Origin of the sequence: Chromobacterium sp. ASV23 (genome assembly GCF_016428945.1) — a bacterium.
GTDB classification, from domain to species: Bacteria; Pseudomonadota; Gammaproteobacteria; order Burkholderiales; family Chromobacteriaceae; genus Chromobacterium; species Chromobacterium sinusclupearum.
The window spans coordinates 1-49424 of record NZ_JAELTR010000032.1; the positions used below are offsets into that span (position 1 = coordinate 1).

At 63.5% G+C, this 49424-nt stretch carries 49 protein-coding genes, 7 tRNA genes and 1 riboswitch; of the genes, 23 read left to right on the forward strand and 33 right to left on the reverse strand.

The features are described 5' to 3' along the window. The 6 genes from JHD59_RS13520 to rsmD all read right to left on the reverse strand — a co-directional run. On the reverse strand, window positions 1–145 hold a 145-nt coding region (locus JHD59_RS13520), incomplete at its 3' end, for a GTP-binding protein (RefSeq protein ID WP_229804545.1). 40 nt (window positions 146–185) lie between these two features. Continuing rightward, a tRNA-Thr gene (locus JHD59_RS13525) sits at window positions 186–260 on the reverse strand. A gap of 24 nt (window positions 261–284) precedes the next feature. Next, a tRNA-Gly gene (locus tag JHD59_RS13530) sits at window positions 285–358 on the reverse strand. Window positions 359–410: 52 nt separating this feature from the next. Beyond that, a tRNA-Tyr gene (locus JHD59_RS13535) sits at window positions 411–495 on the reverse strand. A 139-nt stretch (window positions 496–634) separates the two neighbouring features. Further along, on the reverse strand, window positions 635–886 hold the full coding sequence (locus tag JHD59_RS13540) for a YfhL family 4Fe-4S dicluster ferredoxin (RefSeq protein ID WP_043627471.1): 252 nt from the start codon (window positions 884–886) through the stop codon (window positions 635–637). A gap of 103 nt (window positions 887–989) precedes the next feature. Further along, the gene (gene rsmD, locus JHD59_RS13545; protein WP_199154629.1) at window positions 990–1544 is read right to left on the reverse strand and encodes a 16S rRNA (guanine(966)-N(2))-methyltransferase RsmD; all 555 of its coding nucleotides are present in this window, start codon (window positions 1542–1544) and stop codon (window positions 990–992) included. 227 nt (window positions 1545–1771) lie between these two features. On the opposite strand from rsmD, the gene ftsY reads away from it, so the two are divergent. The 4 genes from ftsY (at window position 1772) to rpoH (ending at window position 5507) form a co-directional block, all read left to right on the forward strand. Continuing rightward, on the forward strand, window positions 1772–2914 hold the full coding sequence (gene ftsY / locus JHD59_RS13550) for a signal recognition particle-docking protein FtsY (RefSeq protein WP_199154630.1): 1143 nt from the start codon (window positions 1772–1774) through the stop codon (window positions 2912–2914). Window positions 2915–2970: 56 nt separating this feature from the next. After that, window positions 2971–3624: a cell division ATP-binding protein FtsE gene (ftsE, locus tag JHD59_RS13555; protein ID WP_103317534.1), complete on the forward strand. Its 654-nt coding sequence runs from the start codon at window positions 2971–2973 to the stop codon at window positions 3622–3624. Then, window positions 3621–4529, forward strand: coding sequence for a permease-like cell division protein FtsX (gene ftsX / locus JHD59_RS13560; RefSeq protein ID WP_103317532.1), 909 nt, complete (start codon window positions 3621–3623; stop codon window positions 4527–4529). The genes ftsE and ftsX overlap by 4 nt, the downstream gene beginning before the upstream one ends. 114 nt (window positions 4530–4643) lie before the next feature. After that, a complete protein-coding gene (gene rpoH, locus JHD59_RS13565; protein ID WP_199154631.1) occupies window positions 4644–5507 on the forward strand; it encodes an RNA polymerase sigma factor RpoH in 864 nt (287 codons plus the stop codon). A gap of 84 nt (window positions 5508–5591) precedes the next feature. On the opposite strand, the gene JHD59_RS13570 is transcribed toward rpoH, so the two are convergent. From JHD59_RS13570 to JHD59_RS13580, 3 genes are all read right to left on the reverse strand, one after another. After that, window positions 5592–7376, reverse strand: coding sequence for a PglL family O-oligosaccharyltransferase (locus tag JHD59_RS13570; protein WP_199154663.1), 1785 nt, complete (start codon window positions 7374–7376; stop codon window positions 5592–5594). A 92-nt stretch (window positions 7377–7468) separates the two neighbouring features. Then, window positions 7469–9340: a PglL family O-oligosaccharyltransferase gene (locus JHD59_RS13575; RefSeq protein WP_199154632.1), complete on the reverse strand. Its 1872-nt coding sequence runs from the start codon at window positions 9338–9340 to the stop codon at window positions 7469–7471. Between the two features lie 111 nt (window positions 9341–9451). Continuing rightward, window positions 9452–9922 carry a pilin gene (locus JHD59_RS13580; protein ID WP_199154633.1) on the reverse strand — a complete coding sequence of 157 codons (471 nt, stop codon included), beginning with the start codon at window positions 9920–9922 and terminating at the stop codon, window positions 9452–9454. A 276-nt stretch (window positions 9923–10198) separates the two neighbouring features. Here JHD59_RS13580 and JHD59_RS13585 point away from each other — a divergent pair, with 276 nt between their 5' ends. The 4 genes from JHD59_RS13585 (at window position 10199) to JHD59_RS13600 (ending at window position 15526) form a co-directional block, all read left to right on the forward strand. Then, on the forward strand, window positions 10199–11548 hold the full coding sequence (locus JHD59_RS13585; RefSeq protein WP_199154634.1) for an adenosylmethionine--8-amino-7-oxononanoate transaminase: 1350 nt from the start codon (window positions 10199–10201) through the stop codon (window positions 11546–11548). A 94-nt stretch (window positions 11549–11642) separates the two neighbouring features. Further along, window positions 11643–13145: a hypothetical protein gene (locus JHD59_RS13590; RefSeq protein ID WP_199154635.1), complete on the forward strand. Its 1503-nt coding sequence runs from the start codon at window positions 11643–11645 to the stop codon at window positions 13143–13145. 86 nt (window positions 13146–13231) lie between these two features. Continuing rightward, window positions 13232–14350, forward strand: a complete 1119-nt coding sequence (gene proB / locus JHD59_RS13595; protein ID WP_199154636.1) for a glutamate 5-kinase — start codon at window positions 13232–13234, stop codon at window positions 14348–14350. A gap of 102 nt (window positions 14351–14452) precedes the next feature. Further along, window positions 14453–15526 carry a PotD/PotF family extracellular solute-binding protein gene (locus JHD59_RS13600; protein WP_199154637.1) on the forward strand — a complete coding sequence of 358 codons (1074 nt, stop codon included), beginning with the start codon at window positions 14453–14455 and terminating at the stop codon, window positions 15524–15526. Between the two features lie 141 nt (window positions 15527–15667). On the opposite strand, the gene JHD59_RS13605 is transcribed toward JHD59_RS13600, so the two are convergent. Together JHD59_RS13605 and ruvB are read right to left on the reverse strand one after the other, a co-directional pair. After that, entirely contained in the window at window positions 15668–16090 is a 423-nt protein-coding gene (locus JHD59_RS13605) for a hypothetical protein (protein WP_071109248.1), read from the reverse strand. An 84-nt stretch (window positions 16091–16174) separates the two neighbouring features. Next, window positions 16175–17212: a Holliday junction branch migration DNA helicase RuvB gene (gene ruvB, locus JHD59_RS13610; RefSeq protein WP_199154638.1), complete on the reverse strand. Its 1038-nt coding sequence runs from the start codon at window positions 17210–17212 to the stop codon at window positions 16175–16177. Window positions 17213–17299: 87 nt separating this feature from the next. Continuing rightward, window positions 17300–17493, forward strand: a riboswitch (FMN riboswitch). Between the two features lie 130 nt (window positions 17494–17623). Between ruvB and ribB the strand changes: the two genes are divergently transcribed. Beyond that, entirely contained in the window at window positions 17624–18256 is a 633-nt protein-coding gene (gene ribB, locus JHD59_RS13615; RefSeq protein ID WP_103317517.1) for a 3,4-dihydroxy-2-butanone-4-phosphate synthase, read from the forward strand. Next, complete coding sequence (locus tag JHD59_RS13620; protein ID WP_233164141.1) at window positions 18253–18954, forward strand: riboflavin synthase subunit alpha; 702 nt, start codon at window positions 18253–18255, stop codon at window positions 18952–18954. Before ribB ends, JHD59_RS13620 begins: the two co-directional genes overlap by 4 nt. Before the next feature lie 57 nt (window positions 18955–19011). Here JHD59_RS13620 and ruvA read toward each other — a convergent pair whose 3' ends face one another. The 4 genes from ruvA to amgK all read right to left on the reverse strand — a co-directional run bounded on the left by ruvA (window position 19012) and on the right by amgK (window position 21982). Beyond that, a complete protein-coding gene (gene ruvA, locus JHD59_RS13625; protein WP_043627498.1) occupies window positions 19012–19605 on the reverse strand; it encodes a Holliday junction branch migration protein RuvA in 594 nt (197 codons plus the stop codon). A 117-nt stretch (window positions 19606–19722) separates the two neighbouring features. Continuing rightward, window positions 19723–20253 (reverse strand): crossover junction endodeoxyribonuclease RuvC, encoded by a 531-nt coding sequence (gene ruvC, locus JHD59_RS13630; RefSeq protein WP_071109244.1) that lies wholly within the window; start codon window positions 20251–20253, stop codon window positions 19723–19725. Then, on the reverse strand, window positions 20250–20948 hold the full coding sequence (murU, locus tag JHD59_RS13635; RefSeq protein ID WP_199154639.1) for an N-acetylmuramate alpha-1-phosphate uridylyltransferase MurU: 699 nt from the start codon (window positions 20946–20948) through the stop codon (window positions 20250–20252). The genes ruvC and murU overlap by 4 nt, the downstream gene beginning before the upstream one ends. Further along, complete coding sequence (gene amgK, locus JHD59_RS13640) at window positions 20948–21982, reverse strand: N-acetylmuramate/N-acetylglucosamine kinase AmgK (RefSeq protein WP_199154640.1); 1035 nt, start codon at window positions 21980–21982, stop codon at window positions 20948–20950. The genes murU and amgK overlap by 1 nt, the downstream gene beginning before the upstream one ends. Before the next feature lie 266 nt (window positions 21983–22248). On the opposite strand from amgK, the gene JHD59_RS13645 reads away from it, so the two are divergent. From JHD59_RS13645 to pdxA, 3 genes are read left to right on the forward strand one after another with little or no spacing between them, the layout of a single operon-like run. Next, on the forward strand, window positions 22249–24528 hold the full coding sequence (locus tag JHD59_RS13645; protein ID WP_199154641.1) for an LPS-assembly protein LptD: 2280 nt from the start codon (window positions 22249–22251) through the stop codon (window positions 24526–24528). Between the two features lie 9 nt (window positions 24529–24537). After that, window positions 24538–25854 carry a peptidylprolyl isomerase gene (locus JHD59_RS13650; protein WP_199154642.1) on the forward strand — a complete coding sequence of 439 codons (1317 nt, stop codon included), beginning with the start codon at window positions 24538–24540 and terminating at the stop codon, window positions 25852–25854. Next, window positions 25854–26837, forward strand: a complete 984-nt coding sequence (pdxA, locus tag JHD59_RS13655) for a 4-hydroxythreonine-4-phosphate dehydrogenase PdxA (RefSeq protein WP_199154643.1) — start codon at window positions 25854–25856, stop codon at window positions 26835–26837. The genes JHD59_RS13650 and pdxA overlap by 1 nt, the downstream gene beginning before the upstream one ends. A 36-nt stretch (window positions 26838–26873) precedes the next feature. Here the strand turns inward: pdxA and JHD59_RS13660 are convergent, their stop codons facing one another. From JHD59_RS13660 to JHD59_RS13670, 3 genes are read right to left on the reverse strand one after another with little or no spacing between them, the layout of a single operon-like run. Next, window positions 26874–27377, reverse strand: coding sequence for a TPM domain-containing protein (locus JHD59_RS13660; protein WP_199154644.1), 504 nt, complete (start codon window positions 27375–27377; stop codon window positions 26874–26876). A 1-nt stretch (window position 27378) separates the two neighbouring features. Next, complete coding sequence (locus tag JHD59_RS13665) at window positions 27379–28230, reverse strand: YgcG family protein (RefSeq protein WP_233164143.1); 852 nt, start codon at window positions 28228–28230, stop codon at window positions 27379–27381. Window position 28231: 1 nt separating this feature from the next. Next, window positions 28232–28837 carry a LemA family protein gene (locus JHD59_RS13670; RefSeq protein WP_103317504.1) on the reverse strand — a complete coding sequence of 202 codons (606 nt, stop codon included), beginning with the start codon at window positions 28835–28837 and terminating at the stop codon, window positions 28232–28234. Window positions 28838–29150: 313 nt separating this feature from the next. On the opposite strand from JHD59_RS13670, the gene JHD59_RS13675 reads away from it, so the two are divergent. The 4 genes from JHD59_RS13675 (at window position 29151) to JHD59_RS13690 (ending at window position 35791) form a co-directional block, all read left to right on the forward strand. Further along, a complete protein-coding gene (locus tag JHD59_RS13675) occupies window positions 29151–33005 on the forward strand; it encodes a DUF3683 domain-containing protein (RefSeq protein WP_199154645.1) in 3855 nt (1284 codons plus the stop codon). Window positions 33006–33119: 114 nt separating this feature from the next. Then, window positions 33120–34220, forward strand: coding sequence for a DNA polymerase III subunit beta (gene dnaN, locus JHD59_RS13680; RefSeq protein ID WP_199154646.1), 1101 nt, complete (start codon window positions 33120–33122; stop codon window positions 34218–34220). Between the two features lie 23 nt (window positions 34221–34243). Then, window positions 34244–35215: a D-2-hydroxyacid dehydrogenase family protein gene (locus tag JHD59_RS13685; protein ID WP_199154647.1), complete on the forward strand. Its 972-nt coding sequence runs from the start codon at window positions 34244–34246 to the stop codon at window positions 35213–35215. A gap of 51 nt (window positions 35216–35266) precedes the next feature. After that, window positions 35267–35791 carry a cysteine hydrolase family protein gene (locus JHD59_RS13690; RefSeq protein ID WP_199154648.1) on the forward strand — a complete coding sequence of 175 codons (525 nt, stop codon included), beginning with the start codon at window positions 35267–35269 and terminating at the stop codon, window positions 35789–35791. A 60-nt stretch (window positions 35792–35851) separates the two neighbouring features. Here JHD59_RS13690 and JHD59_RS13695 read toward each other — a convergent pair whose 3' ends face one another. The 3 genes from JHD59_RS13695 to JHD59_RS13705 form a co-directional block, all read right to left on the reverse strand. Continuing rightward, entirely contained in the window at window positions 35852–37453 is a 1602-nt protein-coding gene (locus tag JHD59_RS13695; RefSeq protein WP_199154649.1) for a glycosyl hydrolase family 18 protein, read from the reverse strand. Between the two features lie 236 nt (window positions 37454–37689). After that, a complete protein-coding gene (locus JHD59_RS13700) occupies window positions 37690–37932 on the reverse strand; it encodes an acid-shock protein (protein WP_103317494.1) in 243 nt (80 codons plus the stop codon). A gap of 131 nt (window positions 37933–38063) precedes the next feature. Then, window positions 38064–39380 (reverse strand): hemolysin family protein, encoded by a 1317-nt coding sequence (locus JHD59_RS13705; RefSeq protein ID WP_199154650.1) that lies wholly within the window; start codon window positions 39378–39380, stop codon window positions 38064–38066. 247 nt (window positions 39381–39627) lie between these two features. On the opposite strand from JHD59_RS13705, the gene JHD59_RS13710 reads away from it, so the two are divergent. Next, window positions 39628–40026: an HIT family protein gene (locus JHD59_RS13710; protein ID WP_103317490.1), complete on the forward strand. Its 399-nt coding sequence runs from the start codon at window positions 39628–39630 to the stop codon at window positions 40024–40026. 7 nt (window positions 40027–40033) lie between these two features. Here the strand turns inward: JHD59_RS13710 and JHD59_RS13715 are convergent, their stop codons facing one another. Beyond that, complete coding sequence (locus tag JHD59_RS13715) at window positions 40034–41683, reverse strand: methyl-accepting chemotaxis protein (RefSeq protein ID WP_199154651.1); 1650 nt, start codon at window positions 41681–41683, stop codon at window positions 40034–40036. Window positions 41684–41862: 179 nt separating this feature from the next. Between JHD59_RS13715 and JHD59_RS13720 the strand changes: the two genes are divergently transcribed. After that, window positions 41863–42702, forward strand: coding sequence for a sulfurtransferase (locus tag JHD59_RS13720; RefSeq protein WP_199154652.1), 840 nt, complete (start codon window positions 41863–41865; stop codon window positions 42700–42702). Between the two features lie 20 nt (window positions 42703–42722). On the opposite strand, the gene JHD59_RS13725 is transcribed toward JHD59_RS13720, so the two are convergent. Continuing rightward, the gene (locus JHD59_RS13725; protein ID WP_199154653.1) at window positions 42723–43319 is read right to left on the reverse strand and encodes an alpha/beta hydrolase; all 597 of its coding nucleotides are present in this window, start codon (window positions 43317–43319) and stop codon (window positions 42723–42725) included. Next, on the reverse strand, window positions 43319–44095 hold the full coding sequence (locus JHD59_RS13730) for an exodeoxyribonuclease III (RefSeq protein WP_199154654.1): 777 nt from the start codon (window positions 44093–44095) through the stop codon (window positions 43319–43321). Before JHD59_RS13730 ends, JHD59_RS13725 begins: the two co-directional genes overlap by 1 nt. A 65-nt stretch (window positions 44096–44160) precedes the next feature. Here JHD59_RS13730 and pyrE point away from each other — a divergent pair, with 65 nt between their 5' ends. Next, on the forward strand, window positions 44161–44805 hold the full coding sequence (pyrE, locus tag JHD59_RS13735) for an orotate phosphoribosyltransferase (protein ID WP_071108630.1): 645 nt from the start codon (window positions 44161–44163) through the stop codon (window positions 44803–44805). Beyond that, entirely contained in the window at window positions 44805–45392 is a 588-nt protein-coding gene (locus JHD59_RS13740; RefSeq protein ID WP_199154655.1) for a DUF4124 domain-containing protein, read from the forward strand. Before pyrE ends, JHD59_RS13740 begins: the two co-directional genes overlap by 1 nt. 26 nt (window positions 45393–45418) lie before the next feature. On the opposite strand, the gene JHD59_RS13745 is transcribed toward JHD59_RS13740, so the two are convergent. The 8 genes from JHD59_RS13745 to cutA all read right to left on the reverse strand — a co-directional run bounded on the left by JHD59_RS13745 (window position 45419) and on the right by cutA (window position 48067). Beyond that, entirely contained in the window at window positions 45419–45748 is a 330-nt protein-coding gene (locus tag JHD59_RS13745; protein ID WP_199154656.1) for a hypothetical protein, read from the reverse strand. A gap of 166 nt (window positions 45749–45914) precedes the next feature. After that, a complete protein-coding gene (locus tag JHD59_RS13750) occupies window positions 45915–46295 on the reverse strand; it encodes a YbaN family protein (protein WP_199154657.1) in 381 nt (126 codons plus the stop codon). Next, window positions 46292–46909 carry a biliverdin-producing heme oxygenase gene (locus JHD59_RS13755; protein WP_199154658.1) on the reverse strand — a complete coding sequence of 206 codons (618 nt, stop codon included), beginning with the start codon at window positions 46907–46909 and terminating at the stop codon, window positions 46292–46294. Before JHD59_RS13755 ends, JHD59_RS13750 begins: the two co-directional genes overlap by 4 nt. 255 nt (window positions 46910–47164) lie before the next feature. Continuing rightward, a tRNA-Lys gene (locus JHD59_RS13760) sits at window positions 47165–47240 on the reverse strand. Between the two features lie 36 nt (window positions 47241–47276). Then, window positions 47277–47352 (reverse strand) — tRNA-Lys (locus tag JHD59_RS13765). Between the two features lie 80 nt (window positions 47353–47432). Continuing rightward, a tRNA-Lys gene (locus JHD59_RS13770) sits at window positions 47433–47508 on the reverse strand. Window positions 47509–47544: 36 nt separating this feature from the next. Then, window positions 47545–47620 (reverse strand) — tRNA-Lys (locus JHD59_RS13775). A gap of 126 nt (window positions 47621–47746) precedes the next feature. Then, window positions 47747–48067: a divalent-cation tolerance protein CutA gene (gene cutA / locus JHD59_RS13780; RefSeq protein WP_199154659.1), complete on the reverse strand. Its 321-nt coding sequence runs from the start codon at window positions 48065–48067 to the stop codon at window positions 47747–47749. Between the two features lie 31 nt (window positions 48068–48098). Between cutA and JHD59_RS13785 the strand changes: the two genes are divergently transcribed. After that, the gene (locus JHD59_RS13785; RefSeq protein WP_199154660.1) at window positions 48099–48545 is read left to right on the forward strand and encodes an FxsA family protein; all 447 of its coding nucleotides are present in this window, start codon (window positions 48099–48101) and stop codon (window positions 48543–48545) included. Here JHD59_RS13785 and JHD59_RS13790 read toward each other — a convergent pair. After that, window positions 48539–48835 (reverse strand): DUF167 domain-containing protein, encoded by a 297-nt coding sequence (locus JHD59_RS13790; RefSeq protein WP_199154661.1) that lies wholly within the window; start codon window positions 48833–48835, stop codon window positions 48539–48541. The genes JHD59_RS13785 and JHD59_RS13790 overlap by 7 nt on opposite strands. Window positions 48836–48911: 76 nt before the next feature. Here JHD59_RS13790 and JHD59_RS13795 point away from each other — a divergent pair, with 76 nt between their 5' ends. Then, on the forward strand, window positions 48912–49379 hold the full coding sequence (locus JHD59_RS13795; RefSeq protein ID WP_199154662.1) for a Dps family protein: 468 nt from the start codon (window positions 48912–48914) through the stop codon (window positions 49377–49379). The last annotated feature ends 45 nt before the right edge of the window (window positions 49380–49424 follow it).

Sequence of the window (49424 nt, forward strand, 5' to 3'; positions counted from 1 at the left end):
GGGAGTAATCCTTAGCTTCGCCACCGAACTTCTTGGACAGAATGGTGGTGATAGCGGCGGTCAGAGTGGTTTTACCATGGTCAACGTGACCGATGGTGCCGACGTTTACGTGCGGTTTGGTCCGCTCGAACTTTTCCTTAGCCATGGCAAATTTCCTGAATACGAAACAAGCTAAATTTAAACGGTGGTGCCCATGGGCAGAATTGAACTGCCGACCTCTCCCTTACCAAGGGAGTGCTCTACCCCTGAGCTACATGGGCCCTAAACAGGCTATATCAAACGCTTGGAGCGGGTGAAGGGAATCGAACCCTCGTCGTAAGCTTGGAAGGCTTCTGCTCTACCATTGAGCTACACCCGCCTGGCTTCACAACTAGACAGCGATGCTTCACTGCCAAGCGCTTTTCTAAATCTGGTGGAGGGAGAAGGATTCGAACCTTCGAAGGCAGAGCCGTCAGATTTACAGTCTGATCCCTTTGACCGCTCGGGAATCCCTCCTGAAAGAGACCCGAATATTATAGATGGCCTTGCAGGCCGTCAACACCTTTTGCGAAAAAAATTACAGTTTCCGGCCTGAAAATAAAAAACGCCCCATCCAGGATGGGGCATCTTCTTTTTAATCAATCACTTGCCAAAATCAAGCCTGGCCGGAAATTTTCAGATACTTCTGGTACAGCTCATCCTTGGTCTCCGGATGCGACGGATCCAACGGGATGCAATCGACCGGACAGACCTGCTGGCACTGCGGCTCATCGTAGTGGCCGACGCACTGGGTGCACAGATTGGGGTCGATCTGGTAGATCTCCTCGCCTTGCGAGATCGCGTTATTGGGGCACTCCGGCTCACAGACGTCGCAGTTGATGCATTCGTCGGTAATGATCAAAGACATAGTAATTTCCTCAAGTATTCCACATCGTGAATTCTGTCACCCGCCGCCGCCAGTCGCAAGGGCGCGCTGGTTATATCGTTAGACGGGCGCGGGACTGAAGGCGCTAGGCCGAGGCCCGCCCCAGCAGGCCGTATTGCACCATGCCGGCCTTGTCGCGCTTGAGCAGCGTCAGCCCTTCCGGCAGCGCGTCCGGCCATTGACGGGCCTCGACATACGCCACCCCGTCTTCGGACAGGCACTGCGCCAAGAGCGGCAGCACCTGCTGCAATAAATCGGAGTCGTACGGCGGATCGACGAAAATCACGTCGAAGCGCTCGCGACAGTTCTTCAAATACAGCAGCGCGTCGCCGCTCATCACTTCCAACGCGCCAGCCTGCAGCAACTGCCGGTTCGCCTGCAGCGATTCGCACACCTGCCGCGATTTTTCCACCATCACCACGCGCCGCGCCGCACGCGATGCAGCCTCAAAGCCCAGCGCGCCGCTGCCGGCGAACAAGTCCAGGCAGTTTTTTCCATACAAATCCTGGCCCAACCAGTTGAACAGCGTCTCGCGGACGCGATCCGGCGTCGGCCGCAGTCCGGCCGCATCGGGAAAAGGCAACATGCGGCGTCGGTACTCGCCGCCAATGATTCGGACCTTGTTACGTGACTGACTCATGACTCTCGTCTTTTTGAAACAAGGGCAGGAGTTTAACCCGATCAGCACTTTAGCGCCTCTTTCACGCTGCTTTGCCGGCAAATCTGTCGCGTGCCCGACGAAATTCCGGCCTATTCCTTATATATGTTTTGCGTGAATCGCTTCGATCCCGTGCGCGCAAGCCTGTACGAGAAGCCGTTTGAGGATACAATTTAGCCATTTATCGCTTTTCCCTGGTTCATTTACGCATGTTCAGCTTCTTCAAGAAAAAGCCCAAGCCGGTGGAAACGCCGCAAATCGAGACCCCGGCCCAGCCAACGGCCGCTATCGAAGACGTAGCGCCCGCCATCCCGCAGCCCGCGGCGGAAACGCCGGCGCCGGCCGTCGCAGCGCCCGCCCCCGTCGAGACTGCCGCCCCGGCAGCCGAAGAGGTAGCAGTCAGCGCCCCGTCCCAGCCGGCGGAGGAAGCCGTGCCGCTGAAGAAAATGAGCTGGACCGAACGCCTGAAAGCCGGCCTGTCCAAAACCCGCGACAAGCTGGGCAAGCAGCTGGCCGGCCTGTTCGGCGGCGGCAAGATCGACGAGGAGCTGTACGAAGACCTGGAAACGGTGCTGCTGACTGCCGACATGGGCATGGATGCCACCGTCCATCTACTGAAGGATGTGCGCGCGCGCGTGTCGCTGAAGGGCCTGAAGGACGCATCGGAACTGAAGGGCGCGCTGAAGGATTCGCTGCAGGACCTGATCGGCCCGCTGCAGGTGCCGCTGAACGTGGAAGGCAAGAAGCCGTTCGTGATCATGATGACCGGCGTCAACGGCGCCGGCAAGACCACTTCCATCGGCAAGCTGGCCAAGTATTATCAAAGCCAAGGCAAGAGCGTGCTGCTGGCCGCAGGCGACACCTTCCGCGCCGCCGCGCGGGAACAGCTGATCGCCTGGGGCGAGCGCAACAACGTGACGGTGATCGCGCAACAGGGCGGCGACTCGGCCGCGGTATGCTACGACGCGATTCAAGCCGCCATGGCACGCGGCATCGACATCGTGCTGGCCGACACCGCCGGCCGCCTGCCGACGCAGCTGCACCTGATGGAAGAGATCAAGAAGGTGAAGCGCGTGATCCAGAAAGCGCTGCCGGACGCGCCCCATGAGGTGGTGCTGGTGCTGGACGCCAATATCGGCCAGAACACGGTCAACCAGGTCAAGGCCTTCGACGATGCGCTGGGCCTGACCGGCCTGATCCTGACCAAACTGGACGGCACGGCCAAGGGTGGCGTGATCGCCGCCATCGCCAAGCAGCGGCCGATTCCGCTGCGTTTCATCGGCGTGGGCGAGAGCATAGACGACCTGCGGCCGTTCAATAGCCGCGACTACATTGACGCGCTGTTCGAATAACATAAATGCGGCCGCGGATGCAGCCGCCTTTCTCAGCCAACAAGCGGGAAACCTCAATGATACAGTTCGACCAGGTCACCAAGCGTTACCCTGGTGGCAACGAAGCCCTGAAGAACCTGTCGTTCACCATCGAAACCGGCGAAATGGTGTTTCTGGCCGGCCACTCCGGCGCCGGCAAATCCACCCTGCTCAAGCTGATCGCCGGCATCGAGCGCGCCACCAGCGGCGGCGTGCTGGTCAATGGCCAGAACCTGTCCAAGCTGCGCGGCAGCCAGCTGCCGTATGTGCGCCAGCATTTGGGCATGGTTTTCCAGGACCACAAAATCCTGTTCGACCGCAGCGTGTTCGACAATGTGATGCTGCCGCTGGACATCATAGGCTTTGACCGCCGCGACGCCGCCAAGCGCGTGCGCGCCGCGCTGGACAAGGTGGGCCTGCTGAGCAAGGAAAAGTCCATGCCGATCCGCCTGTCCGGCGGCGAGCAGCAACGGCTGTGCATCGCCCGCGCCGTGGTGCACCGCCCCAGCATCCTGCTGGCGGACGAGCCGTCCGCCAACCTGGACCGCGCCTACGCGCTGGACATCATGGAGTTGTTCAAGTCCTTCCACCAGGTGGGCGTGACGGTGCTGATCTCCGCCCACGATGAAACGCTGATGGAAGACTACGGCCGCCGCATCATCCGCCTGAGGGAAGGACAGTTCGCCGCATGAAACACTTTCTCTATCTGAACTGGCAAAGCGCCAAGCTGGCGCTGATCAAAATCCTGCGCCAGCCGTTCGGCAGCATGCTGACGCTGTTGATGCTGGCCTTGGCGCTGGCCCTGCCCTTGTCGCTGTACCTGGCCGTCAGCAGCGTGCAGGATTGGGTGGGCCGCCTGACCGCCACGCCGCAGATCACCCTGTTCATGGAGCTGTCGGCCGAGGAGGCGGACATCGCCGCCGTGCAAACCACGCTGGCTCACCACCCCAAGGTGAAAAGCTTCACTTTCGTCAGCAAGGGCAAGGCATTGCAAGATCTGGAGCAGCGCAACGGCCTGTCCGGCCTGTCCGATGGACTGGAAGGCAACCCGCTGCCCGACGCCTTCGTGGTGACGCCCAAGACGCTGGAGCCGCGCGAAATGGAAATGCTGCAAAAAGAGCTGTCCGGGCTGCCGATGGTGGAAACCGCGCAGTTCGACGCCCATTGGGCCAAACGGCTGTACGGCATGGTGGAGATGGGCCAGAAGCTGACCGCCTTCCTCGCCGCGGCGCTGGGCCTGGCGCTGGTGCTGGTGACGCATAACGCGATCCGCATGCAGATTCTGGCGCGGCAGGATGAAATCGAAGTGTCCAAGCTGATTGGCGCCACGGATAGCTTTATCCGGCGTCCCTTCATGTACCATGCGCTGTGGCAAGGGGTGCTGGCCGCCCTGCTGGCCTGGGGACTGTCGTGCTGGCTGTCGTCGATGGCCAATCCGTCGATCCGCGAATTCGCCATGCTGTACGGCGAACGGGTGGAACTGCGCGTCCTGACGCCGCTGGAGCTGGCGGCCCTGATCGGCATCTCCGCGCTGCTGGCGATGCTGGGCGCGCGTCTGGCCGCGGACCACCATCTGCGCAAGGTCGAACCCAAATAAACAAAATGGCTATCGAGCCGATTGTTAAAAATCATTGACTCGGGAACCTTTCCTTGCTAGCACTCTCAATACTCGAGTGCTAACATAGCACTACCCAAGGAGGTAGCCATCGCAATGAACACAACATTTGCCCTTCCCGTCCCGTCGACCAGCGGCAGCCTGGAACAATACATCCAGGCGGTCAACAGCGTGCCGATGCTGACGCAGGAGCAGGAAACCGAGCTCGCAACCCGTTTCCAGCTGGAAAACGATCTGGAAGCGGCGCGGCAAATGGTGCTGTCGCACCTGCGCGTGGTGGTGTCCGTCGCTCGCGGCTATGCCGGCTACGGCCTGCCGCAAGCCGATCTGATCCAGGAAGGCAATATCGGCCTGATGAAGGCGGTCAAACGCTTTGAACCGGGCCGCGGCGTGCGCCTGTTCTCGTTCGCCATCCACTGGATCAAGGCCGAGATCCACGAATTCATCCTGCGCAACTGGCGTCTGGTGCGCATCGCCACCACCAAGCCGCAGCGCAAGCTGTTCTTCAACCTGCGCAGCATGAAGAGCGGTTTCTCCGCCCTGTCCGAACAGGAAGCGAAATCCATCGCCGCCGATCTGGGCGTCAAGCCCGAGGAAGTGCGCGAGATGGAAATCCGCATGAACGGCCAGGACGTCTCGCTGATCGGTGATTCCGACGACGACGACAGCTACGCGCCGATCGACTGGCTGGCCGACAGCCACAGCGAGCCGACGCGCGCGCTGGAACGCCGCGCCTTCGATCATCTGCAGTCCGAAGGCCTGGAATACGCGCTGTCCACGCTGGACGCGCGCAGCCGCCGCATCGTCGAAGCGCGCTGGCTGGCCGACGACAGCGGCTCCACGCTGCACGAACTGGCGGCGGAATTCGGCGTATCCGCCGAACGCATCCGCCAGATCGAAGCCAAAGCGCTGACCAAAATGAAAACGGCGCTGAGCGAAGGCGTGGTGCTGGACAACTAAGCCGCGCTCATCGCCGCGCAAAAAAAACCGCTCGAACCATCGAGCGGCTTTTTATTTGCCCGCCATCCGGCGGGCGCATGCCTATCACTCCTGCAAGGTGCGGAACTTGGCCGGCAACTTGTCGTAGGCTTCGCGGCTGATCTTGCGCAGCGGCTCCCATTCCGGGTTGGCGTCGCCCAGCGTCTCGATGAACTGGCCAGCGTAAGTGGGGAAGGATGCCAGCGTGGTGCGCAGCGTCTGCTCCGCCTTGGCCTTCTGCCCGGCCAGTATCTCCATCTGCGCGCGCTTCAGCATCACGTCCGGGTACGGGCGGAAGGCGGTCAGCCTGTCCTCCAGCGCCAGCTTCTGCTTCAGATTGTCGCGGGTGATCGGCAGATAATCGTCCAGCGTGTACAAGGCGTGATAGGCGAACAAGGGCTTGGTTTCGATGATCTCGATCAGCCGCTCGCTGCGCTTGGCATCCTTTTGCGCGTTGCCGGTAGGCGTATACAGATTGACCAGCTCCCAGAACATCGGCGTGGTGGTGATGGACAGCCAACCCACCCACACCAGCGCGCCCAAGAGCGGCAAGCGCAACCAGGGCGACGGCAGCTTCTCGTCGCGCGGCGCCATGGCGACGAACATCACCAGCATCGCCAGGAAGTAGAAGTACCACAGCGGGTACTCCAGCATGCTATGGGTCAAGGTCACCGCCACGCAGGCCAAGGCCAGCACGCCCTCCGGCGTCGCCGCGCGGCGGAAGAACGGCAGCACCACCCACAGGAAGCCGCCCACCACCAGCGCCGTGGCCGGGCCGCCCATTTCCGCCAACAGCTGCATCACCAGATTATGCGCGTTGGTGAACAGGCCGCTGTTGTAGCCGGCCGCGGCGAACTGCGGCAGCGGCTGCAAGCGCACGCTCTCTGCAGCGTATTGCGACCAACCCACGCCCCACAGCGGGTGCGCCTGGAAAGTCAGCCAGGCCTTGTGCATTTCGGCGAAGCGGCGCGCGCCCATATCGTCGCCATTGGCCGCCAGCCGCGCCACGCCGGAAGCGTTTTCCACGTCGGTGTGGGTCAGCAGGGAGATCAAATGATTGAACAGCGGCAAGGCGAACTGCGCGGCGACGATCACCACGCTGGTCAGCCACATCGCCTTCATCAGCCGGCCCAGCGTTTCATCGCGGTTGCGCCAGTACCACAGGCCCGCCAGCGCCGACATCGCCACCAGATATAGCAGGATGGAACGCGAGCCGGCCCAAGCCAGCATCAGCGACATCCACAGCACCAGCGCGATCAGCCAGTTGCGGCCCAGACGGCCCACGGCGAACAGATAGACGCCGGACACCACCGACCACATCAGGTAATGGGCATACTGATTTCGCTGGCCGATATGGCCAAAGATATTGCTGGTGGGGTGGGAGCTGTCATAGAACAGGCCCAGCACCGGGGCCAGCCCGCTCACCTGTGCCGTGCCGATCAGCGACTGCACCAGCCCGCCCACGATGATGGCGCGGGCCAGCCATACCGCAAATTCCCGCTCGCCGAACGCGCCGCGCAGCGACGCCGTCACCGAGGCCAGCAAGGCCAGCGACAACCAACCCAGCGCAGTGACGTAGCTCATGCCGGGGAACAATAGATGGACGAATTGCGGCTGCAGCGCCCACACCGCCGCCAGCAGCAGACACCACCAGCTGGCGCGCGGCACCGCGTCGAACAATCGGCCGGACGGCATGAGCAACACGCCGGCGGCCAGCAACAGCCAGATCACATTGATTTCGCCGAACCACTGCGGCAGCGGCACAAAGTGCACGCGCGAGGCGAACGGCACGATGGCGATCAAGCCCAGCGCCAGCAGCGCCAGGCGCTCGGATAGTTTCTGAAAAGTCATGGCAGACCAGAGGTTGGAAACAGCGGAGCCGGCAGCATACCGCATGCGCCGGCTCCATTGAACACGCCATATGTTTCGGGCTGTTACAAGGCTCAGAAGATAGGCTGGCGCGTCACAGGGGAGGCGACGGTCATCACGGCGGCGAGGCGGCCGGCGTCGGTGCCGGCACCATGAGCTTGGTAGGCCGCACTGGCTTCGTCGGCGATTCTACGCAACGGATCAATCTCGGGATCTGGCCATGCACTCAGCGTAGTGGCAATTCGCGGCGCCTCGTCGGGGAAATTCGCCAGAGCCTGCACTAACGCCAAGCGCGCGCCTTGGGCCTGGCCAGCCAAGGCCCGGGAAAGGCTCAAACGTAGCAATACTGCGACATAAGGCTGATCTCGCGCCATCTGCTCATAATACGGCAGCACGATGCTCAGATGTTGACGACTAGGCAACAAGTAATTGCCCATCACCAGATTGGCACTAGTCGCCCACAACGGATCAAAACCAACCTTGCGGAGATAATCGGCACGTTGGATGTTCTCCGCGCTAGACAGGCTAGGCTGGTTATACTCGATCAACCTCCAAAAAATCATTCCTCCACTGATGACATGCGCAATCATCAGTCCCCCCGTAGCCACACTCGTCCAACGCAGCACACCCGTGCGCGCCTGCAATTGCCAAATGGGGGCGCCGGAAAGCGTGCAGACTATGACCAACATGGCCAGAAAAGGGAGATACCACAAAGGAAACTCAAAGAAGCTATGTGTCAATATCATCATACCCAGGCACGCCAGCATCAAGCTTTCAGCCCCCTGTCCTTTCCTACTAAGCAACGGCAAAAGACACCATGCCAAGCCAAGTACTGCAACCAGTGTTCCGATCAAGCCTGTTTCCGCCAGCAGTTGGAAAATCAAGTTGTGGCACTGAGTAAACAGCCAACTTTCCGGAAATTTGGGTAGGCCGCCAAACGCCTCCAACCAAACCGACTGCGCCGCATAGCGCCCCAGCCCCACTCCCAGCCAGGGATGGGCCAAGAACACCTCCCAAGCCTTGGTCCACTCCACCCTGCGGCGGGCTCCGAATCCTGCATCCAGCATACGCTCCGATCCACTTTGGGCATGAATCGGCAGTCCTATGCTATCCAGAAACCATACAATCTCTTTGCTAAAGATCTGAATCAGCGCCAGCGCGATCATCGCAGCAGCCAGAGCAAACACCATGCGCCGCATATGTCCATCGCGGGCGGACAGCCTCCAGCAGAACCCTGCCAGCAAGCAGATAGCTAGTGCATAGGCCAATGGCAAGCGAGCGCCGGACCAGGTTACCAGTAGCAACATCAACACCACTGCGACACCACAGAATGGGGCGCGTAAATGGCCTTGAGCATAGAGATAGCACGACGCCACCACACCCCAGCATAAATACTGGGCATACAGATTGCGCTGCGCGATATTGCCCATCACAACGTTTGGCTGATCTGGGCTGAACATCACCAAACCATGAAAGTTAGCAGCCAAGCCCAGCAATTGCACTCCGCCCAATACTACCTGCAGGCAGGCACCTAGCAAAATACTGGCGGCAAGGATGGTGCAAATTGTTTGCTTGGACAACTGAACGCGGTTTGCAAGAAAAAGAACAAGAAGCAACATGACAAGCAGGCTGCCTATGGGAAGGGCTGCTGCTTGAAAGTTTTTCCACAGCAAATTATTGCTCAAGGACCACAGCAACAGCAGCAGCACCAACACGATAGCGGAAGCAGGTAACTGGAAACGTTGCTGACCTCGGCCAAAGATGAACAGACCGGCCAACCCCACACCGAACACCACCAGCGCATCTGTCCACCAGTCCTGCAAAGGCATGAATCGCAGGCAATTCAAAAAGGGCAGGACAAAACAACAGCAAAACAAGGAAAAAAGCAGGTACTCCCCGCGCTTTTGCTTAGCCACTTCAAGTATTTTTAAACGCATCAAAAGCATCCGAGACTTATTCGTACCCCAATGCAGCCGGTAAAATTAGCGCCGGAGGCTGCATCCCGGAAATGACAAGGGGCACGAATGTGCCCCTTGAACGATTTCAACAGCTACCGTTTATTGACGGCAAGCTGTCGGCACCCAATTAGCACTGAGCTGTGTAGCCCCTGTGATAGCCGTAGCGCCGGAACCGGTATAAGTACAGCTCCATTGGACAGAACCACTGCCAACTGCCGGAACCAGATCGAGCAGGCCCCCATTGAGTACCGTGCTATTGTAAGTGATTTGAATCACGCCATTTGCCAAGACATTGACACTGCTCACTGAGTTACCGGTAATCGATGCAGCCAGCCCATAACCTGTATTGAAAGGAGCTGTGCCAGAAGAATAGAAAGCATTATTGGAGGAGTAATACTCGGTAACCGCTGTTTTCGCGGCATCGGCAAGCCCCAGACCTTCAGTCACCCTCGCCCGCTTGGTGTAGTCCTGATACGACGGAATCGCAATCGCCGCCAAAATACCGACAATCGCCACCACAATCATCAGCTCGATCAGGGTGAAACCCTGCTGGATTTGTCTTTTCTTCATGTTGAACTCCATGGTCTAGTCAAGCTTGAGCTTGGCAAGGCGCCACGCAATCCGCGCGGCTTGCCCGCCTCTTCTTCAAAAAACGGACGCGTGCTGCGCGTCTTCTTTCTCTGTCAAACAATGCAGCAGGAAGCATGCCACCCTGCTTCGCCGTGATTTTACGCTGCGCGCATGACAGTTCATCGGCCGCCAGACGGCATAAACTGACGTTTTTCGTCACATCGGTGATTTCCCCGCCCTGTGTTAGGATCGACCATCACCCCACAGGAGGCCCCCATGAGCAACCAAGCCTGGCTGGAACGCAGCCGCGCCGCCGTATGGCACCCGTGCACGCAGATGAAGCGCCACGAAAGCCTGCCCATCGTCCCCATCGCCAGCGCGGAGGGCGTCTGGCTGACTGATTTTGACGGCAAGCGCTATCTGGACGGCGTCAGCTCGTGGTGGGTCAATCTGTTCGGCCACGGCCATCCGCGCATCAAGCAGGCGATACGCGAGCAATTGGACAGCCTGGAGCACGTGATGCTGGCCGGCTTCACCCACCGCCCGGTGGTGGAGTTGTCGGAGCGGCTAGCCGCGCTGTCCGGCCTGGGTCATGCTTTTTATGGCTCCGACGGGGCCAGCGCGACGGAAATCGCGCTGAAGATGAGCTTCCATTATTGGAAAAACAGCGGCCAGCCGCAGAAAACGCGCTTCGTCAGCCTGGAAAACAGCTACCACGGTGAAACCGTCGGCGCGCTGGCGGTGACCGATGTGCCGATTTTCTCGTCAACCTACGCCGATCTGCTGAAACCCAGCCTGCGCGCGCCGTCGCCGGATGCCCGCCAAGCCGCGCCTGGCGAGACAGCCGCCGACGTGGCTCGCCGCGCCGCGCAATCGCTGGGCAATCTGTTGGCCAAGCGCAGCCATGAGATCGCCGCCGTCATTGTGGAACCGCTGGTGCAAGGCGCGGCCGGGATGGCGATGTACGATCCGGTCTATCTGACGGAACTGCGCCGGCTGTGCGATCAGTACCAGGTACACCTGATCGCCGACGAGATCGCCGTCGGCTTCGGCCGCACCGGCAGCTTCTTCGCCTGCCAGCAGGCCGGCGTCACGCCGGACTTCCTGTGCCTGTCCAAGGGCATCACCGGCGGCTTTTTGCCGCTGTCCTGCGTGCTGACGCGGGACGATGTCTACCAAGCCTTTTACCACGACGACGTGGCGCGCGGCTTCCTGCACTCGCATAGCTATACCGGCAACGCGCTGGCCTGCGCGGCGGCGCTGGCGGTGCTGGATATTTTCGAGGACGAAAATGTCCTGGAAACCAACCGCATCCAGGCGGAGGACTTTACCCGCCTCATGCAGCCGCTGCGCCAGCGGCCGGATGTTCGCCATTTCCGCCAGCGCGGCATGATCTGGGCCTTCGACGTGGATACTTCGCGCGCGGACTTTGCATTGGCCTATTTTTCGGCCATGCTGAAACGCGGATGCCTGTTGCGGCCCATCGGCAAGACGGTCTACTTCATGCCGCCGTACACGCTGCGCAGCGAAGAAATGCAGTGGCTGGTCAATGCCAGCCTGGAGGCGCTGGACGAGGTGCAGGCCGGCGATGCCCGCACGGAGGGCGATGCCACCGCTCTGCCATGAAATCCTTGCCGCGGCCATGCAATACCAATAGCATACCGCATCCCGATACCGGAGCCTGGTCTGGATGCTGTGGCTTGCCTTGCCAAAGAGGAATATGGACCCGCAACTCGTCGACACCCAGCCAGCCAGCGTGGAAGCCTGGCTGGAGCGGCTGCCTTACACCGACTTGCTGGAATGCGGCCGTCTGTTGGCGCAGGCGCTATACCACCTGGGCCGCACGCCGCTGGAGCCGATGCTGCGCTACAAGCTGCTGATGCTGTACCTGAAGGCGCTGGACCGTTATTACCCGCTGCTGGAAGGCGAAACCCAGCACAGCGACATCTTGTCCTCGCCCAAGAGCCGCCAGTTGGCGGTGGTGGGCGTCAAGCTGTTTTCCAATCTGTTCATCGGCTTCAAACAGGCGCTGCAGGACAAGCTGGCCCGCCCCAGCCTGCTGGAGCGCGAACAGCCCAAGGTGGAGCTGCTGCTGTATACCATGATGGCGGCGCGGCAGTGCCTGAACATCTATCAGCAATACTATTGCCCGCTGCCGGACGGCTTCTGGTTGGACTGCCATCAGCTATATGCGATCGCGCGGGAAAAGGGCTGGCAAGACCGCTCGCTGGCCAACGACGACACCCTGGCCGACATCTACCGACAGATCCTGCTGCTGGGGCTGACCGCCACCAATCGCTTGTCGCCGGCCGAAATGCAACTGGCCCGGCAACTGGTTTACAGCCTGGCCAAGCAGGTGACGCTGCTGCCGGTGGGCGAACTGGACGAAAACCGTCACGGCTACCTGTTGGACCCGCAGGAAGACGCGCCGCCGCGCTACCTGCTGGCCAGCGCCACCGCGCTGCCGCACGCCTGCTACTTGTTGGAAATGGCGGGCGCCTTGGCCAGCATGCGCCGCAGCCTGGAGCAGTTGCAGAAAGCCGGCGCTACGGCCTCCGGCGGGCAGGTCAACGAAGAAATCCACGTACTGACCCAACTCAGCGAAGCCTGGCAACGTCCACGGCGGCGCAAACACAGCCGCGAATCCTCACAGGGCGTGGTGGAAGTCATCGCCGGCACCGCCCAGATCTGGCACCGCGTCAATGGCGGCAGCTGGCAATTGCCCGGCGCCGGCGCGACCGAAGAAACCTCGCGCTTGCGCCCCCCGCCGCTGCCTTGCTTGATGACCATCGTCAACCACAGCGACAGCGGCTATCTGCTGCGCGGCGTGCCGCGCGAACAACCGCTGCGCGCCGGCGAAATCCTGCTGATCAACCCGCCAGACCAGCCAGAAGCCGCGCGCTTATGCGCCGTGCGCTGGGTGCTGATGCAGCCGACCGGCAAGGAAATCGAATGCGGCGTGGAGATTCTCTGCCCTGCGCCGGCGCCTGCCCTGGTCATGCCCAGCATCACCTACCACGGCGACACGTATCAGCGCTGCCTGCTGCTGCCGCCGCACGGCAACCATCCAGAGCTGCTGGAAATGGTGGGGCGGCCGTTCAGCCAGTTGCGCGAGTTCCGACTGCGCGCCGCCGACGGCGAGCGCTTGATCCGCGCAAGCAAGCTGCATCAGCAATCGCCGTATTTCCAGCTGATGGAATATCGCCCCAGCGAGCTGTTTTGACTTGGCTCAAGCCTCGCTCAAGCCCAGCCCTTTTTCGGGTACACTGAGCTCTCTATAATCATTTGCTTTAATAGAGAGGTCTGTCGATGCATTCGGTGATTCACGCTTCCGACCGTATCGTGGTCAAGGTCGGCTCCAGCCTGGTGACCAACGACGGCAAGGGCCTGGACCTGTCCGCACTGGCGCGCTGGGCCGCCGAAATCGCCGAACTGAAACGCCGCGGCAAGCAGGTGGTGCTGGTTTCCAGCGGCGCCATAGCCGAAGGCTGCCAGCGGCTGGGCTGGACCGTTCGGCCCAAGGGCGTGCACGAACTGCAGGCCGCCGCCGCCGTCGGCCAGATGGGCCTGTGCCAGGCCTACGAGAGCGCCTTCCGCGCCTTTGGCCTGCAGACTGCGCAGATTCTGCTGACCCACGAAGACCTGGCGGACCGCACCCGCTATCTGAACGCCCGCTCCACGCTGGTGAGCCTGCTGAATCTCAATGTGGTGCCCATCATCAATGAGAACGACACCGTGGTCACCAGCGAAATCCGCTTTGGCGACAACGACACGCTGGGCGCGCTGGTCACCAACCTGATCGAAGCCGATGCGCTGGTGATCCTGACCGACCAGCAGGGCCTGTTCAGCGCCGATCCGCGCAAGCACCCGGACGCCGAGTTCATCCACGAGGCCGAGGCCGGCGATCCCCAACTGGAAGAAATGGCCGGCGGCGCCGGCTCCAGCGTCGGCACCGGCGGCATGATCACCAAGATCCTGGCCGCCAAGCGCGCCGCGCGCAGCGGCGCCGCCACCGTGATCGCCTGCGGCCGCGAGCCGCATGTGCTGTCGCGGCTGGCCGACGGCGAAGCCATCGGCACCCAGCTGGTCGCCGCCACCAACCGCATGGCGGCGCGCAAGCAATGGCTGGCCGATCACCTGAAGCTGGCCGGCCGCCTGCTGCTGGACGACGGCGCCGCCCGCGCCATCCGCGAACGCGGCACCAGCCTGCTGCCGGTGGGCGTCAGCGCGGTGGAGGGCGACTTCCTGCGCGGCGAGGCGGTGGCGTGCGTCGATGCGGAAGGAAACGAAGTGGCGCGCGGCCTGGTCAACTACAGTTCGGACGAGGCGCGCCAGATCATGCGCAAGGGCACCCGCGAGATCGAAGCCGCGCTCGGCTACATCGTCGAGCCGGAATTGATACACCGCGACAATATGGTGGCCTTGTAAGCACACCGCGCCCTCCCCGTGGCGGGAGGGCGCGACGTTTTCCCGACCCCTGCCAGTGTCTGGCCGGGGTTTCATTTTTCGCTATCACAAGGATGACATGGTATGAACAAGCTGGCTCTTTCGGCGCTGATGACACTAGCCTGGGGTTCGGCATCCGCCGCGGATGTGCTGCACATCTACAACTGGAACAACGCGTTGTCCGCGGACACCGCCAAGCGTTTCGAGCAATCCTGCAACTGCAAGCTGGTGCAGGACTACTACGGCGACAACGAGGAAATGCTGGCCAAGCTGGCCGCCGGCGCCAAAGGCTACGATATGGTGTTCCCCACCGCCTTCGCCGTGAACACGCTGCTCAAGCAGGGCAAATTGCAGCCCCTGGACAAGAGCAAACTACCCAACTGGAAAAACCTGAACAGCGGCTATCTGGCGCTGAACCAGCCATTCGATCCGGGCAACCGCTACGCCGCGCCCACGGTGGTGTCGCTGACGCTGCTGGGCTATAACGCCACCCAGCTGAAGAAGGCCGGCGTGGCCGACAAGGCGAACAGCTGGGCGCTGGTCTTCGATCCGGCCGTGCTGGCCAAGATCAAGGGCAAGGTGACGGTGCTGGACAGCCAGCGCGAGCTGATGGCCGCCGCGCTGATGTATCTGGGCAAGGACGCCAACTCCACCAATCCGGCGGACTGGAAGGCCGCGGCGGCAGTGATCCGCCAGGCCAAGCCGTACTGGGCGGCGTTCAACAACCAGAGCTACATCAAGGAGCTGACGGTCGGCAATATCTGGGGGGCGCTGGGCTACTCCAACGACCTGTTCCAGGCGCAGCAGGACGCGAAGAACGCCAAGCGGCCGTTCGAGCTGGCCTACCAGCCGCAGAAGGAAGGCAATGTGCTGGCCATCGACAATATGACCATCCTGAAGGATGCGCCGCGTCCGGACCTGGCGCACAAGTTCATCAACTTCATGCTGGACGGCAAGAACGCCTCGGAAATCTCCAACCAGATCGGCGCCACCAATCCGGTCAAGGCAGCCGAAGCCTTCTTCAAGCCGCAGATCAAGGCCAATCGGGTGATCATGCTGGAGCCGGCCAAGGGCAAGTACGTGGCGCTGAAAGATCTGGACGTGAAGTCCCGCCGCGAGTTGAACCGCTTGTGGTCGCAAATCAAGATCGGCCGCTAAGCCCGCGCTTATGAAACAACCCCGTCCATGGACGGGGTTGTTTTTCCAGCGCCTTATCGCCCATGAAGGCTGCGGGCTTCCGACGTCACAACCAAACACGCCTGACGGGAACGCAGCGTTCCCTGACAGGCTTGCGGCCGCTCACTCCATCTCGTGGGGACGACGGCCTTCCGCTTCCTGGCGGCGGAACTCGACCGCCCGCATGATCACATAGGCCAGCATGGCGAACAGGAAGAACAACAGCACCACCCAGGCGATGGAGCGCAGCGTTTCAATGCCGGCGGTGTACAGTTCCAGCATCCAGCGCTGGCCGCTCAGCTCCAACTGAGTGCTGCCCTTGCCCGGCGCCGGCGCCAGGTAGCGCTCCAGCGACCACGGCCGCACGCCGCCGGAAATACCGCTGACGACAATGGCGAAGAACACATACTTGCGCCAGGCATCGGCCAGCTCCTGGCCCAAGGTGCGGCCCAGAATCTTGGCCACGGCCGGGTCGAAGAAGCGGGCGGCGGCGACAGCGGCCACAACGACCACGATCAGGATGGTGGCGAACAACACGTAGAACATGATCTCTCGCTTACGGTGCAAATAAATTCATTGTACGCGATTCGCATGCACGCCACCGGCATCCGCGTTTGCCGTGGCGCAAACTCAGCCGTCCTTGACCGGCAGACCAAAGTGCAGATAGGCCTGGGCCGTCGCCATGCGGCCGCGCGGCGTGCGCTGCAGATAGCCTTGCTGGATCAGGAATGGTTCGATCACGTCTTCTATGGTGTCGGTGGATTCGCCTATCGCCGCGGCGACATTGTCCAGCCCCACCGGCCCGCCGCCAAACTTTTCCAGGATGGCCGACAGCAGCTTGCGGTCCATCACGTCCAGGCCGGCCGGGTCCACATCCAGCATGGCCAGCGCGGCGTCCGCCACGGCCGCCGTCACCACGCCGTCGGCCTTCACCTCGGCGTAGTCGCGCACGCGGCGCAGCAGGCGGTTGGCGATGCGCGGCGTGCCGCGCGAGCGCTTGGCCACTTCAAACGCGCCGTCGTCGGACAGGGTGACGTTGAGCAGTCCGGCCGAGCGGCTGACGATGCGCGTCAACTCGTCCGCGGTGTAAAACTCCAGCCGGGCGACAATGCCGAAACGGTCGCGCAGCGGATTGGTCAGCATGCCGGCGCGGGTGGTTGCCCCAACCAGCGTGAACGGCGGCAGGTCCAGCTTCACCGATCGCGCCGCCGGCCCCTCGCCTATCATGATGTCGATCTGGTAATCCTCCAGCGCCGGGTAGAGGATTTCCTCCACCACCGGCGACAGGCGGTGGATTTCGTCGATGAACAGCACATCGTGCGGCTCAAGGTTAGTCAGCAATGCCGCCAGATCGCCGGCGCGCTCCAGCACCGGGCCGGACGTCTGGCGCAGGTTGACGCCCATCTCCCGCGCCACGATGTGCGCCAGCGTGGTCTTGCCGAGGCCCGGCGGGCCGAACAAGAGCACGTGGTCCAGCGCTTCGCCGCGCTTCTTCGCCGCCTCGATAAAGATTTCCAGTTGCTCGCGCGCCTTCTTCTGGCCGACGTACTCGTCCAGCAGCTTGGGCCGCAGCGCGCGCTCCAGCGCCTCTTCCTGATCGGAGGCGCGTTGCGGGGTAACGATGCGGCGCTCCGGCGCGGCGCCGAACAGCTTGTCGGTTTCTATCATCGGGGACTCTTGGTGGCGGATTCTTGCTGCCGACATTCTAACACCGCGCTATACTCGCCGCTGGCCGCGCGACACGCGGCCAAAAGCTAACGTCTTCGGGGCGGGGTGCAATTCCCCACCGGCGGTATGGCGCACGATGCGCCGAGCCCGCGAGCGCCTTTGCCTCACGGCAAAGGGTCAGCAGATCTGGTAAGGCCTATTGGCGATCTTTCCCCAGGAAAGCCCGGCAATAGGCGCAACTCCAGAGCCGACGGTCATAGTCCGGATGAAAGAAGACGACGCCAGCCCCACCCGCGCCCGCGGGCGGAGCCCTGTGTCGTATCCGCGCGTTTATCGCGCCGGATAGCCATGCGCTATCCGCTTCACGCCCAAGAGACGTGTTTCTCAATCTTGTTTTTGAGGACCGTTTCCATGAACGCCAACACCGATATCCTGTCCCTGCGCGTCCAAACCGCGCTGTCCGCCCTGCGCCAAGGCCTGCCGGTCATCGTCGCCGACGACGCCGACCGCGAGAACGAGGCCGACTTGATCCTGGCCGCCGATGCCCTCACCGTGCCGGAAATGGCCAGGCTGATCCGCGACTGCAGCGGCATCGTCTGCCTGTGCCTCACCCCGGAGCATGCCGAGCGTCTGCAACTGCCGCCGATGGCGGCGCAGAACGGCAGCCGTTACGGCACCAACTTCACCGTCGCCATCGAGGCGGCCGAGGGCGTGACCACCGGCGTCTCCGCCGCCGACCGCGTCACCACGATACGCGCCGCCATCGCGCCGGACGCCAAGCCCAGCGATCTGGTGCGCCCAGGCCACGTCTATCCCATCGTCGCCCGCGCCGGCGGCGTGCGCGAGCGGCGCGGCCATACCGAGGCCTCGGTGGAGCTGGCGCGGCTGGCTGGTTTCAGCCCGGCCGGCGTGCTGTGCGAGTTGATGAACCCGGACGGCAGCATGATGCGCGGCCAGCAAGTGCAGGACTACGCCGAACGCCACGGCCTGCCGCAGCTGTCCGTCGCCGAACTGGCCGAATGGCTGCAACGCAATCAGGCATGAAAGGACGGACCATGTTCAGCGGCATCACCCAAAGCATCGCCCGCGTCATCGCCATCCAGGACGGCGACGGCAGCCGGCGGCTCACGCTGGCCTTCGCGCCTGGCTTCTGCCAGGGGCTGCGCCAGGGCGCCAGCGTCGCCGTCAATGGCGCCTGCCTCACCGTGGCCGCGCCGCCGCGCCAAGACAACGCCGAGTTCGACCTGATCTTGCCGACGCTGATCACCAGCACGCTGGCCAGATGCCGAGTCGGCGACGCGGTCAACGTCGAGCGGGCGCTGGCCGATGGCGCGGAAAACGGCGGCCACGCGCTGTCTGGCCACGTCGATTACCAGGCCCAGGTCGAGCAGACGCGCCGCCTCGGCGACAACCTGTGCCTGCGGCTGACGGTGCCCGCCGGCGCGCTGCGCTACCTGTTCGCCAAAGGCTACGCGGCGCTGGACGGCATCAGCCTGACCATCGCCGCCATCGACAAGCGCGAGGGCTGGTTCGAAGTGTGGCTGATTCCGGAAACTCGCCGCGCCACCACGCTGGGCGAGAAAAAGCCGGGAGACCGGCTCAATCTGGAAATCGAGCGGCACACGCAGGTGCTGGTGGATTCGACGCGCGAAGCGCTGGAGGAAAAACTGAGCGCGCTGATGGAGCTACTGGGGCCGCAGTCGGCTCACGCCGGCCGGCCCGTCCTGGCGCTGCCGGCCTAAACGAACGACGGCAACAAAAAGGGCGGCCTGAGCCGCCCTTTTTTTGATTCGTCCGCCTCAACCCTTCATCAAACTCTTCAGCGCCAGCCGCACGCCTTCGCTGACGGTGACGTCGGCAGGCAGGCTCTTGGTCGCGGCCGATGCCTCCTTGTCGTTGTAGCCCAACGCCAGCAGCGCGTTGACGATGTCGCTTTTCTCGTCCGGAGTGGCGGCGAACGGCAGGCCGCCCGGCACCGTCAGGTTGCCGCCGGTGGCCAGCTTGCCGCGCAGCTCCAGCACCAGCCGCTCAGCCGTTTTCTTGCCGATGCCCGGCACCGACGACAAACGCTTGATGTCTTCGCTGGCCACCGCGATGGCCAGCTCGTCGGCGGTCATGCCGGAAAGGATGGCCAGCGCGATCTTGGCGCCGATGCCGCTCACCTTGATCAACTGGCGAAAAGTCTGCCGCTCTTCCTTGCTGGCGAAGCCGAACAGCAAATGAGCGTCCTCGCGCACCACCAGATGAGTGAACAGCGTGGTGTTCTGCCCCAGGGCGGGCAGTTGGTAGAAAGTGGTCATCGGCACATCGACTTCGTAGCCGACGCCGCCCACATCCACCACCACCTGCGGCGGCTGTTTCTCGATCAATTTGCCCGTCAGGCGTCCGATCATGATGATTCTTTCTTGTGTATTCGTTGTGATTCAACGGTAGGGAGGATGCCCCAAAGGGGCAATCCGCCATTCTGGGCAGATACTCGGCGGAATACCCGGCACGGCCGGGCTTCCGCCCTACACCAGCCGCCCGCCGCGCACTTTGAGGCCGCGCCGCGCCAGCTGGCCGATGGCGCCGCCGCTATGATTGGCGTGGGTCAGCGCCACCGCCAGCGCGTCGGCCGCGTCGGCCTGTGGCGTGCCGGACAGGTTCAGCATGCGCACCACCATATACTGCACCTGCTCCTTCGGCGCCTTGCCCTGGCCGACGACGGATTGTTTGACCTGCAACGCGGTGTATTCCGCCACCGGCAGATCCTTCAACACCAGCGCCGTCATGCAGGCGCCGCGCGCCTGGCCCAGCATCAGCGTAGCAGCCGGGTTGACGTTGACGAACACCTGCTCCAGCGCCGCTTCGGTCGGCTGGTAAGTGGCGATCACTTGATGGATGCCATCGACGATCACTTTGACCCGCTCGGCCAGGCTGGCGCCTTGCGGGGTTCGGATGGCACCGGAAGCCACGTAATGGCGCTGATTGCCGACCACGTCTATCACGCCGAAGCCGCAGATGCGGCTGCCGGGGTCGATGCCGAGGATGCGCCGGCTCATGCCGTCCAGCCGGCGGCGATGCGGTCGGCCTCGGCCAGCCGCTCCGGCGTGCCGACATCCAGCCACAAGCCCTGCTGCACTTGGCCGCTGACTTTGCCCTGCTCCATCGCCGCCAGCAACCACGGCAGCAAGGGGCTGGAGACGCGCGGCGGCACCTCGCGGAAGAAAGCCGGATGGTAGGCGGCCAGGCCGCAGAAGGTATACGGCGTGTCGCCGTCCGCGCAAGCCGCGACGCGGCCGTCGCTGCGCAACGTCAAGTCGCGCCCGGTCTTGTAGCCGGCCTTCGGCGTCAATACCAAATGCGCCAGGGCAGACTCTCCATCCAGACTGGCGGAGGCCGTCAGCAATCGCGCGAGCGGGAAGTCGCACAACACATCGCCATTCAGCACCAGGAAAGGTTGATCGCCCAGCAAGGGCAAGGCGGTGGCGATGCCGCCGGCAGTCTCCAAGGCCTGGCCTTCCGGCGAGTAGGCAATCGACACGCCAAAGCGCGAACCATCGCCGAGCGCTTCTTCTATCTGCTCGCCCAGCCAGGCATGGTTGATCACCAGCTCGCTCACGCCGGTGCGGGCCAGCCGTTCGATATGCCACTGGATCAGCGGCTTGCCACCAGCCATCAGCAGCGGCTTGGGCGTATGGTCGGTCAAGGGCCGCATCCGTTCTCCGCGGCCGGCCGCCAGTATCATCGCCCGCATCAGCTGCCCTTCACGCCCAGCACCGGGTAGCTGGACTGCAGCTCCTCGTCCGTGGCGTCGCGGCCCACCAGCTCCACCAGCAAATGGTAGAACGGCGCCAGTTCGGCGTAGCGGCGCGTGGTCCGCTTCAGATACTTGATGAAGCGCGGGATTTCGGCGCGGTATTTGTCCTTGCCGTCGCGGTGATAGAGGCGGGAGAAGATGCCGGCGACTTTCAAATGGCGCTGCACGCCCATCCACTCGAAAGCGCGGTAGAAATCATCAAAGGCATCCGGCACCGGCAGGCCGGCGGCGCGCGCCTTCTCCCAGTAGCGGATGGCCAGATCGAGCACAAATTCCTCTTCCCACTCGATGAAAGCGTCGCGTAATAGCGACACTGCGTCGTAACTGATCGGGCCGTACACCGCATCCTGGAAATCCAGCACGCCGGGCGCGCCGGCCGTCAGCATCAGATTACGCACGATGAAGTCGCGGTGGACATAGACCTTAGCTTGCGCCAGCAACGCCGGCAGCAAAGCCTTGACGCCGGCGTCCCACAACTGGCGCTGCTTGAAGTTCAGCGGTTTGCCGAGCTCCTTGGCGCAGAACCACTCCGGGAACAGATTCAGTTCGCGCGTCAGCAGCGCCTCGTCGTATTCCGGCAACACATCCGGCTGGCTGGCTTTCTGAATCTCCACCAGCGTATCCAGCGCCTCCTCCAGCAGATGGCGGTGCACCAGCGGGCGCTCGTCATGCTGCAGAGCGGCCAAGTAAGTCACCTTGCCCAGATCCTCCATCACGATGAAGCCCTGCTCGCGGTCGCGCAGGTCTATCCTGGGCACCTTGACCATGGAGAAGATGTCTCGAACCTGAACGTAGGCGTCGGTGCCGATATGCTCCGGCGGCGCGTCCATCACGATGCGGGTGGCGCCGTCCGGCCAGATCGCGCGGAAATAGCGGCGAAAATCTGCGTCGGCGGCGGCGAATTCAACTTGGATGACGTCGCCAGGATATTGCTGCGCCAGCCATTTCTTGAGCTGTTCCAGTCTTTGCATGTCGCTTTGTCGTGGTGCTGATAGAATTGAGCGATTTTATACTGCCCATGGGGGCCTGTTAACGCTAATTTAGACCCAGCGCAGCGCTGAAAAGCCGCGCAATGCAAGGCAGAGGATGCGGCGCTTGGTGATTCCAAGCGCAAATCCGACAACGCGACAGCGGGCGGCTTAGCAGAGTTGCCCTTCGCGCGCTGCATCCGGCAATGTCCGGCCGCTGTGTCAAAATTAGCGTCAACAGGCCCCGGCCCCACGATATGGCTTTGTGCATGCCCATACAAAAACCGACTCCGCTGGCGCTGGCCCTGGCCGCCGCCTTTGCCCTGAACACCCAAACGGCGCGCGCCGAAGACGATGCGCCCATTGCCGTACCGAACCCGCCCGCGCAACAAGGCCAAACCAAGGTCGTCGCGGACAATATCGATGGCGAAACCGATGTGGTGCTGCACGCCAAAGGCAATGTCGTGGCGACGCGCGACGACCAGAAACTGGAGTCCGACTGGCTGGACTACTACCAGGCCAAGAGCCTCGCCAAGGCGGGCGACCGTTTCCGGCTGACCCGCAGCGGGGACGTGATCACCGGCACCACGCTGGACTACAACGTCAACGACTATACCGGCACGGGCATGAATCCGGTGTTCACGATGTCGAAGCAAAGCCCTGCGGCGGCGAAGCCGCAGGCCACGACGCCGCCAGTGTCGACTGTCTCAAGCGGCCCCAAACCGGTCACCATGCGCGGCGACGGCAGCCAGATCGACTTCCAGGGGCAGAACCAATACCGCGTCTACGGCAGCCGCATGACTACCTGCGATCCGGGCGACGACGCCTGGTATCTGCACGCGGCCAGCACCGATCTCGACTACAACAGCGGCGTCGGCGTGGCGCGCAACGCCTGGATGCAGTTCTACGGCGTGCCGATTCTGTATTCACCGTGGATAGACTTCCCGCTCAACAGCAACCGCAAGTCCGGCTTCCTGACGCCCACCTTCAAAACCGGCACCGCCGGCACCGAGTTCTCGCTGCCGTACTATTGGAATATCGCGCCTAATTACGACGCGACCATCACGCCGCACATCAACACCAAGCACGGCAATATGCTGGCCGGCGAGTTCCGCTATCTGGAGCCTAACTACAGCGGCACCATCTATACCGAGCAATTGCCCAATGACAAGGTCACCAATACAGCCCGCAACGCCTGGAGCGTCAACCATTCTCAGAACCTGGGCCATGGGCTGACATTTGGCCTTAGTTACAACTCGGTATCTGACCGCACTTACTTCAGCGACTTCGGCGACCAGGTGGCCATCGCCTCCAACGTCAACCTGAACCAGGAAGCGACGCTGAGCTATGGCATGGGATGGACCGGCGGCTCCGGCAACGCCACCTTGCGCGTGCAGCATTACCAGAACCTGACGCTCAATCCGGTTCCGACCGACATCCCCTATGCGCGGATGCCGCAGTTGACGTTCAACGCCAGCCAAAGCCTGCCTGCCGGCTTCAGCGCCAATCTGATGACCGATCTGACGCGTTTCGATCATCCCAGCCTGCAAACCGGCGACCGCTTCGTCGCCTACCCCAGCGTCAGCTGGAGCTTCGACCGCAGTTGGGGCTTCATCCGTCCCAAGCTGGGCGTCAATTTCACCGAGTACAACCTCAACGCGTTCCCGAACCAGCAACAAGGCACGCGGACGCGGACGCTGCCGATCTTCAGCACCGACGCCGGCCTGTACTTCGACCGCGATACCGAATTCATGGGCAAGGACCACTTGATGACGCTGGAACCGCGGCTGTTCTACGTCAACATTCCAAACAAGTATCAGGATGACCTGCCTAATTTCGACACCACGGTTAACGACCTGAACTTCGCCCAGCTGTTCACGGAAAACCGTTTCTCCGGCTACGACCGCATCAATGGCGCCAACCAGGTCACCACCGCGCTGACCAGCCGCTTCATTGACCAGACCAACGGCCTGGAACGCCTGCGCCTCGCCATCGGCAAGCGCTTCTACCTGTCGGACGACATCACGCAAAACGTCAACCAACCCAGCTCCGACCTCTTGCTCAGCGCCGCCGGCGATCTGACCCGTTCCTGGCGTTTCGACAGCAGCTACCAATACAACCAGCAGCTCGGCACGACCGAGCGCTACAATGTCCAGCTGCGCTATAGCCCGGAAGCCGGCAAGGTGGCCAGCGTGCGCTGGCGCTACGGTCGCTACGAACAGCTGGACAACTCCGCCACCTATGGTCCGCTGCGCCAGGTGGACGTGGCCGCGCAATGGCCGATCGCCCGCCGCTGGTACGCCATCGGCCGCTACAATTACTCGCTGATCACACGCAAGCCTATTGAGCAGCTGGCCGGCTTCGAGTACAACGATGGCTGCTGGTCGGCGAGATTGTTCAGCCAACGCTTCGTCACCGATCCGCAGACCACCAAGAATTCGCTGTTCTTCCAATTGGAACTGAGGGGACTGGGCGCCTTGGGCAGCGGCGGCGTGCAGGACACGCTGCGCCTGGCCATCCCCGGTTACACCAAGACTAACGAGCAATAAAGCCTGACCATGAAAAAGACCCTGCTTGCCCTGATGATCGCCTGCGCCGCGCAAACCGCTCCGGCCGCCCCCGCCGCTCCCGTTTCGGCGCCCGTCGCGCCGCTACCGGTCCGCGAAGTCGACCGCATCGTCGCCGTGGTCAACAAGAATGTGATTACCTGGCAGGAACTGCAAGCCCGCGTCAACGAGGCGATCAAACAGCTGGAGGCGCAAAAAGTGACGCCGCCGGCTCGCGATGTGCTGCAGCACCAGTTGCTGGAGCAGATGATCACCGAGGAAGTGCAACTGCAATACGCCGCCAGCGGCGGCCTGCGCATCGAAGAATCCGCCATCGACCAGGCGATCGCCAACCTGGCCAAACAAAACAAGCTGACCGAAGCCGGCCTGAAGGCCCAACTGGCCCGCGACGGCATCACCCTGGACCGGCTGCGCAGCGATATCCGCCGCGAGCTGACCATTTCCCGCTTGCGCGACAGCGAAGTCGCTTCCCGCGTTTCCGTCAGCGACAGCGAAGTGGAACAGGTGCTGAAGAGCGCGCAGAGCGCCAACCGCACCGAATACCATCTGGCCAGCCTCCTGGTCAGCGTGCCGGAGCGCGCCGACGCCAAACAGATCGACCAGTTGTCGCAGAAAGTGCATAAAGCCCAGGCCGAGCTGAATGCCGGTCAGCCTTTCGCCAAGGTTTCTGCCGCCTATTCCGACGCGCCCAATGCGCTGAAAGGCGGCGATATGGGTTGGCGTCCGGCCACCTCGCTGCCGCTGGAATTCGTGCAAATGCTGGAGCAACTGAAGCCGGGCGGCTACACCGACGTGATCCGCACCCAGCAGGGCTTCTTCATCTTCCAATTGCAGGACAAGCGCAGCGGCGGCACGCCGATGCTGGTCGAGCAATACCATGCGCGCCACATCCTGATCCGCACCAACGAGGCCGTGTCCGAATCCGACGCCAAGGCCCGCATTGACCAAGTGCGCGACCGCATCCTGCGCGGCGCCAAGTTCGCCGACATGGCCAAGCTGTACTCCGAAGACGGCAGCAACGCCAAGGGCGGCGACCTGGGTTGGGTCAATCTGGGCGATCTGGTGCCGGAATTCGAGAAGGCGATGGTGGCCCTGCCGATCGGCCAGGTATCCGAGCCGGTGCGCTCGCCGTTCGGCTGGCACTTGATCCTGGTCGAAGGCAAGCGCAATCAGGACGTGTCCAGCGACCACGAAAAGATGGCGGTCAAACAGCAAATCCGCGCCCGCAAGATGGAACAGGCCTACGCCGACTGGGTGCGCCAGCTGCGCGACTCCGCCTTCGTCGAAGAACACCTGGACGACAAGTGATGAACCGCCCCGTGCTGGCCGTCACCGCCGGAGAGCCGGCCGGCATCGGGCCGGACCTGGCGCTGCGGCTCCCTGAACTGGCGCCGCGCAGCCGCTGCGTGGTGGTGGCGGACCGGGGCCTGCTGGCCGAACGCGCCGTCCAGCTGGGACTGGAGGTGGCGCTGGTCGACTACCGCCGCGATCAGCCGGCTCCGGTCGGCGCGCTGGAGGTCTTGCATGTGCCGCTGGCTGTGCCGTCAACGCCCGGCCAGCTGGATCCGGCCAATGGCCGCTATGTGCTGGATACGCTGGATGCGGCGATAGACGGCTGCATGGCTGGCGAATTCGCCGCCATGGTCACCGCGCCGGTGCATAAGGGCGTGATCAACGATGCCGGCGTGCCGTTCACCGGGCATACCGAATACTTGGCCGAACGCACCGGCGCCAAAAAAGTGGTGATGATGCTGGCCGGCGGCGGCATGCGCGTCGCGCTGGCGACCACGCATCTGCCCTTGCGCGACGTCGCCGACGCCATCACCGCGCCGCTGCTGGACGAAGTCATCCGCATCCTGCATGCCGATCTGGTGGGCAAATTCGGCATCGCCGCGCCGCGCATCCTGGTAGCGGGCCTGAACCCCCACGCCGGAGAAGGCGGGCATATGGGGCGAGAGGAAATCGACATCATCGAACCGGCCCTGGCCAAGCTGCGCGCCGAAGGCATGCATCTGATCGGCCCGCTGCCGGCCGACACGCTGTTCAATCCGGACAAGCTGGCTGCTGCCGACGCGGTGCTGGCCATGTATCACGACCAGGGCCTGCCGGTGCTGAAGCACGCCAGCTTCGGCGCTGGCATCAATATCACGCTGGGCCTGCCCATCATCCGCACCTCGGTCGATCACGGCACGGCGCTGGACCTGGCCGGCAGCGGCCGCGCCCATCCGGGCAGCCTGGTCGAGGCGGTGCAGCTGGCGGAACAGCTGGCCATACACTCCCGCCGCGGCTAGGGGCTGCCCGGCGGTGCCTGCGAAGATCGCCAGGGATCAGCGCACAATCACCTGATCCGGCAGCTCATTGACGAAGAGTTCGCCGCGGCGCGGCGCATGCTGGGTCAGCAGCGCGTGTATGCGCTTCAGCCCCAGCTCCAGCCCCGCCACATGATCGCGCGCGGCGAACGCTTGCTGCATCTCTGCGCAGATGTCGGCCCAATCCTGCGCCGGCACCCGGCGATTGATGCCACGGTCGGCGATGATCTCGATCCGCCGCTCCGCCAGCAGGAGATAGACCAAGACGCCGGTGTTCTCCTCGGTATCCCACACCCGCAGTTCGCCGAACCACTGCAGCGCCCGCTGCCGCGCGCTCATGCCGCGCCAGGCGGCCCGCCAGTCCAACGCAGACTCCACCACGAAGCGCAGTTGCCCGCAGTGCGCCTGCTCGGATTCGGCGATATGCCGCTCCAGCCTGGCCAGCTGCCGGGCCGGAAACTGCCGGCGCGCCTGCCAGCCGGTGCTGCTCAGGTGGCGCCATACGCGTTGCCATTGATTCATTTCACCAGTCTCCCGAAGCCCCGCCGCCGCCAAAATCGCCGCCGCCGCCGGACCAGCCGCTGCCGCCATCGCCGGAACGTCCGCCGCCTCCGCCGCCGCCCCAATTGCCCCAACTGGCCAGGGACAGGCCATGTTCGCCCAGCACAAGGCACAAGCCTGCCGCCACCACGCCGATCAACAGGGCGGTCACGGTGGCGGCGCCCAGCAATAGGGAAGCGGCCACGCTGAGGCAGCCCATGATGAAGCTGCCGATCAAGCGGCCAAACAGCCTGCCGGCCAAGCCGGAGCCGACCAGCAGGAAAAACGCCAGCAGCAGCCAGCTGTCCGCCCAGCCGTCGCCTTGCGCGGCCTGCCGCTTCGGTTCCGGCAGTTTTTCGCCGTCGATCAGGCCCTCTATCTGCGTCGCGGCCGCCTGGATGCCCTGCAAGCGCAGGCCTTGCTTGAACAAGGGCCGCAAGGTGTCCTGCAGGATGCGTTTGGCGTAGATGTCCGGAATCGCGCCCTCCAGCCCGCGCCCCACCAAAAGCTGAGTCTTGTGAGTATCGGCCACGATCAGCAGCAGCACGCCGTCGTCCACGCCCTTGCGCCCCAGCTTCCAGCTCTCCATCACTCGCGTGCCGTAATCAAACGGCGTTTCCGGCTCGACCGACGGCACGATCAGCACCGCCAGCTGGCTGCCCTTGCGCTGGTGAAAGTCCAGCAGCTGCTTTTCCAGCTGGCCGCGCTCGTCATCCGTCAGAAAAGCCGCCTGGTCGATCACCGGCGAGGTGGGCGGCGGCACCGCCAGCTCGGCGCGGGCCGCGCCCGCCATTAGGCACAACGCGAGCCACAGCCAGGCCCATGCGCGGCTCATCTCACTTGCCTTGCTGGTCGAAGTTCACCTGCGGCGGGGCGGAGATCGCCTTCTCGTTCTCCACGGTGAAGTTGGGGCGGGTCTTCAGGCTGAACATCATCGCCGTCAGATTGTTGGGGAAGCTGCGCACGGTGACGTTATAAACCTGCACCGCGTCGATATAGCGCTTGCGGGCCAGCGCGATGCGGTTTTCCGTGCCTTCCAGTTGCGCCTGCAGATCGCGGAACGACTGGTCCGCCTTCAGCTGCGGGTAGTTCTCCGACACCACCAACAGGCGTGACAGCGCCGAGCCCAGCTGATTCTGCGCGGCGGTGAACTGCTTCAGCTTGTTTTCGTCCGTGGCGGATGCCGCGTCCATCTGGATGCTGCCGACACGGGCGCGCGCCTCGGTCACCTGAGTCAGCACATCCTTCTCGTGCGTGGCGTAACCCTGTACCGTCTTCACCAGATTGGGAATCAGGTCGGCGCGGCGCTGGTACTGGTTCAGCACCTCGGACCAGGCGGCGTTGGCCGCCTCATCCTGAGACTGCATCGCGTTATAGCCGCAACCGCTCAGCGAAGCCGCCAGGGTAAACACCAGCAACAGTTTCTTCCACATCCTCGCCATCCTTTCCATATCGCAATTATCCACAAGGGCAAACATCCCAAAGCCATAGCTTACCGAAAAACAGAGCCATGCCGGTAATCGGAAAAACTCATAGACATGCCAGAGCGCAGCATAAAATGACGTCAAGCCAATCCATGCTCCATCATTTAGACGCCGTGACTTTTTGGGCGCTCCAGCCATGCACCCGCCTCATGGGTGCCGGCAATCTCTTGATCTAAAGAGGAAAAATCCCTATTCAACTCATGTTTTTCGCATCGCAGCAATTAGGCTAAACTGGCAGGCATTCCTCTAATAAAATCCAGCTTGCGGACAAATGACAGCCATCACCAGCGAACAGCGATTGCGGGAAATCCCGTATAACTATACTTCCTACTCCGACCGCGAAATCGTGATTCGCCTCTTGGGCGAACCAATGTGGAAACTGCTGGACGATCTGCGCGGCCAGCGCAAGACCGGCCGCTCCGCGCGGATGCTGTTCGAGGTGCTGGGCGATATCTGGGTGGTGGACCGCAATCCGTATCTGGTGGATGACCTGCTGGACAATCCCAAGCGGCTGTCCGCGCTGGTGGAGGCGATGCGCCATCGGCTGACCGAGATCGAGAAACGCCGCGACGGCAACGATAAAGTCCAGCTGATGATCGCCGCCGCGCGCGAGGCGGTGGATGACTTCGAACGCCAGTTCGAGCAAACCCGCGAGCTGCGCGCCCGCGTGCTGAAGAAGCTGACCCGACTGACCCGCCGCGACAATATCCTGTTCGACGGCCTGTCCCGCGTCGCCCACGTCACCGACGCCACCGACTGGCGCGTCGAATACCCGTTTGTCGTGCTGAGCCCGGACAGCGAAGCGGAAATGGCGCCGCTGGTGCGCGCCTGCATCGAGCTGGGCCTGACCATCATTCCGCGCGGCGGCGGCACCGGCTACACCGGCGGCGCGGTGCCGCTGGACCGCATGAGCGCGGTGATCAATACCGAAAAACTGGACCGCCACTTGGGCGTCGAGCACATCGAACTGCCGGGGCTGGCGGGCAAGCGCGCCACCATTTCCTGCGGCGCCGGCGTGGTCACCGCCCGCGTGTCCGAAGCGGCCTCCGCCGCCGGACTGGTGTTCGCTGTAGACCCGACCTCGGCCGAAGCCTCCTGTATCGGCGGCAATATCGCCATGAACGCCGGCGGCAAGAAGGCCGTGCTGTGGGGCACCACGCTGGACAATCTGGCCAGCTGGAAAATGGTGGACCCGGACGGCCGCTGGCAGCTGGTGGAACGCATAGGCCACAACTACGGCAAGATCCATGATGTAGAAGAAGCGCGCTTCCGCGTCTCGCGTCTGGCCGACGATGGCCAGACCGTGGAAAGCAGCCGCGAGCTGGTGATTCCCGGCAGCGCCTTCCGCAAGGTGGGCCTGGGCAAGGACGTCACCGACAAATTCCTGGCCGGCCTGCCCGGCGTGCAGAAGGAAGGCTGCGACGGCATCATCACCAGCGCGCGCTTCGTGCTGCACAAGATGCCCAAGCACACCCGCACCGTATGCCTGGAGTTCTTCGGCACAGTGGCCGAGGCCACGCCGGCCATCGTCGAAATCACCGACCTGTTCAAGCCCGGCGGCGCCTGTCTGGCCGCCGGCGTGCAGCTGGCCGGCCTGGAGCACCTGGACTGGCGCTATGTGCGCGCGGTCGGCTACGCCACCAAGGCCAAGAGCAAGGGCCGGCCCAAGATGGTGCTGATCGCCGACATCGTCTCCGACGACGAGAACGCCGCCGCCGAGGCCGCCAGCCAGGTGGTGCGCATCGCCAACGCCCGCCACGGCGAGGGCTTCATCGCGGTGACGCCGGAGGCGCGCAAGACCTTCTGGCTGGACCGCAGCCGCACCGCCGCCATCGCCAAGCACACCAACGCCTTCAAGATCAACGAGGACGTGGTGATCCCGCTGCCGCGGCTGGGCGACTACAGCGACGGCATCGAACGCATCAACATCGAGCTGTCCATCGCCAACAAGATCGAACTGTTGGACACCCTGACCGAGTACTTCCACGGCCGGCTGCCGGTGGACAAGATGGACACCAACTTGCCGTCGGAAGAGCTGATCGGCGACCGGCGCGCCGCCGCGCTGTCGCTGCTGGCCGTCAACCGCGACCGCTGGCAATGGCTGCTGGACCACATGGACGCGCCGTTCCATGAATACGCCAGCCGCTGGCCCGACGCGCCGCTGGAAGACGCCGCCGCGCAGCCGGACACGGTATTCCACGCGCTGCGCGACTTCATCCTGCGCGTCAGCTGGAAGCGCGAGGTGCTGGCCGAACTGGAACAGATCTTCTCCGGCACCGCCGCCGCCGGTATCCGCGCCGCCATCCGCGAGCTGCAGCAGCACGTGTTGCGCGGTCGGGTGTTCGTGGCGCTGCACATGCACGCCGGCGACGGCAATGTGCACACCAACCTGCCGGTCAACTCCGACAACTACCGCATGCTGCAAACGGCCCACCACGCGGTGGAACGCATCATGGCGCTGGCGCGCCGGCTGGGCGGCGTGATCTCCGGCGAACACGGCATCGGCATCACCAAGCTGGAATTCCTGACCGAGGACGAAATCTCCCCGTTCCGTACCTACAAACAGCAAGTGGACCCGAACGGCCACTTCAACCGCGGCAAGCTGCTGCCGGGCGCGGACCTGCGTCTGGCCTACACGCCCTCGTTCTCGCTCTTGGGGGCGGAATCGCTGATCCTGGAGCAGTCCGACATCGGCGACATCAACAACTCGATCAAGGACTGCCTCCGCTGCGGCAAATGCAAACCGGTGTGCTCCACCCACGTGCCGCGCGCCAACCTCTTGTACAGCCCGCGCAACAAGATCCTCGGCGTTGGCCTGTTGACCGAGGCCTTCCTGTACGAGGAGCAGACCCGCCGCGGCGTGTCGCTAAAGCATTTCGAGGAATTGTCCGACGTGGCGGACCACTGCACGGTATGCCACCGCTGCGTCAAGCCCTGTCCGGTCAAGATCGACTTCGGCGACGTGTCGGTGGCGATGCGCAACTTCCTGCGCAAGTCCGGCAAGAAGAAGTTCAATCCCGGCACCGCGCTGGGCATGGCCTTCCTCACCGCCAAGGACCCGGCCACGGTCAAGACCATACGCGCCGGCCTGGTCGGCGTCGGCTACAAGGCGCAGCGGCTGGGCAACCAGCTCGGCAAGCGGCTGGGGTTGATCGGCGGCCAAAAGAAGCAGCCGCCGTCCACCGTCGGCCCGGCGCCGATCAAGCAGCAAGTCATCCACTTCATCAACCGGCCGATGCCGGGCGGCCTGCCCAAGAAAACCGCCCGCGCGCTGCTGGACGTGGAAGATCCGCACATCGTGCCGGTCATCCGCAACCCCAAGGCCGCGGAAGACGCCGAGGCGGTGTTCTACTTCCCCGGCTGCGGCTCGGAGCGGCTGTTCAGCCAGGTGGGCCTCGCCACCCAGGCCATGCTGTGGCACGTCGGCGCGCAGACGGTGCTGCCGCCGGGCTATCTGTGCTGCGGCTACCCGCAAACCAGCGCCGGCTACCAGGACAAGGGCGACGCCATCACCACCGAAAACCGCGTGCTGTTCCACCGCGTGGCCAACACGCTTAACTACCTGGACATCAAGACCGTGGTGGTCAGTTGCGGCACCTGCTTCGACCAGCTGGCGCACTATCGCTTCGAGGACATCTTCCCCGGCTGCCGCGTCATCGACATCCACGAATACCTGATGGAGAAAGGCGTGAAGCTGGACGGCATCGAAGGCCAGCAATATCTGTATCACGACCCGTGCCACACCCCGATGAAGACCCACCAGCCGCTGAAGGTGGTCAATGAGCTGATGGGCGGCGGCGTGCCGCTGTCCGACCGCTGCTGCGGCGAGGCCGGCACCTTCGCCGCCAGCCGGCCGGACATCGCCACCCAGGTGCGCGCGCGCAAGGAAGAAGAAATACGCGGCAACCTGCAGGCGCTGACGGGCGGCGACGCGCCGGCCAAACCGGTGAAAATCCTGACCTCCTGCCCATCCTGCCTGCAGGGTCTGTCGCGCTACAACGACGACACCGGCACCGAAGCCGACTACATCGTGGTGGAAATCGCCCGTCACATCCTGGGCGAAAACTGGCTGCCGGAATACGTCGCGCGCGCGCGCGACGGCGGCATCGAGCGGGTGCTTTTATAAGCGCCAGCCCCGGCCGATCCATGCCCAGTTCTGGCCGGGGCCCGCTCAATGCCAGCACATTAGCATAGTACGTCGTGATAAAATGGCGGATTGAACTGCCGTGGAAATCCGACCATGCTGCTGCGCACCGACCGTGATACCCTGCTCTCGCCGCTGGCCACTGTCTGCGGCGTGGTGGAGCGCCGCCACACCCTGCCCATCCTGTCCCACGCCCTGCTGCAAGCCGACGGCGAAACGCTCGCCTTCACCGCCAGCGATCTGGACATCCAGGTGGAAAGCCAGCGCAAAGCCCATGCCGAACAAACCTTCCGGCTATGCGTGCCGGCGCGCAAGCTGCTAGACATCCTGCGCGCGCTGCCCGCCGGCTGCGAGCTGCAGCTGAAACAGCAGGGCAGCCAATTGCTGCTGCAGGCCGCCGGCAGCCGCTTCCAGCTGCAAACCCTGTCGGCCGAAGACTTCCCCTTGCTGGCGGCCGACGACGACGCCACAAGCGACCTGGCGCTGAGCCAAGGCGAGCTGAAGCGCAAGCTTGGCCAAATCCTCTATGCCATGGCCGACCACGACATCCGGCCCTACCTGAACGCGCTATTGCTGCAACTCGATGGCGAGGCGCTGCGGCTGATCGCCTCCGACGGCATCCGCCTGGCCTTGCAGCGCTACCCGCTGCCGCACGCCCAGGCGCCGCGGCAAATGCTGCTGCCGCGCAAGGCCGCGCTGGAGCTGGCCAAACTGCTGATGGACCAGGACGAGGCGATCACGCTGGCACTGGGCGCGCGCCAGCTCGACTGCCGGCTGGGCGACACGCGGCTGCGCTGCAAGCTGGTGGATGCCCGCGCGCCGGATTACCTGCGCCTGTTGCCGAACAACCATGACTGCGAACTGACGCTGCCGCGCCTGAGCCTGCTGCAAGCCGTGCAGCGGGTGGCGGTGCTGGCGCACGCCAAGATCCGCCAACTGGAGCTGGCGGTCCGCCCCGGACAGCTGGCGCTGCGCTGCCGCAACGCGGAGCGCGAAGAGGCGGAAGAGATTCTGCCCGCCGACTGGCAGGGCGAGCCGCTGGACGCCAGCTTCAATCTGCAATACCTGCTGGACGTGCTGAGCCATCTTCCCGCCGAGCATCTGCGCTTCGGCCTCGGCGCCGGCCAGCGCGGCTTGCTCGTCACCAACCCTGATGATCCGCACTTCCTGTATCTGGCGATGCCGCTGCGCGGTTGAACGACTATCTTACGGAGAACCCCATGCCCGCCATCCAACTGCTGATTCCCGACGACTACCAGCACATCGGCCCGCAACTGGCCGAACTGCAGCAAGACTCCGCCTATGCCTGCCGCAGCCTGGGCGACCTGTCCCGCGCGCCCGACGCCGACGAGGCCCTGGCGCAGGCCGAGGCGCTGCTGCTGATCCGCGAGCGTACGGTAGTCGACGAGGCCCTGCTGGCGCGCATGCCGCGGCTGCGCCTGGTCAGCCAGACCGGCAAGCTGGCGCGCAATATCGATGTGGAAGCCTGCAGCCGCGCCGGCGTGGCCGTGGTGGAAGGCAGCGGTTCGCCGTATGCGCCGGCCGAACTGGCCTGGCTGCTGATCATGGTGGCCCGCCGCCGGCTCTCGGAAAATATCGACAGCTTGCGCCAAGGCCAGTGGCAAGGCCCGGTTGGCCAGGCGGTGCGCGGCCAGACCCTGGGCATCCTGGGCTTGGGCAAGATAGGCAAACTGGTGGCCGGCTACGGCCAGGCCTTCGGCATGCGGATCCTGGTCTGGGGCAGCGAGCGCGCCCGCGAAGAAGCGCAGGCGCTGGGTTATCAGGCCGCGGGCAGCCGCGAAGCCTTCTTCGCCGAGGCCGATGTGATCAGCCTGCACCAGCGCCTGGTGGCGGCGACAAGCGGCAATATCACGCTGGACGACCTGATGCGGATGAAAACCGACGCGCTGCTGGTCAATATCAGCCGCGCCGAGTTGATCGCGCCGGGGGCGCTGGAGACGGCGCTGGACGCCGGCCGGCCCGGCTTCGCCGCGCTGGACGTCTTCGAGCAGGAACCGGTTTATGACACGGCCCACCCGCTGCTACGCCGGCCCAATGTGCTGTGCACGCCGCACCTCGGTTACGCCGAGGAAGCCAGCTATCGCCAGTATCTGGAGATCGCCTATCGCAACGCGGTGCGTTTTTTCCAGGGCGATACCAGCCATGTGCTGAACCCGGAAGCTTTGATCTGACAATCCATCGGCTGGCGCTGTCAGCCGGCCGCATTCCACCAGGAGAAACCTGTGTCCGATACCGCCCTGCTGATCATCGATGTCCAAGTCGGCGTCGTCGAAGGCGAGTTGCGCGCCGCCCGTCTCGATTCGGTGCTAGACCATCTCAACCTCGCCCTCGCCAAGGCCCGCCAGCGCGGCATGCCGGTGATCTTCGTCCAGCATGAGGAAGACGATCTGCCGCATGGCTCGGCCGCTTGGCAGCTGCATCCCAAGCTGGCGCGGCAAGACGGCGACCTGCTCGTATTCAAGCGTTACGGCGACAGCTTCTGCGAAACCGATCTGGCGCAGCTGCTGCAAACTTACGGCGTCAGCAAGCTGTGGATAGGCGGCGCCGCCACCGATTTCTGCGTAGACAGCACGCTGCGCAACGCGGTGTCGCGCGGCTACCAGGTCACCGTCATCGGCGACGCCCACACCACAGTCAGCGCCTTCGCGCTGAGCGGCGAGCAGATGATAGACCACTTCAACGCCGCATGGGGCGCCACCAGCGCCACGCCGCAACCGCTGCGGGTGCTGCCGGCGGCCGAGCTGTGAATCCGGGCAGGCCATGAAAAACGGCGGGGCAGGCCCCGCCGTTTTCTCATCCGCGCCCGCTTACTTCTTCACCGCCTTGGCTTTCGCTGCGGCCGCCGCGCGGCGCTTGGCGGCGGTGGCGGCGTCCTGCCGCACCTCGGCGCTGGTCTTCAGCAACGTCGCCTGCGCGTCGTCGCCATCCAGCGACCAGCTGAACACGCCGCCCAGCTGTTGCGAGCGCACGTAGTCGAGCTTGCCGCGGATGGTGGCCGGATCGTCATAGCTCCAGAACTCGTTGCCGTCGTAAGTCCACAACTGCTTGGCCACCGGGCTGACAAACTGCTTGGCACTGCGGTTCACCAGCACGCGGTAGTCCTCGATGCCCTGCTCGTAGGTGCCCTTGGCCGGACCGGTGGCCACTTGATACAGGCCGTCGCCCTTAGCTCCCGCCGCCACGCCCGCCCAGCCGCGGCCGTAGAACGGCAGGCCGACGTTGATCTTGGCGCGCGGCACGCCGGCCGTGACCAGCGTTTGCACCGCGTCGTCGACGGTGTAATAGACCTGATCGCCAGTCACCGGCGCGGCCGGATCGCGGTACAGATTGGACTGGAAGTTGGTTGGACCCTTAGCTTCCCAGCCGCCGTGGAAGTCGTAGGTCATCACGTTGAGCCAGTCCAGATAGGCGCTGTACTTGGCCGGTTCGGTATTGCGGATCTTGTCGACGCCGGAGCCGATGGCCGCGGTCAGGTAGTAGCGGCGTTTGTTCTGGGTGGACAGCGCATTCAGCTGGTTGCGGAATTCAGCCAGCAGCAAGGTGAAGTTCTGCCTGTCGTTCGGGTCCACGCTATTAGTCGGCAAGCCGCCGCCGCCCGGATATTCCCAGTCGATGTCGAAGCCGTCGAACACGCCCAGCGCCGCGCCGGCGCCGCCGGCATCCTGGTCCTTGGGCAGGTTGCCCTTGATGTAGAGGTCGATGCACGAGCTGACCAAGGTCTTGCGGGCGGCGTCGGTGGCGGCGAATTGGCCGAAGTTCTTCGACCACGTCCAACCGCCCAGCGAGATCAGCACCTTCAATTGCGGATTGGCCAGCTTCAGCTTGCGCAGCTGGTTGAAGTTGCCGCGCAGCGGATCGTTCCAGTTGTCGCCCTTGCCGTCCACCGACTCGTTGGCGGCGAAGGCGCGCTGATAGTCGGCCCAGGCATCGCCGCCATCGCCATTGCCGTTCTCGGCGCGGGTCACCATGCCGCACTGGCCGTTGGCGTAGACGTTGCCGAAGGCGTAGTTCAGGAAGGTCAGCTGCTTGTCGCCGCCGGCCTTCACCAGATTGAACACCTTGTAGTTTCGATCGTAGATGCCCCATTGGGTGAAGTAGGAGCCGACATTGCGGCCCACGGTCGGCGTGGGTTCCGGCGGCACGCCGCTGCTGGGCTGGCCTGGATCTGCCGGCGAACACTCGCTGGCCGGGCGCTCCTGCCAGGCGCCCCATTGGCTGCTGCCCGGCTGCTCGCCCTGGGTCCACCAGCTGGCGCGCCAGGTCTTGCCGCTGAAAGTGGCGTAATCGCCGGCGTTGTAAACCTGGGAACTGCTCCACGGCGAGCAGCTGGGCGCGGCCCAAACCGCCTGGGTCAGCGCGAAGGCGGCGCCGATGGCCAGCAGCGTGCGCGACAAGGGGAAATGCAGCATGGTGGTTCTCCTCGATTCGATGATGATGCGGCGCATGCGGCGCCCTGACCCTGCAAACCCGATGATGAATGCATCTTGTGGTATTACATTGGTATCAGAATCGAAAGTTCCACTGCAGAATACAAGGAGAAAATTAACTACCTGTCATTTAGATCAGCTGGTCTGGAGTAGAAGCCAGGCAACAAAAAAGGAGGCTTGCGCCTCCTTTTTGCTGTTATCGAGATGGACCCGACCGTTTAGCCCGCCTTTTTAGCGTGGTGCGGCTTCTTGTGATGCTTGTGGTGGTGGTGCTTTTTCGCCGCTTGGGCCTTTTGCGCGGCCGGAGCGGAGCTGGCCTTCTTGGCATGCTTCTTGTGATGATGCTTGTGGTGCGCAGGCGCGGCAGCCTTGGCGGCCGGAGCGGAAGCGTCCGCGGCGTAGGTGGCGACGGAGGTCAGGCCCAGGGTAGCGGCCAACAGGAGGGCGGTCAGTTTTTTCATGGTCAGTCTCCCGAATCCAGGTAGGGGATTGTTGTCTGGAGCGCCACTCGGCGCATCCTTGAACTCATCTTAGGCAGGCCGCCCTATTCCGTCTGTGAGTCCCATGTAAGCAGGTGTAACCAATCGTAATATCAGCGGGCGGATTCAACCTCGGCTACCGCCGGCGGTATCCGCGTCACCAGCAGCTGGTCGATGCGGTAATTGTCGATGTCCACCACTTCAAACTTGTAGCCTTCAAACTCCACGTTGTCGGTGCGTTTGGGAATCTTGCGCAGCATGTACATCATGAAGCCGGCGATGGTTTCGTAATTCTCATCATCCGGGAACGCCTCGATATCCAGCGCCCGCAGCACATCCTCCACCGGCGTGGCGCCGTCCACCAGCCAGGAGCGCTCGTCGCGCTTGACGATCTGCTCCTCCTGGAACTGGCTGACCAGGTCGCCCATCACCGTGCTCATCACATCGTTGAGGGTGATCACCCCCACCACCAGAGCGTATTCATTCATCACCACCGCGAAGTCCTCGCGCGAGGCCTTGAAGCGCTCCAGCAGCTCAGACAGGGTCAGCGAATCCGGAATGATCAGCACATTGCGTATCGTCAGCTCGCGCTTCATCGACAGGCTTTGCTGGTTGATCAGCCGCATCAGGATGTCCTTGGAATCGACATAGCCGATCACCGAGTCGATCACGCCGTCGCACACCAGAAACTTGGTATGCGGATGTTCGGCGATCTTCTGTTTGATGCTGGCTTCATCTTCATGCAGCGTGAAGTAGATGATGCTTTCGCGCGCGGTCATCGATGACGGCACGGTGCGGCTTTCCAGCTCGAACACGTTTTCGATCAAGTGGTGCTCGCGCTGCTGCAGCACGCCCGCCTCGGCGCCGGCATCCATCATCGCCACGATATCGGCCGAGGTGAGGTCATCCGGCCGGCCGGTGGGCACGCCGAACAGGCGGAAAAACACATTGGCCAGGCCGTTGAACAGCCACACCAGCGGGCTGCACACCCGCACGCAGAACAGCATGGGCCTCACCACCAACAGCGCGATGCGCTCCGGCGCCACCATGCCCAGGCGCTTGGGCATCAGGTCGGCAAACAGCACGAACAAGGAAGTGACGGTGACGAAGGACAGGATGAAGCTCAGATGCTCCACCCACGGCGCCGGCGACACCAGATGCAACATGGCGGAGAAATACGGCGTGAAGGCCGCCTCGCCCAGGATACCGGCCAGGATGGCCACGGCGTTCAGGCCGATCTGCACCACGGTGAAAAAGTGTCCCGGCTGTTCCTGCAGCTCCAGCACCCGTTCGGCGCTGGCATTGCCCTCTTCCGCCAGCTGGCGCAGCTTGATCTTGCGCGCGGCGGCCAGAGAGATTTCCGACACCGAGAAAAAGGCACTGGCCGCAATCAGCAGGCCGATGACAAAAAGACTATTGGCAAAACTCACATTGATTCCCGACTGTTTATGATTCTGGAACGCCTGTCGGCGCTTGGCGCCGTCGACCCAACCCGATCCCTCGCCGCCCAGCCATCATGATGGTACGGCTGGCGCGGACGCGCCTTGACGCAGATGCGCTGCCGGGCCGGATTGAGCGCTGCAACGCCGACGCTGTCAGTATAACAGACCGCCATGACTGCCCCATTGCGCATAGCGGGGGTAGAATCGACGCCACGATAGCAACAGGAAACGCATCATGGATTGTGAATTGTGTCAGGCTCCCGCCGGAGAGCTGCTGTTCGAAGACGCCTGGCTGCGGGTGCTGCTGGTCGACGAGCCCGGCTATCCAGGCTTCTGCCGCGTGATCTGGCGCGGCCATGTCGCCGAAATGACCGACCTCCCGCCCGATCAGCGCCAGCATCTGATGGATTGGGTCTACCGCACCGAGACGGCGCTGCGCCAGGTGATGCGGCCGGCCAAGATCAACCTGGCCAGCCTGGGCAATATGGTGCCGCATCTGCACTGGCATGTGATTCCGCGCTTTGCCGACGACGCCCACTTCCCCAGCCCGATCTGGGCCGCGCCGCGCCGTGCCGGCGCCGATCACGGCCTGCCGCAGCTGGCCGCGCAATTGCGCGCCGCCCTGGCCGGCTGATGCCCGCTCAGGCGGTGCGGAAACGGCTGATCGCCTGATCCAGGCCATGCGCCAGCTGCGACAGTTGCTGCGCCATTTCGGACGAGGACTCGACTGACTGGCCGTTTTCCACGCCCATGCTGGCGATGCGCTCCACGTTCTTGGCCGCATCGTTGCTGGCGGTGCTCTGCTCGCGCATCGCGCCGGCGATCTCGCTGGTTTTTTCCAGCAGCCCCGACGACAGCTCGCGTATCTGCGCCAATTTCTCGCTGACCTGCTCGCTCAGCGTCACGCCGCTCCCCACCCGCTTGGCGGCCTCGCGCATGCTCGTGACGGCGGTGGTGGTGTCGCCCTGCACCGCCTGGATCTTGGACGAAATCTCGCCAGTGGCCTGAGCGGTGCGCTCGGCCAGCTTGCGCACTTCGTCCGCCACCACCGCGAAGCCGCGGCCCATTTCGCCGGCGCGCGCGGCCTCAATCGCAGCGTTCAGCGCCAGGAGATTGGTCTGTTCGGCGATGTCGTGGATCACCTCTACGATATTGCCGATCTCGTCGGAACGCTGGTTCAGCGAGTTGATCACCGTCTCGGACTCGCCTATCACCCGGGCGATTTCCTGCATTTCCCTGGCGGCATCGCCCGCCACTTGGCTGCCGCTGACCGCTTCCTGCATGCTGCTGCGCGCCTCGCTGGCCATTTCCACCGCGTGCTCGGCCACCAGATTGATGCTGACCGTCATCTGCTCCACCGCGGCGGCGGTAGACGATGAGGCGTCGGTCTGCTGCCGCGACGCCTCGGCGATGCGCTGCGATACCTGCGACAGCGAGGCCGCCGTCGAATTGACTTGGTTGGAATCTTGCCGGGTGCGGTCGATGAAGGCGCGCAGATTGCCCAGCAGTTGCGCCAGCGCGCGGCCGGTTTCGCTGACCTCGTCGCGGCCATGCTGCTCTATCTTCACCGTCAGATCGTTATGTTCGGCCGCAAAGCGCATCCGCTCCTGCATGGAGTCCAGCGGTTTGGTGATCGAGCGGGCGATCACCCAAGCCAATGCCGCGCCGCCCAGCAGCACCGCCAGCAGCAGCGTCAACAGGAAAGCGGCGGCGCGCTCCATCGCCGCCACCATGGCGTCTTCGGATTCTTTCGCGGTATTGTCCGCCAGCTCCCGCAGCTTGATCAGCGTGTCGCGCGCCGCGTAGAGCTTGGGCTTGAAGGGAATGATATTGGCGTCGGCGACATTGGCCGCGGTGATTTCACCCTTTTCTATCTTCTGGTACAGCCCAGCCATGCCCTGGGCGTAGCCATCCAGACCGGACAGCACGCCATCGAACTCCGCCTGATGATCGCCGGCCATCGCCATGGCCTTGGCTTCGCCCACCTGATCGCGCAGCTTGGCGATGCTCTTGTCCAGGGCTTGCTTATTGGTCTGGATGCTCTGATCGGTGTTCGCCGGGTTGCCTATGCTGATGAAGATATTCTTCTCATCCTGGCGAATCTGCATCATGGTGCGCTGCATGCGGTCCAACTGGTGGCGGAAGGCGATCTTTTCGTTGACCAGCACCTTCAGCTCCGCCTCTAGATTATTCATCGTCCACCAGGTGCCGCCGCCCAGCACAAACATGGCGAGCAGCAAGCTGCACGCCAACAGCAGAATGCGCTGGCCAATAGTCAAAGCATTAAACATGTCCATCCCCAATACTGGATTGTTTTGATTGGCCGTCCCTAAACATGGCGACAGCCTGTCATCTCAGCTTACTCTGCCAATTAAACAATCGAAATGAAGAATGTTAATGTTTTAGCACACTTGCCAGGATTCACATCCTGCCATTAGCCTGAACGTCCAACGATTACGCTGAAGACGCCATGTACACCACGCTGATCACGCCGGAACAACTGTCTAGCCTGCCGCCTGCCGAGGTGGTCGTGCTGGATTGCCGCTTCCAGCTGGACAATCCCGACTACGGCCCCGCCGCCTACGAACAAGGGCATCTGCCCGGCGCCCACTATCTGCATCTGGACTACCATCTGTCCTCCAGCAAGAACGGCCGCAACGGCCGCCATCCCTTGCCGGATGGCCAGCGGCTGGCGGTGGATCTGGGCGCGATAGGGGTGGATGCGACTACGCAAGTGGTAGCCTACGACGATGGTTCCAGCCAATACGCCGCGCGCGCTTGGTGGCTGCTGCGCTGGCTGGGCCATGACAAGGCGGCGGTGCTGGATGGGGGCCTGAAAGCTTGGCTAGCCGCCGGCCTGCCGCTGGATCAAGCGCCGCCGGCCCGCCGCTCGCGCCGCTTCGCCATCCGGCCGTCGCTGGCGGCAACCGTCGATGTCGACGCCGTGCTGGCGAATCTGCAAACACAGGCCTTCACCGTGGTGGACGCTCGCAGCAATGAGCGCTTCCACGGCATAGGCGAGACGATAGACCCGGTGGCCGGCCACATACCGGGCGCGGCCAACCGCTTCTTCATGAATAATCTGGACGCCGAACAGCGCTACAAGCCGGCCGCGCAATTGCGCGCGGAATGGGAGGCGCTGCTGGGCCAAGGTTTCGACCCCGCCGCCATCGTCCACCAATGCGGTTCCGGCGTCACCGCCTGCCAGAACCTGCTGTCGATGGAGATCGCCGGTTTTTCCGGCAGCCGGCTCTATCCCGGATCGTGGAGCGAATGGTGCAGCGACCCGGCGCGGCCGGTGGCGCACTGACAAGCGGCGCGCCCGTCGCGTCAAGCCAGAATCAAGCGCTGCAGCAGGCGCTGTCCGGCCGCCCAGCTGCCCAGGCCGGCGTGGCTGCCCATATGGCCGGCCATGCCGCCGTCGATGAACTCCGCGCCCCACAGTGCGGCCATCCGCCGCGCTTCTTCAAACTCGCAGAACGGATCGTCGCGGCTGGCCACCAGCAACGCCGGCACCGGCAGCTTGCGCTCCGGCAGCGTCTCGAAGCCGGCGAAAGTCGGCAGCGGCGCGCCTGCCGGCAGTTCGCCGCTGGCGCGGGCCCGCTCGTCGGTCAAAGGAATCGCCGGCGGCGCCACCAGCAGCGCGCCCTTGACCTTGCTCTGCTGCTGCAGCGAAGCCTGCAGCAGCCACGCGACGGCGGTATGGCAACCCAGGCTATGCGCGGCGATGACCAGTTTGCCGGGAATCTCGGCAATAGCCGCGTCCAGCCCGGCCACCCATTCGTCGCGGGTCGGGTATAGCCAGTCGCGCTGCTCCGCGCGGCGCGCCAGCGGATAGGTTTTTTCCCAATAGCCGTGCCAGTGCGTGTCGCCGGAATTGCCCCAGCCCGGCACCGTCAGCAGCGTGACGTCATCGTCGTCCCACATCACAGCTCCCGGCGGTAGTCGACGATCAAGGGCGCGTGGTCGGAGAACTTCTCGTCCTTGTACACGCTGGCGGACACGGCCTGCTCCAGCAGCGACGGCGTGACGATGTGGTAGTCGATGCGCCAGCCCACGTCCTTGGCGTAGGCCTGGCCGCGATTGCTCCACCAGGTATAGCCTGGCGCCTCCGGATACAGATTGCGCCACACGTCGCGCCAGCCGACGCGGCCCAGCAGGTCGGTCATCCAGGCGCGCTCCTCCGGCAGGAAGCCGGAATTCTTCAGATTGCCCTTCCAGTTTTTCAGGTCGATCTCGTTGTGGGCGATGTTCCAGTCGCCGCAGATCACGATGTCGCGGCCGGCCGCCTTCAGCTTCTCCAGATGCGGCATGAACACATCGAGAAAATCGAACTTCACCTGCTGCCGTTCATCGCTGCTGGAGCCGGACGGCAAGTACAGCGAGATGACGGACAGATTGCCGAAATCCAGCTGCAGGAAACGGCCTTCGGCATCGATCCAGTCCACGCCCAGCCCTTCCACCACCGCATCCGGCTGATGGCGGGTATACAGGCCGACGCCGCTATAGCCCTTCTTCTCGGCATAATGGAAATAGCCGGCCAGGCCGTCCGGATTGCGCATCCGGTCCGACAGATCGCCGGCCTGCGCCTTCAGTTCCTGCACGCAGACGAAGTCGGCGCGGATGGTGGCCAGCCAGTCGAAAAAGCCTTTCTTGTCCGCCGAGCGGATGCCATTCAGGTTGGCGGAAACGATTCGAAGCAAGGGTATCTCCCGTGTTATGCTTGCGGCAATTTAGGGTCTGTTAACGATTTCATCAAGGAGTGAAGATGAGCGATTTCCGTCAAGAGTTTATTCGTTTTGCGCTCGACAAGCAGGTTTTGAAGTTTGGCGAGTTCATCACCAAGGCGGGACGCAAATCGCCGTACTTCTTCAACGCCGGCCTGTTCAACGATGGCGAATCCACGCTGAAGCTGTCCCGCTTCTACGCCCAGTCCATCCTGAACAGCCAGGTTCAGTTCGACATGCTGTTCGGCCCGGCCTACAAGGGCATCATCCTGGCCGCCGCCGCCGGCATGGCGCTGGCGGAACAAGGCCGCAACGTGCCGTTTGCCTACAACCGCAAGGAAGCCAAGGACCACGGCGAAGGCGGCACCCTGGTCGGCGCGCCGCTGCAGGGCAAGGTGCTGATCATAGACGACGTGATTTCCGCCGGCACCTCGGTGCGCGAATCGGTGGAGCTGATCCGCGCCGCCGGCGCCACCCCGGCCGGCGTGGCCATCGCGCTGGACCGGATGGAGCGCGGCCAGGGCGAATTGTCCGCGGTGCAGGAAGTAGCGCAGCAACACGGCCTGCCGGTCGTGGCCATCGCCACGCTGAAAGACGTGCTGGGCTTCCTGGAAAACAGCCCGGAGCTGGCCGCCCACCTCGACGCGGTGCGCGCCTATCGCGCTCAGTACGGAGTCGACTACTGATGAAAGCGCTTGCCGGATTGCTGCTGCTGTTGTGTTCGCTGGCTCACGCCGACGTGTACAAATGGGTGGATGAGTCCGGCAAGACGCATTACAGCGACGCGCCGCCGCTGCAAGGTCAAAGCCGCGGCGTGGCGCAGTTGAGCAAGCAGGGCATGGTGAAAAAGCCGGCCGAAACCGAGGCGCAGCGCCAAAGCCGCGAAGCCTCGGCCGCCGCCGCCAGGCAGCTGCTGCAAAAGCAGCAGGATGCCGCGCGCCATGACCAGGCGCTGGTGCAGAGCTACTCCACGCTGGCGGAGCTGCAGGCCGACCGCGAAAAGCAGCTCTCCGTTCTGCAGTCGGCCTATCGCGCGCTGGAGCTGCGCGCCCAGGGCCTGGCCATCCAGCAGCGCGACTTGCAACAAGACCTGGAACAGCACAACAAGCAGCATCAAAAACCGCCCGCCGCCACGCTGCACAATCTGCAAGTGCTGCAACGCGAACAGAAAGACCTGCAGGCCCTGATGGCGTCCAAGCGCGCCGAAATCAACAGCTACCAGCAGAAAATGCAGCAGGACCTGCAGCGCTATCGCCAGCTCAGCGGCAAATAGCGCGGCTCGTCAGGCTTGCGCGGCGATTATTGCCCGCCTTCCTTGCGCTGCCAAGCCTGTTGCAGCGCCTGGGTAGCCTGCTGCAAGGTCTGCTGCGCGTTGCCCTGAGCCGTGGTGGCCTCGTTCAGATCGGCGCTGGCCTTGTCCAAGGCCGCCTGGGCGCCGGCGAGTTTTTGTTCGGCCAACGCCTTGGCGTCCTGCGCGTCCTTCAATCGCTTGTCGGCCGTTCGCTGCTGGCTCTCCGCCTGCTGAAACGCCATCTGCGCCGCCAGCAATTGCTCATCGACGGTTTGCGCCAGCGCGGCGCCGGACCACAGGGCCGTCAGCAACAGCCCGCTCTTCGTCAGCATCTTCATGGTTTCCCCTTCTTCGGCCAAACGGCCGCCAAGCCCACATTATGCGGCAAGCCCGCTGTTGACGACATGCTTGCATCTTCACCGCGCATTATTAAGGGGCTGTTGAAGTGTGCTGGGTGGATTGCGTTTGCGCCCGGCGCGACCGCTCACCAAACGTCAACAGCCCCTAGGGCTTCGACGGCCGGCTCAGCAGATACAGCAGCACCGACAGCTCGATCGCCGCCACCAGCCATGGCACCCAGTGCGGCGGCCTGGCCAGCAACAGGGCGACGAATCCGGCCCCCATGCCCAGCGCGGCGAAGCATTTGGCGCGCGCGGGCACGATGCGCTGTTCGCGCCAGCGACGCAGGCCGGGGCCGAAGCGCGGATGGTCCAGCAGCCGCTGCTCCAGCCGCGGCGACGATTTGCTGAAACAAGCCAGCGCCAGGATCAGGAAAATGGTGGTGGGCATCACCGGCAACAGCGCGCCGATCACGCCGAGCCCGACCATCAAGACGCCGCTTAGCAGATAAAACCAGCGCACCGCCGGATGCTGCCCTGGGCTCAAACGTACACCTGGTCCAGATGGCCATTCATGCAAGCGAAGGCCGCCACCGCGCCGGCGGTGACGCGGGCCTCCGCCGCCTCATCCAGCTGCAGGCCGTCCAGCACGGCGGTGAAAGCGCGCCAGTGGCGGGCGCGGCCATCCGGATGACCGGCCAGGTGGCGGGCGCCGCAGTGCTCGTCCAATCCGAGTTTGCCGGCCAGCTTATACAGGATGGCGGCGCCCAGCTTGGAGCCTTCCACCACATACAGCCAGCCCATCGCGGTGGCGACGTCCAGGGTTTCGCTGATCGGCGCATCCTGCAGCTGCGGCAGCGGCCGGCCCAGATCGGCCAGATCGGCCAGGTCGGCCAGGTCGGCCAGGTCGGCCAGGTCGGCGGCGATGCTGTGGTAGCGGCGGCGCTCGGCCAAGTCCGGGAACAGCGCCACCAGCTCGGGATTGTCATACAAAGCGTCGGCATCGCGCAGGAAGCGGTACTGCGCCTCCAGGAAGCGGCTGTAATTCTCACGGTTGGCGAAAGGCTGATTGGCCATGATGCGCTGGTCCAGCTGGTCATGGGTGGCGTGAGTGCGGGCTTTCAGAGCCTGGGTGCGGGTGGTGTCGATTACGCTGCTCATTCTGGGATTTCCTGTTGAATCGCCTCCCGCCGCCGGCGGGAAGGAAAGTGAGGCGCTGGCGGATGCAGGCCGGCCGACGCACAAAACGTAATGATAACTATTTTTATTTGTTATCAAAAGCAGGAATTCGCCCGCCTCCCGCATCGCCCTGGCGCAAGGCAGGTCAGGCGGCATGAAGGCAATAGAAGCAAATCGACTCGAGAAACAGAAAAGCAAAAGGCCCGATCATAAGATCGGGCCTGGCGCGTGAATTCTTGGTGGGTCGTGCGGGATTCGAACCTGCGACCAACGGATTAAAAGTCCGCTGCTCTACCAGCTGAGCTAACGACCCATAGGGTAATGCCGTGTCGGGGGTATGCAGGGATGGTGGTGGGTCGTGAGTGGCTCGAACACTCGACCTACGGATTAAGAGTCCGCTGCTCTACCAACTGAGCTAACGACCCATCCTAAACTGCATTGACAACAGAAATGAACTTGAATCGGCCACCTACCAGCATGGCTGATAGACGAAAGCTTGTCTGGATGGTGGGTCGTGAGTGGCTCGAACACTCGACCTACGGATTAAGAGTCCGCTGCTCTACCAACTGAGCTAACGACCCGTCCGGGACAGGCAATGCACTATATCAAGTTTTCTCTGGTGGGTCGTGCGGGATTCGAACCTGCGACCAACGGATTAAAAGTCCGCTGCTCTACCAGCTGAGCTAACGACCCAAGCGAGAGACCGCAACTATAATGAAACGCTTTATTGCAGTCAAGCCTAACGCAAAGATTTTTTTCAGCGTCCCAGACTAGGCGGGAACGAAACCGCTGCATCGACAGTCATAGGTCAACAGGAAATCAAGCTGCTCCGCCCCTTGAAACCACGCTGTCCGATACCCATGTCAGATAAGCGGGCAAGCCCGATGCGACAGGCAAGGCGATGATTTCCGGCACCTCGTACGGGTGCAGCTCCAGCAGCCTCGCCTCCAGCGCCGGATAGGCGTCGCGGCGGGTCTTGATCAACAGCGGCACCTCGTCCGCCTGCTCCACCGCGTCCTGCCAGCAGTATACCGAACGGCAAGGCGCCAGAATATTGACGCAAGCGGCCAGCCGCTCGCTGACCAGCGTTGCCGCAATCTGTCCCGCCCGCTGCGAATCGGGTACATTGCAGACAACCATTAAACATTCGTCAGATGGAAAAGAATTCACGATGCGCGCACTCCCGTTGTTGTTGCTGATCTACCCGTTCGCCGAAATCGCCGCGCTGGTGGCGCTGGCCGATCATATCGGCGGACTGGCGGTATTCCTGCTGGTGCTGCTGTCCTCGCTGCTCGGCCTGTGGATGCTGCGCAACCAGAAACTCGGCGCCTTGCTGACCCTGGGCAGCGTGATGCGCCAGGGCGACAAGGTTTCGCTGTATTCTCTATTGTGGCCGCTGCGCTATGCGCTGGCGGGCCTGCTGTTCCTGCTGCCGGGCCTGCTCAGCGACATCGCCGCCATCCTGCTGCTGCTGCCGCTGAAAGGACCGGATATCCAGCTGCGCACGCCCGGCGCCGGCCCCAGCGCCAGCTCCGGACCGGCCGGCAACAGCGACGTCATAGAAGGCGAGTACAGCCGGGTGGACGAGCAAACGCCGCCGGGCCGCCGCATTCAGTGAAGGCCGAACAGGGCCAGCACTGCTGCGGCGTCGAGATCGCACTGGATCTCCACCACCTTGTGCCGGTTCTTGTCGCCGGATAGCAGCGACACGTCGCGCTTGGCCACGCCGAAGCGCTCCGCCAGCCAGGCCAGAAGCGCGGCATTGGCCTTGCCGTCCACCGGCGGCGCGGCCAGGCGGATCTTCAGGCAGTCGCCATGCTCGCCAGCCGCTTCGGTCTTCTTGGCGCCGGGCTGCACATGCAGCGTCAAGCGCACACGGCCAGCTTGGCACGACAACCAAGGTTTCATCGCCATTTCCTGTCAAAAACGGGGAGTGTAGACCAAAACGCGGCCAGGCTGCACGGCCGCCACACCGGAGAAAAGTATGGATATCGGTATCAACGAGCAAGACCGCCAACACATCGCAGATGGCCTGTCCCGTCTGCTGGCCGACAGCTACACCCTGTACCTGAAAACCCATAACTTCCACTGGAACGTCACCGGGCCGATGTTCAACACCCTGCACCTGATGTTCGAGACCCAGTACAACGAGCTGTCGCTGGCCGTCGATGCCATCGCCGAGCGCATTCGCGCGCTGGGCCACTACGCGCCGGGCAGCTATGCCGACTACGCCCGCCTGACCTCCATCGCGGAAGCCGCCGGCACGCCGCCCAAGGCAGATGACATGATCCGCCAGCTGGTGGAAGGCCACGAAACCATCTGTCGCACCGCCCGCAGCATCTTCGAAGTCGTCGAGCGCGCCAGCGACGAACCCAGCGCCGACCTGTTGACCCAGCGCCTGCAAGTCCACGAGAAAACCGCCTGGATGCTGCGCAGCCTGCTGGAAAAATAAGCGTCCGCCGCACACCGCCCGACGCCGCGCCCCGCGCGGCGTTTT

Coding starts and splice junctions, on each gene's coding strand:
- JHD59_RS13665 (WP_233164143.1), bottom strand. CDS start 28,230: ATGAGCCGCGCATGGGCCTGGCTGTGGCTCGCGTTGTGCCTAATGGCG.
- JHD59_RS13645 (WP_199154641.1), top strand. CDS start 22,249: ATGCCCATACAAAAACCGACTCCGCTGGCGCTGGCCCTGGCCGCCGCC.
- JHD59_RS13585 (WP_199154634.1), top strand. CDS start 10,199: ATGAGCAACCAAGCCTGGCTGGAACGCAGCCGCGCCGCCGTATGGCAC.
- ftsX (WP_103317532.1), top strand. CDS start 3,621: ATGAAACACTTTCTCTATCTGAACTGGCAAAGCGCCAAGCTGGCGCTG.
- JHD59_RS13755 (WP_199154658.1), bottom strand. CDS start 46,909: ATGAGCAGCGTAATCGACACCACCCGCACCCAGGCTCTGAAAGCCCGC.
- JHD59_RS13745 (WP_199154656.1), bottom strand. CDS start 45,748: ATGAAGATGCTGACGAAGAGCGGGCTGTTGCTGACGGCCCTGTGGTCC.
- JHD59_RS13795 (WP_199154662.1), top strand. CDS start 48,912: ATGGATATCGGTATCAACGAGCAAGACCGCCAACACATCGCAGATGGC.
- JHD59_RS13710 (WP_103317490.1), top strand. CDS start 39,628: ATGGATTGTGAATTGTGTCAGGCTCCCGCCGGAGAGCTGCTGTTCGAA.
- JHD59_RS13600 (WP_199154637.1), top strand. CDS start 14,453: ATGAACAAGCTGGCTCTTTCGGCGCTGATGACACTAGCCTGGGGTTCG.
- pyrE (WP_071108630.1), top strand. CDS start 44,161: ATGAGCGATTTCCGTCAAGAGTTTATTCGTTTTGCGCTCGACAAGCAG.
- JHD59_RS13650 (WP_199154642.1), top strand. CDS start 24,538: ATGAAAAAGACCCTGCTTGCCCTGATGATCGCCTGCGCCGCGCAAACC.
- proB (WP_199154636.1), top strand. CDS start 13,232: ATGCATTCGGTGATTCACGCTTCCGACCGTATCGTGGTCAAGGTCGGC.
- JHD59_RS13700 (WP_103317494.1), bottom strand. CDS start 37,932: ATGAAAAAACTGACCGCCCTCCTGTTGGCCGCTACCCTGGGCCTGACC.
- JHD59_RS13605 (WP_071109248.1), bottom strand. CDS start 16,090: ATGTTCTACGTGTTGTTCGCCACCATCCTGATCGTGGTCGTTGTGGCC.
- ruvC (WP_071109244.1), bottom strand. CDS start 20,253: ATGAGCCGGCGCATCCTCGGCATCGACCCCGGCAGCCGCATCTGCGGC.
- rsmD (WP_199154629.1), bottom strand. CDS start 1,544: ATGAGTCAGTCACGTAACAAGGTCCGAATCATTGGCGGCGAGTACCGA.
- ribB (WP_103317517.1), top strand. CDS start 17,624: ATGAACGCCAACACCGATATCCTGTCCCTGCGCGTCCAAACCGCGCTG.
- dnaN (WP_199154646.1), top strand. CDS start 33,120: ATGCTGCTGCGCACCGACCGTGATACCCTGCTCTCGCCGCTGGCCACT.
- ftsY (WP_199154630.1), top strand. CDS start 1,772: ATGTTCAGCTTCTTCAAGAAAAAGCCCAAGCCGGTGGAAACGCCGCAA.
- JHD59_RS13570 (WP_199154663.1), bottom strand. CDS start 7,376: ATGACTTTTCAGAAACTATCCGAGCGCCTGGCGCTGCTGGCGCTGGGC.
- JHD59_RS13540 (WP_043627471.1), bottom strand. CDS start 886: ATGTCTTTGATCATTACCGACGAATGCATCAACTGCGACGTCTGTGAG.
- cutA (WP_199154659.1), bottom strand. CDS start 48,067: ATGGTTGTCTGCAATGTACCCGATTCGCAGCGGGCGGGACAGATTGCG.
- JHD59_RS13660 (WP_199154644.1), bottom strand. CDS start 27,377: ATGAATCAATGGCAACGCGTATGGCGCCACCTGAGCAGCACCGGCTGG.
- amgK (WP_199154640.1), bottom strand. CDS start 21,982: ATGCAAAGACTGGAACAGCTCAAGAAATGGCTGGCGCAGCAATATCCT.
- JHD59_RS13715 (WP_199154651.1), bottom strand. CDS start 41,683: ATGTTTAATGCTTTGACTATTGGCCAGCGCATTCTGCTGTTGGCGTGC.
- JHD59_RS13575 (WP_199154632.1), bottom strand. CDS start 9,340: ATGCTTTTGATGCGTTTAAAAATACTTGAAGTGGCTAAGCAAAAGCGC.
- JHD59_RS13720 (WP_199154652.1), top strand. CDS start 41,863: ATGTACACCACGCTGATCACGCCGGAACAACTGTCTAGCCTGCCGCCT.
- JHD59_RS13685 (WP_199154647.1), top strand. CDS start 34,244: ATGCCCGCCATCCAACTGCTGATTCCCGACGACTACCAGCACATCGGC.
- JHD59_RS13785 (WP_199154660.1), top strand. CDS start 48,099: ATGCGCGCACTCCCGTTGTTGTTGCTGATCTACCCGTTCGCCGAAATC.
- rpoH (WP_199154631.1), top strand. CDS start 4,644: ATGAACACAACATTTGCCCTTCCCGTCCCGTCGACCAGCGGCAGCCTG.
- ruvA (WP_043627498.1), bottom strand. CDS start 19,605: ATGATCGGACGCCTGACGGGCAAATTGATCGAGAAACAGCCGCCGCAG.
- JHD59_RS13740 (WP_199154655.1), top strand. CDS start 44,805: ATGAAAGCGCTTGCCGGATTGCTGCTGCTGTTGTGTTCGCTGGCTCAC.
- JHD59_RS13675 (WP_199154645.1), top strand. CDS start 29,151: ATGACAGCCATCACCAGCGAACAGCGATTGCGGGAAATCCCGTATAAC.
- JHD59_RS13580 (WP_199154633.1), bottom strand. CDS start 9,922: ATGAAGAAAAGACAAATCCAGCAGGGTTTCACCCTGATCGAGCTGATG.
- JHD59_RS13695 (WP_199154649.1), bottom strand. CDS start 37,453: ATGCTGCATTTCCCCTTGTCGCGCACGCTGCTGGCCATCGGCGCCGCC.
- JHD59_RS13790 (WP_199154661.1), bottom strand. CDS start 48,835: ATGAAACCTTGGTTGTCGTGCCAAGCTGGCCGTGTGCGCTTGACGCTG.
- murU (WP_199154639.1), bottom strand. CDS start 20,948: ATGCGGGCGATGATACTGGCGGCCGGCCGCGGAGAACGGATGCGGCCC.
- ftsE (WP_103317534.1), top strand. CDS start 2,971: ATGATACAGTTCGACCAGGTCACCAAGCGTTACCCTGGTGGCAACGAA.
- JHD59_RS13620 (WP_233164141.1), top strand. CDS start 18,253: ATGAAAGGACGGACCATGTTCAGCGGCATCACCCAAAGCATCGCCCGC.
- JHD59_RS13725 (WP_199154653.1), bottom strand. CDS start 43,319: ATGTGGGACGACGATGACGTCACGCTGCTGACGGTGCCGGGCTGGGGC.
- JHD59_RS13670 (WP_103317504.1), bottom strand. CDS start 28,837: ATGGCGAGGATGTGGAAGAAACTGTTGCTGGTGTTTACCCTGGCGGCT.
- ruvB (WP_199154638.1), bottom strand. CDS start 17,212: ATGATAGAAACCGACAAGCTGTTCGGCGCCGCGCCGGAGCGCCGCATC.
- pdxA (WP_199154643.1), top strand. CDS start 25,854: ATGAACCGCCCCGTGCTGGCCGTCACCGCCGGAGAGCCGGCCGGCATC.
- JHD59_RS13590 (WP_199154635.1), top strand. CDS start 11,643: ATGGACCCGCAACTCGTCGACACCCAGCCAGCCAGCGTGGAAGCCTGG.